General features: G+C 73.3%; 41 protein-coding genes and 1 pseudogene. 19 read left to right on the top strand and 23 right to left on the bottom strand.

Annotated elements, in window-relative coordinates; all coding sequences use genetic code 11:
- Positions 1 to 76: 76 nt before the first annotated feature.
- Positions 77 to 388: a transcriptional regulator gene (locus tag B2P18_RS02095; RefSeq protein WP_286955663.1), complete on the bottom strand. Its 312-nt coding sequence runs from the start codon at positions 386 to 388 to the stop codon at positions 77 to 79.
- Positions 385 to 834, bottom strand: coding sequence for a hypothetical protein (locus B2P18_RS02100; protein ID WP_286955664.1), 450 nt, complete (start codon positions 832 to 834; stop codon positions 385 to 387). The genes B2P18_RS02095 and B2P18_RS02100 overlap by 4 nt, the downstream gene beginning before the upstream one ends.
- 191 nt (positions 835 to 1,025) lie before the next feature.
- Here B2P18_RS02100 and B2P18_RS02105 point away from each other — a divergent pair, with 191 nt between their 5' ends.
- From B2P18_RS02105 to B2P18_RS02135, 7 genes are all read left to right on the top strand, one after another.
- Positions 1,026 to 2,228: a benzoate/H(+) symporter BenE family transporter gene (locus B2P18_RS02105; RefSeq protein WP_286955665.1), complete on the top strand. Its 1,203-nt coding sequence runs from the start codon at positions 1,026 to 1,028 to the stop codon at positions 2,226 to 2,228.
- A gap of 9 nt (positions 2,229 to 2,237) precedes the next feature.
- Positions 2,238 to 3,521, top strand: a complete 1,284-nt coding sequence (locus tag B2P18_RS02110; RefSeq protein ID WP_019284172.1) for a thymidine phosphorylase — start codon at positions 2,238 to 2,240, stop codon at positions 3,519 to 3,521.
- Positions 3,518 to 4,675, top strand: a complete 1,158-nt coding sequence (locus B2P18_RS02115; protein WP_286955666.1) for a MalY/PatB family protein — start codon at positions 3,518 to 3,520, stop codon at positions 4,673 to 4,675. The genes B2P18_RS02110 and B2P18_RS02115 overlap by 4 nt, the downstream gene beginning before the upstream one ends.
- A 17-nt stretch (positions 4,676 to 4,692) precedes the next feature.
- Positions 4,693 to 5,235: a GNAT family N-acetyltransferase gene (locus B2P18_RS02120; RefSeq protein ID WP_239265518.1), complete on the top strand. Its 543-nt coding sequence runs from the start codon at positions 4,693 to 4,695 to the stop codon at positions 5,233 to 5,235.
- Entirely contained in the window at positions 5,232 to 5,405 is a 174-nt protein-coding gene (locus B2P18_RS02125; RefSeq protein WP_019284169.1) for a hypothetical protein, read from the top strand. The genes B2P18_RS02120 and B2P18_RS02125 overlap by 4 nt, the downstream gene beginning before the upstream one ends.
- A gap of 311 nt (positions 5,406 to 5,716) precedes the next feature.
- On the top strand, positions 5,717 to 6,073 hold the full coding sequence (locus B2P18_RS02130; RefSeq protein WP_019284168.1) for a cupin domain-containing protein: 357 nt from the start codon (positions 5,717 to 5,719) through the stop codon (positions 6,071 to 6,073).
- Between the two features lie 177 nt (positions 6,074 to 6,250).
- The gene (locus B2P18_RS02135; protein WP_286955667.1) at positions 6,251 to 7,402 is read left to right on the top strand and encodes an adenosine deaminase; all 1,152 of its coding nucleotides are present in this window, start codon (positions 6,251 to 6,253) and stop codon (positions 7,400 to 7,402) included.
- A 60-nt stretch (positions 7,403 to 7,462) separates the two neighbouring features.
- On the opposite strand, the gene B2P18_RS02140 is transcribed toward B2P18_RS02135, so the two are convergent.
- On the bottom strand, positions 7,463 to 8,284 hold the full coding sequence (locus B2P18_RS02140; RefSeq protein ID WP_286955668.1) for an RDD family protein: 822 nt from the start codon (positions 8,282 to 8,284) through the stop codon (positions 7,463 to 7,465).
- A gap of 62 nt (positions 8,285 to 8,346) precedes the next feature.
- Here B2P18_RS02140 and B2P18_RS02145 point away from each other — a divergent pair, with 62 nt between their 5' ends.
- Complete coding sequence (locus tag B2P18_RS02145; protein WP_286955669.1) at positions 8,347 to 9,342, top strand: stage II sporulation protein M; 996 nt, start codon at positions 8,347 to 8,349, stop codon at positions 9,340 to 9,342.
- 486 nt (positions 9,343 to 9,828) lie between these two features.
- Here the strand turns inward: B2P18_RS02145 and B2P18_RS02150 are convergent, their stop codons facing one another.
- The 8 genes from B2P18_RS02150 to B2P18_RS02185 all read right to left on the bottom strand — a co-directional run bounded on the left by B2P18_RS02150 (position 9,829) and on the right by B2P18_RS02185 (position 18,727).
- On the bottom strand, positions 9,829 to 11,157 hold the full coding sequence (locus B2P18_RS02150) for a DUF58 domain-containing protein (protein WP_313535923.1): 1,329 nt from the start codon (positions 11,155 to 11,157) through the stop codon (positions 9,829 to 9,831).
- A gap of 97 nt (positions 11,158 to 11,254) precedes the next feature.
- Entirely contained in the window at positions 11,255 to 12,214 is a 960-nt protein-coding gene (locus B2P18_RS02155; protein ID WP_286955670.1) for an AAA family ATPase, read from the bottom strand.
- The gene (locus B2P18_RS02160; protein ID WP_286955671.1) at positions 12,211 to 13,503 is read right to left on the bottom strand and encodes a DUF4350 domain-containing protein; all 1,293 of its coding nucleotides are present in this window, start codon (positions 13,501 to 13,503) and stop codon (positions 12,211 to 12,213) included. Before B2P18_RS02160 ends, B2P18_RS02155 begins: the two co-directional genes overlap by 4 nt.
- Positions 13,500 to 14,153 (bottom strand): DUF4129 domain-containing protein, encoded by a 654-nt coding sequence (locus B2P18_RS02165; RefSeq protein ID WP_286955672.1) that lies wholly within the window; start codon positions 14,151 to 14,153, stop codon positions 13,500 to 13,502. Before B2P18_RS02165 ends, B2P18_RS02160 begins: the two co-directional genes overlap by 4 nt.
- A 7-nt stretch (positions 14,154 to 14,160) precedes the next feature.
- Complete coding sequence (locus B2P18_RS02170; protein WP_286955673.1) at positions 14,161 to 15,411, bottom strand: hypothetical protein; 1,251 nt, start codon at positions 15,409 to 15,411, stop codon at positions 14,161 to 14,163.
- 45 nt (positions 15,412 to 15,456) lie between these two features.
- Positions 15,457 to 16,059 (bottom strand): uridine kinase family protein, encoded by a 603-nt coding sequence (locus B2P18_RS02175; RefSeq protein ID WP_239265732.1) that lies wholly within the window; start codon positions 16,057 to 16,059, stop codon positions 15,457 to 15,459.
- Positions 16,056 to 17,876 carry a phospho-sugar mutase gene (locus B2P18_RS02180; protein ID WP_286955674.1) on the bottom strand — a complete coding sequence of 607 codons (1,821 nt, stop codon included), beginning with the start codon at positions 17,874 to 17,876 and terminating at the stop codon, positions 16,056 to 16,058. The genes B2P18_RS02175 and B2P18_RS02180 overlap by 4 nt, the downstream gene beginning before the upstream one ends.
- A gap of 5 nt (positions 17,877 to 17,881) precedes the next feature.
- Positions 17,882 to 18,727, bottom strand: a complete 846-nt coding sequence (locus B2P18_RS02185) for a purine-nucleoside phosphorylase (protein ID WP_029210743.1) — start codon at positions 18,725 to 18,727, stop codon at positions 17,882 to 17,884.
- Between the two features lie 92 nt (positions 18,728 to 18,819).
- On the opposite strand from B2P18_RS02185, the gene B2P18_RS02190 reads away from it, so the two are divergent.
- On the top strand, positions 18,820 to 20,256 hold the full coding sequence (locus tag B2P18_RS02190; RefSeq protein WP_286955675.1) for an NAD(P)H-quinone dehydrogenase: 1,437 nt from the start codon (positions 18,820 to 18,822) through the stop codon (positions 20,254 to 20,256).
- Between the two features lie 174 nt (positions 20,257 to 20,430).
- On the opposite strand, the gene B2P18_RS02195 is transcribed toward B2P18_RS02190, so the two are convergent.
- The gene (locus B2P18_RS02195) at positions 20,431 to 20,853 is read right to left on the bottom strand and encodes an antitoxin (RefSeq protein WP_286955676.1); all 423 of its coding nucleotides are present in this window, start codon (positions 20,851 to 20,853) and stop codon (positions 20,431 to 20,433) included.
- A gap of 162 nt (positions 20,854 to 21,015) precedes the next feature.
- Here B2P18_RS02195 and B2P18_RS02200 point away from each other — a divergent pair, with 162 nt between their 5' ends.
- Positions 21,016 to 21,540: a type 1 glutamine amidotransferase domain-containing protein gene (locus B2P18_RS02200; RefSeq protein WP_239265741.1), complete on the top strand. Its 525-nt coding sequence runs from the start codon at positions 21,016 to 21,018 to the stop codon at positions 21,538 to 21,540.
- A gap of 199 nt (positions 21,541 to 21,739) precedes the next feature.
- Here the strand turns inward: B2P18_RS02200 and B2P18_RS02205 are convergent, their stop codons facing one another.
- A complete protein-coding gene (locus B2P18_RS02205; RefSeq protein ID WP_239265743.1) occupies positions 21,740 to 23,524 on the bottom strand; it encodes an acetyl/propionyl/methylcrotonyl-CoA carboxylase subunit alpha in 1,785 nt (594 codons plus the stop codon).
- A gap of 118 nt (positions 23,525 to 23,642) precedes the next feature.
- On the opposite strand from B2P18_RS02205, the gene B2P18_RS02210 reads away from it, so the two are divergent.
- The gene (locus B2P18_RS02210; protein WP_286955677.1) at positions 23,643 to 24,494 is read left to right on the top strand and encodes an aldo/keto reductase; all 852 of its coding nucleotides are present in this window, start codon (positions 23,643 to 23,645) and stop codon (positions 24,492 to 24,494) included.
- 325 nt (positions 24,495 to 24,819) lie between these two features.
- Here B2P18_RS02210 and B2P18_RS02215 read toward each other — a convergent pair whose 3' ends face one another.
- Positions 24,820 to 25,698, bottom strand: a complete 879-nt coding sequence (locus tag B2P18_RS02215; RefSeq protein ID WP_286955678.1) for a vWA domain-containing protein — start codon at positions 25,696 to 25,698, stop codon at positions 24,820 to 24,822.
- A 7-nt stretch (positions 25,699 to 25,705) separates the two neighbouring features.
- On the opposite strand from B2P18_RS02215, the gene B2P18_RS02220 reads away from it, so the two are divergent.
- Positions 25,706 to 25,894: a hypothetical protein gene (locus B2P18_RS02220; protein WP_239265749.1), complete on the top strand. Its 189-nt coding sequence runs from the start codon at positions 25,706 to 25,708 to the stop codon at positions 25,892 to 25,894.
- Positions 25,895 to 25,965: 71 nt separating this feature from the next.
- Here the strand turns inward: B2P18_RS02220 and B2P18_RS02225 are convergent, their stop codons facing one another.
- The 3 genes from B2P18_RS02225 to B2P18_RS02235 all read right to left on the bottom strand — a co-directional run bounded on the left by B2P18_RS02225 (position 25,966) and on the right by B2P18_RS02235 (position 29,582).
- A complete protein-coding gene (locus tag B2P18_RS02225) occupies positions 25,966 to 27,363 on the bottom strand; it encodes a tryptophanase (RefSeq protein WP_029210736.1) in 1,398 nt (465 codons plus the stop codon).
- 45 nt (positions 27,364 to 27,408) lie between these two features.
- Positions 27,409 to 29,103 (bottom strand): excalibur calcium-binding domain-containing protein, encoded by a 1,695-nt coding sequence (locus B2P18_RS02230; RefSeq protein ID WP_286955679.1) that lies wholly within the window; start codon positions 29,101 to 29,103, stop codon positions 27,409 to 27,411.
- A 92-nt stretch (positions 29,104 to 29,195) separates the two neighbouring features.
- Complete coding sequence (locus B2P18_RS02235; protein WP_019287270.1) at positions 29,196 to 29,582, bottom strand: MerR family transcriptional regulator; 387 nt, start codon at positions 29,580 to 29,582, stop codon at positions 29,196 to 29,198.
- A gap of 126 nt (positions 29,583 to 29,708) precedes the next feature.
- Between B2P18_RS02235 and B2P18_RS02240 the strand changes: the two genes are divergently transcribed.
- Together B2P18_RS02240 and B2P18_RS02245 are read left to right on the top strand one after the other, a co-directional pair.
- Positions 29,709 to 30,902, top strand: coding sequence for an acyl-CoA dehydrogenase family protein (locus tag B2P18_RS02240; protein ID WP_019287271.1), 1,194 nt, complete (start codon positions 29,709 to 29,711; stop codon positions 30,900 to 30,902).
- Between the two features lie 39 nt (positions 30,903 to 30,941).
- Positions 30,942 to 32,492 (top strand): acyl-CoA carboxylase subunit beta, encoded by a 1,551-nt coding sequence (locus B2P18_RS02245; protein WP_286955680.1) that lies wholly within the window; start codon positions 30,942 to 30,944, stop codon positions 32,490 to 32,492.
- 141 nt (positions 32,493 to 32,633) lie between these two features.
- On the opposite strand, the gene B2P18_RS02250 is transcribed toward B2P18_RS02245, so the two are convergent.
- The 6 genes from B2P18_RS02250 to B2P18_RS02275 all read right to left on the bottom strand — a co-directional run bounded on the left by B2P18_RS02250 (position 32,634) and on the right by B2P18_RS02275 (position 39,835).
- Positions 32,634 to 33,278, bottom strand: a complete 645-nt coding sequence (locus B2P18_RS02250; protein WP_286955681.1) for a Maf family protein — start codon at positions 33,276 to 33,278, stop codon at positions 32,634 to 32,636.
- Positions 33,279 to 33,337: 59 nt separating this feature from the next.
- On the bottom strand, positions 33,338 to 34,063 hold the full coding sequence (locus B2P18_RS02255) for an alpha/beta fold hydrolase (RefSeq protein WP_286955683.1): 726 nt from the start codon (positions 34,061 to 34,063) through the stop codon (positions 33,338 to 33,340).
- 73 nt (positions 34,064 to 34,136) lie between these two features.
- Entirely contained in the window at positions 34,137 to 35,996 is a 1,860-nt protein-coding gene (locus tag B2P18_RS02260) for a Na+/H+ antiporter (protein ID WP_286955684.1), read from the bottom strand.
- Between the two features lie 186 nt (positions 35,997 to 36,182).
- The gene (locus B2P18_RS02265) at positions 36,183 to 37,919 is read right to left on the bottom strand and encodes a DUF885 domain-containing protein (RefSeq protein ID WP_376783726.1); all 1,737 of its coding nucleotides are present in this window, start codon (positions 37,917 to 37,919) and stop codon (positions 36,183 to 36,185) included.
- Between the two features lie 37 nt (positions 37,920 to 37,956).
- Positions 37,957 to 38,202 carry an acyl-CoA carboxylase epsilon subunit gene (locus B2P18_RS02270; RefSeq protein ID WP_019287280.1) on the bottom strand — a complete coding sequence of 82 codons (246 nt, stop codon included), beginning with the start codon at positions 38,200 to 38,202 and terminating at the stop codon, positions 37,957 to 37,959.
- Between the two features lie 28 nt (positions 38,203 to 38,230).
- A complete protein-coding gene (locus tag B2P18_RS02275) occupies positions 38,231 to 39,835 on the bottom strand; it encodes an acyl-CoA carboxylase subunit beta (RefSeq protein ID WP_286955685.1) in 1,605 nt (534 codons plus the stop codon).
- Between the two features lie 74 nt (positions 39,836 to 39,909).
- Here B2P18_RS02275 and B2P18_RS02280 point away from each other — a divergent pair, with 74 nt between their 5' ends.
- The 5 genes and pseudogenes from B2P18_RS02280 to B2P18_RS02300 all read left to right on the top strand — a co-directional run.
- Entirely contained in the window at positions 39,910 to 40,659 is a 750-nt protein-coding gene (locus tag B2P18_RS02280) for a biotin--[acetyl-CoA-carboxylase] ligase (RefSeq protein ID WP_286955686.1), read from the top strand.
- Positions 40,660 to 40,720: 61 nt separating this feature from the next.
- Complete coding sequence (locus tag B2P18_RS02285) at positions 40,721 to 41,953, top strand: adenylate/guanylate cyclase domain-containing protein (protein WP_286955687.1); 1,233 nt, start codon at positions 40,721 to 40,723, stop codon at positions 41,951 to 41,953.
- Entirely contained in the window at positions 41,950 to 42,753 is an 804-nt protein-coding gene (locus B2P18_RS02290) for an enoyl-CoA hydratase/isomerase family protein (RefSeq protein ID WP_286955688.1), read from the top strand. The genes B2P18_RS02285 and B2P18_RS02290 overlap by 4 nt, the downstream gene beginning before the upstream one ends.
- A 116-nt stretch (positions 42,754 to 42,869) precedes the next feature.
- On the top strand, positions 42,870 to 45,095 hold the full coding sequence (locus B2P18_RS02295) for a hypothetical protein (RefSeq protein ID WP_286955689.1): 2,226 nt from the start codon (positions 42,870 to 42,872) through the stop codon (positions 45,093 to 45,095).
- Positions 45,096 to 45,194: 99 nt separating this feature from the next.
- Positions 45,195 to 45,408: pseudogene (locus B2P18_RS02300) on the top strand (5-(carboxyamino)imidazole ribonucleotide synthase); the annotation flags it as partial.

Here is a 45,408-nt window from a genome sequence, read left to right on the forward strand (position 1 = left end):
AGGCATCGACCGGCCGTCGTTCGCCAGGCTGATGCCTTTGCCCCCGGCGGGTCTGGCGACGTCCGGGTCCACGCGCTCAGGCTGACGCGAGCCCGCGCACGATCTCGTCGAGGGCCTCGAGGTGGGCCGCCAGCGCCGCGCGACCCGCGCGCGTGAGCCGGAAGTGCGTCTGGGGCGTCTTGCCCCGAAAGGTCTTCTCCGACACGAGATATCCGGCGTCCTCGAGGATCGCCGCGTGCTTCGACAGCAGCGCATAGCTCACGTCGAGGGCGTCCTTGAGCGTCTGGTAGTCGGCCGAGTCGACGCTGGCCAGCGCGCACATGAGCGTGAGGCGGACCGGCGAGTGGACGACGTCGTCCAAGGACTGCCGTGCAGCGGCGAGGGTCACCGGGCGGCCCGGACGAGTCGGGCGCCGACGAGGGCGAGGGGGAGCGCGCCGACCAGGGCGACGAGCGAGGTCCACGCCCATCCGACGCCGTGCCCCTTCGCCGGGACGATCCAGAACCACCCGGCCACGAGGACCAGCGCGAGCATCCAGGCGATCCCGGCCACCATGGCCGCCCGGTGCCCGCGGGGATGCACCTGGCGGTGGGCGTGGGTCTGCCGCAGCAGCCAGGTCGTCCCCGCGGCCGTCACGAAGAGGGCGGCGAAGCGGATGATCCCTCCCCACTCCATCGCGTGCGTCTGGTAGAGGAGCGCGTGGCAGGCGCCGAAGACGGCGGCCACGCTGACGACATACCAGCCCTCGGTGCTGGACACGCGCTGGGGGACCCGGCTCCTGGACTCGGCGGCGGCGTTGCTGAACCGACCGCCCGGGCTGCTGCTCGTTGACATGTATCCATCATGGCGAGCGCTTAACGATGCGTCAAGTGAGCCAGGCGATGAGGGCGCCTCATCGGGCGGCCGGGGGCGCCATACCTCCGGGCCAGTCCTAGGCTCCTCCCCGGGGTGACCTGGTGCCGCCCCGGCTAGCGTGGTCGCGGCCATCGCCGGGCGCTCCCGGTGCCCCGCTCCGAGAGGTCCGCGTGACCACCGCAACCCGCACCCGTCCTGACCTGCGCCGCGACGCCAGCCTGTCCGCCGTCCTCGCCGGGTTCGTCGCCGTGGCGATCTCGTATGCCGCCCGCCACACCCTGCTGCTCGAGGCGGCGCGGGCGGGCGGGCTGTCACCGCAGCTCACCGCCTCGTGGGTGTGGGCGATCTCGGTGGGCTCGGGGCTCGTCTGCCTCGTCACGTCTTGGTGGACGAAGCAGCCGGTCATGGTCGCCTGGTCGATCCCGGGTGCGGCGCTGCTGATCACGTCGCTCGGCGACTACCGGTTCTCGGACGCGATCGGGGCCTATGTCGTGTGCGGCGTCGTGTCCGTGCTGCTGGGGGCGACCGGCCTGGTGGGGCGCCTCCTGCAGGCGGTGCCGCGACCGATCACGGCGGCGGTGCTGGCGGGCGTGCTGTTCCCGTTCGCCCTCAAGGTGGCGGCCGCGGTCGTCGGACAGCCCGTCGTGGCGGGCGGGCTCGTGCTCGGCTACCTCGTGGGGAGGCGGTGGCAGCCGCGCTACGCGGTGTTCCTGGCGCTCGCGACCGGCGGCGTGCTCGCGGTGGTGACGGGGCAGGCGCAGGCCATGGCGGTGCGGCTCACGCTGACGACGCCCACGTGGACGACGCCGACGTGGTCCTGGGACGCGATCCTCGGCATCGCCCTGCCGCTGCTCATCGTGACCGCGGTCGGGCAGAACGCCCCCGGCCTGATCGTCATGCACAACAGCGGGTATGACGCCGACGACCGCCTCCTGCTCGGCGCGAGCGGGGTGGCGTCGGTGCTGGCGGCGCCGTTCGGGTCGCACGCGCTCAACATGGCCGCCGTCACCGCCGCCATCGCCACCTCCGAGGAGTCCCACCCCGACCACGACCGCCGCTACGTGGCGGGCATGGCGTGCGGATTCTTCTACGTGCTCGGCGGGTTCGCGGCGGACACGATCGTGTCGCTGTTCTCCGCCATACCGGCGGACATGCTCACGGCCCTCGCGGGGGTGGCGCTGCTGTCGCCGTTGCAGGCCTCGATCTACGACACCATGCACGAGGGTGACCACCACCGCAGCGTCACCGAGGCGGCGCTGATCACCTTCGCCGTCACGGCGTCCGGGGTGCAGGCGCTCGGCATCGTGTCGGCGTTCTGGGGGCTCCTGGCGGGGGTGGTGGCCTATGCCGTCCTGCGTCCGCGCCCCCGGTAGGGTCTGGGCATGAGTGAGCAGCACGATGCCGTCGACGTCATCCGCGCCAAGCGCGACCACCAGCCGCTGAGCGACAGCCAGATCGACTGGGTGATCGACGCCTACACGCGCGGCGCGGTCGCGGACGAGCAGATGTCGGCCCTGGCCATGGCGATCCTGCTCAACGGGATGAGCCGCGAGGAGATCTCGCGGTGGACCGCGGCGATGATCGCGAGCGGCGAGCGGCTGGACTTCTCCTCGCTGTCGCGCCCGACCGCGGACAAGCACTCGACCGGCGGCGTGGGCGACAAGATCACCCTGCCGCTCGCGCCCCTCGTCGCGGCCTGCGGCGTCGCGGTGCCGCAGCTGTCCGGGCGCGGGCTCGGCCACACGGGAGGCACGCTCGACAAGCTCGAGTCCATCCCCGGCTGGCAGGCGGGCCTCGCCAACGACGCGATGATGCGTCAGCTCGAGGACGTCGGCGCCGTGATCTGCGCGGCGGGTTCCGGCCTGGCCCCCGCCGACAAGAAGCTCTATGCCCTGCGTGACGTGACCGGCACCGTGGAGGCCATCCCGCTGATCGCGAGCTCGATCATGTCCAAGAAGATCGCCGAGGGCACCGGCGCGCTCGTGCTGGACGTCAAGGTCGGGTCCGGCGCGTTCATGAAGACCGTGGACGACGCCCGCGAGCTCGCCCGCACCATGGTCGATCTCGGGACGGACGCCGGCGTCACCACGGTCGCGCTGCTCACCGACATGACCACCCCGCTGGGGCTGACGGCGGGCAACGCGCTCGAGGTCCGCGAGTCGGTCGAGGTCCTCGCCGGTGGCGGGCCCGCGGACGTCGTCGAGCTGACGGTCGCGCTGGCGCGCGAGATGCTCTCTGCCGCGGGGGTTTCGGATGTGGACCCCGCGGACGCGCTGGCCGATGGCCGCGCGATGGACGTATGGCGCCGCATGGTCGCCGCCCAGGGTGGCGACCCCGACGCCGAGCTGCCCACGAGCAAGGAGCAGCACGTGATCACCGCCCCCGCGAGCGGGGTGCTGCAGTCGCTCGACGCCTATGCGGTGGGGGTCGCCGCGTGGCGCCTGGGCGCCGGACGGGCGCGCAAGGAGGACCCCGTCCAGGCGGGTGCGGGCGTCGAGATGCACGCCAAGCCAGGCGATTCCGTCACGACCGGGCAGCCGCTGCTGACCCTGCACACGGACACGCCCGAGCGGTTCGACCGGGCCGTCGCCTCCCTCGAGGGTGCGTGGACGATCGGCGAGGACCGGCCCGAGCGCCCCGACGTCGTGATGGAGCGGATCGCATGAGCGGCGTTGCGGCACACGTGGAGTGGCTCGACCTGCCGCACCTGCGCGCGCGACGCAGCGCGAAGTGGACGCTCTACGACCCCGACGTGCTGCCGATGCCGGTCGCCGAGATGGACTGCCGGCTGGCACCGCCCGTCGCCGAGGCGCTGAATCGCGCTGTGGCGCTGGGCGACACGGGCTACCCGAGCTTCGGGCGAGGGCTGCACGAGGCGTTCGCCGGCTTCGCGGGGCGCCGGTGGGGCTGGGACGTCGACCCGGACCAGGTGACGCTGTGCGGCGACGTGTCCGTGGGGATGATGGCGGCGATCTCGGCGCTGCTGGCTCCTGGGGACACCTTCATCATCATGCCGCCGGTCTATCCGCCGTTCTTCCGCTGGGGTGGCGAGACGGGCATGCGCACGGTGGAAGTCCCTCTGCTGCAGTCGGACTCGGGCTACGCGCTGGACCTCGACGGCATCGAGCGCGAGCTGCGGGCCGGCGCCAAGGCCGTGCTCCTGTGCAACCCGCACAACCCCGTCGGATGGGTCCACTCGCGCGAGTCCCTCACGGCCCTGGCGGATCTCGTGTCCGGCTACGAGGCCGTCGTGCTGAGCGACGAGATCCATGCGCCGCTGACCCTGCCCGGGCACACGTTCACGCCATACCTCACCGTCTCCGACGCGGCCCGGCAGCAGGGGATCGCGGTGCACGCGGCCTCCAAGGCGTGGAACCTCGCCGGGCTCAAGGCCGCCCTGATCGTCTCGGGGTCAGACGTCATGCGGGACCGGCTGTCTCGGGGGCTGCCCTACGAGACGCCCTGGCATGCTGGGCAGTTCGGCTATCTCGCGTCCGAGGCGGCCTATCGCGACGGCGATCCGTGGCTCGACGCGCTGGTGACCGACCTCGCAGCCCACCACCAGCAGGTGCGGGACGGGCTCCCCGCCGGGGCGCGGGTCGCGGTGCCGGCGCAGGCGACCTTCCTGTCCTGGATCGACGCGAGCGGCCTCGACCTGGGCGATCATCCGGCCGCGCGGTTGCTGGCGGAGGCCCGCCTGGCCGTCGGGATCGGCAGCGAGTTCGGAACCGCGTGGGGCGACCACATCCGCATCAACGTCGGCACCGGTCCCGACGTCATCGCCGAGGGGCTGCGGCGCCTCGGCTCGGTCCTCTCCTGACCCGCCGTATGCCGCCCGTGGGTCGTCGTCACGTCGTCTCGCTGCGGCAGCTGTCCGTGGCCGACGCCCCGGTCCTTGCTTCCTGGGCTGCGGACGACGAGTTCTGCGAGGCTGCCGGGTGGAGTCGCGGCCTCACGGTCGACCAGCACGAGACGCGTTGGCGCTCAAGGCTGTCCGATGGGTTCGGGCCCGGTCTGCTCCGTCTCGGCGCCGAGCTCGACGGCGGTCTGGTCGGCTATGTCGACCTCCACGGGACCGACGAGCATCGGCGCGAGCTCGGCTACCTCGTCGGCGGTCGAGAGCGGTGGGGGAGAGGCCTCGGCGCGGCGGTCGCGCGGGCCGGACTGGAGCATGCTTTCCTCGCGCTGGGGCTCGCCGAGGTGTGGGCGGAGGCGGTCGGCGCCAACCCTGCCTCCGTGCGGATCCTCCAGGGCCTCGGGATGAACGAGACGGGCACGGGAGAGGATCATGTCTACCGCGGGATCCCCTCCCATTACCGGCGGTTCGCCATCACCGCGGACCGTTGGCGCACCCTCCACCACGACAAGGAGACCTCATGAGCAACCAGACGACCGGCAAGGTGCTGGCGGTGCTGATCTGCCTGATCGTCCTGGTGCCCCTGGCGATCATGAGCGTGTGGCAGCCGGTCCGGATCGGCCTGCCCGCCCTGGTCTTCGTGCTGACGGGCGTGGTCGTCCTGGTGATGAACGCCCGCAAGTCCAAGCGCTGACGCTCTCGGGCAGGCCGCCTCGGGCTCAACGGGCGAGCAGGTCGGGGTAGGGGTCGGCGAGAGGGGGGGCGGGCATCGCGCCAGCGGGGATGAGCCCTCCCGTTCGCGCATGCTGGTCCTCCTCAAGCTGTCGGCCCCACGCCAGCGGGGATCGAGTTGACCTCGCGCACGAGACGAAGCGCTCACATCTGCTCGTGCACTCGCCCACAAGGGTGTGTCCTTATGTCTCTATCCAAAGGACATCGCGGGTGTCCTTTGGATAGAGACATAGAGACACGGGCTCGTGTGCCGCGGATGGGTAGGCTCCTGGCATGCCCGAGCTCATCACGGACCCCGTCCGCATCCCCGTCCCCGGCGGCAAGATCATCGACGAGCACGTCGGAGCCGCCTCGACGGGCGACCGCGGTGTGTCCGTCGCCCGCATGGAGGCGCCCGCCGGCTGGACCGAGCCCTACCAGACGCCGGACTTCGACGAGGTCACGGTGGTGCTGGGCGGTGAGGTCGTCGTGGACCACGACGGTGGCCCCACCAGCGTCCTCGCAGGTCAGAGCATCGTGACCCGCGCCGGCGAGCGGATCCGCTATCGGGTGGGGCCGGAGGGTGCGACATACCTCGCGATCTGCACCCCGGCGTTCACCCCGGAGGGCGTCCACCGCGACGAGGACTGACGCGCTGGCGTCCCGGGTCCGGGATCCTCGCTGCCGGGCGAGCTGGCCCAGGACCCGCCGCGGGCCGAGGCATCAGCCTGGCGAACGAGGGCTGGTCGATGCCTCTGCCCCCGGCGAAGGCATCGGCCTGGCGAACGAGGGCCGGTCGATGCCTCTACCCCCGGTAGGGTCGTGAGGGTGACCAGTCGAGACAGCAGCTCCCCGGCATACGACGTCGACCCGCAGGTCGCCCGAGCACCCAAGGTGCTCCTGCACGAGCACCTCGACGGCGGGCTGCGGCCCGCCACCGTCCTCGAGCTCGCCCGCGAGACGGGGTATGACGCCCTGCCCGCCGACGACGCGACCGACCTCGGGCGCTGGTTCCGCGAGAGCGCGGACTCCGGCTCCCTGGTGCGCTACCTCGAGACCTTTGCGCACACCGTCGGGGTGATGCAGACGCCGGACGCGCTGCGGCGGGTCGCCCGCGAGGAGGTCCTGGACCTGGCGCGCGACGGCGTCGCCTACGCCGAGATCCGTTATGCGCCAGAGCTGCACCTCGAGCGGGACCTCACCCTCGAGGAGGTCGTCGAGGCCGTCAACGAGGGATTCCGCGAGGGCGAGGTGCTGGCTCGTGAGGAGGGGCGGCAGATCCGCGTCACCGCGCTGCTCACCGCCATGCGTCACGCCGCGATGAGCCGCGAGATCGCCGAGCTGGCCGTCCGCTACCGGCAGCAGGAGGTCAGCGGCTTCGACATCGCGGGGGCCGAGGCGGGCTACCCGCCCACCCGGCACCTCGACGCGTTCCAGTACCTCGCCCGCGAGAACGCCCACTTCACGGTCCACGCGGGGGAGGCCTTCGGGCTGCCGTCGATCCAGGAGGCGCTGACCTGGTGCGGCGCCGACCGGCTCGGCCACGGCGTGCGCATCGTCGACGACCTCACGGTGGACGGCATCGCCTATCCGCAGTGGGCGGCCGAGCACGACCAGCTGCCCGACGTGCGGGACGTGCGGCTGGGGCTGCTGGCGGCCTACGTCCGCGACAAGCGCGTCCCCCTCGAGATGTGCCCGAGCAGCAACGTCCAGACCGGCGCCTCCGCGAGCATCGCGCTGCACCCGATCACGCTGCTCAAGGACCTGCGCTTCCGCGTGACCGTCAACACCGACAACCGCCTGATGAGCGACACGAGCATGGGCAAGGAGATGACCCTGCTCGTGCGCGACGCCGGCTGGACGATGACGGACCTGCGCTGGGTGACGATCAACGCGATGAAATCCGCGTTCATCGCCTTCGACCAGCGGCTCGCCCTGATCGACGAGGTCATCAAGCCGGGGTATGCCGAGCTGACCTGATCACGGCTGCCGCCTGTCGCAGCTGCGGCGATCGCGCCGGCGGAGGTCTGGGCCAGCCGCTCAGACGTGGGGCAGGACGCGGTGCCGGGTGGCGGCGTCGCGGGCCAGCCGCTGCGCGTCGCGGTGACCGCGCTCGGCGACGACGGTCTGCAGCAGGGCCTCGGGGTGGGTGCCGGCCGGGGGCGGCGGCATGACGTGCTGCGCGACGGTCGCGGCGAGCTCCTGGGCGATGCGGGCCCGGGCCACGGGATCGAGGCCCTCGCGGCGGTGCAGGAACTGGCGGGTGGCCAGCGACAACGCGTCCGGCAGCGGCGCGATGTCGGCGCTCGCGGCCCACGCGGACAGCTCGGGGGCGGGCGGCACGGGCGGTGGCAGCTGCAGCCGGAGGCGGTCCCGGACGGCATACGTGCCTGCCGCGAGGTCACCGAGCCGCTTGCCGCGCGCGGTGAGCACCACCGCGCAGAAGGCCACGGCGCCGCTCGTGCTCCAGATCTCCAGGAAGCCGATGAGCGAGCGCGTCAGGCACTGGCGGAAGGCCACCGGGCCGCCGTCGTCGCGCACGATGCAGGTGCCGGTGGCGAGCTTGCCCACCGACCGTCCGCGGGTCAGCGTCTCGATGACCGCGGGCAGGATCACCAACGTCGTCACGACCGTGGTGAGGACCAGCGCCGCGCCGGCCGCCTCGTCGAGGTCGCCCAGCACGCCACCGAAGGCCAGGGACAGGCCGAAGAGCAGCAGGGCCCCGCAGACCACGTCGATCGCGCCGGACGCGACGCGCAACCCCGGCCCGGCGGCGGGCACGCGCAGCGCCACCGCGTCTCCGGTGACGAGATCGTCCTCGCCCACACCGATCGTGGGGCGTGCTGACCTGGGCGGCTGCATGTCTGGCAGCCTAGCGGGCTGGGCCGGCCCGGTCCGCGAGGGGCGCGGGCTAGGGTGGGGGCGTGGACCTGGACGCCTACGTCGCGGCCCACCGGGGGGAGTGGGACGAGCTCGACGCTCTGACGCGTCGGTCGCGGCTCTCCGCGGAGGAGGCCGACCGCCTGCTCGACCTCTATCAACGGGTCGGCACGCACCTCGCCGTCGTGCGCACCAGTGCGCCGGATCCCGCTGTTGTGCAATGGCTCTCGGGCGTCCTGGCGCGGGCGCGGCGACGTGCCTCGGGGACGCGGACCGGGTCGGTGCGGGACATCGCCCGGTTCTTCACCGAGACCTTCGCGGCCACGCTCTACCACCTGCGCTGGTGGTGGCTGACGACGACGGTGCTCAGCCTGGTCGTGGCGTTCGCGGCGGGCTGGTGGTTCTATCACAACCCCACCGTCGAGAACTCCCTGATGAGCCCCTCCGAGGTCGCGCAGTACGTCAACACCGACTTCGAGAGCTACTACTCCGAGCACGCGGCCACCAGCTTCGCCGCGCGCGTGTGGACCAACAACGCCTGGGTCGCCGCGCAGTGCATCGCCATGGGGGTGCTGGGTGCTCCGGTCGTCTACGTCCTGCTGGCCAACGTGATCAACCTCGGGGTCATCGCCGCGCTGATGGTGCGGCACGGGCGGGGCGCGCTGTTCTTCGGCCTGATCCTGCCGCACGGGCTGCTCGAGCTGACCGCGGTGTTCGTGGCGGCGGGGGTGGGGCTGCGGCTGTTCTGGTCGTGGGTCGAGCCGGGGCCCCGCAGTCGTATGGCGTCGCTCGCCGCCGCCGGCCGCACCACGGTCGGGGTGGCGATGGGGCTGGTGGTGGTGCTCCTCGTGTCGGGGATCCTCGAGGCCTTCGTGACGCCCTCGGGCCTGCCGACCTGGGCGCGGATCGCGATCGGCGTGCTGGCCGAGGTCGCGTTCTTCGTCTACGTGTTCGTGGTGGGGCGGCGGGCGGCCTTGCGGGGGGTGACCGGTGACGTGGACGCCGCCGACCGCGAGGACGAGGCCGTCGCGTCCCTCTGACCTCGACTCGCCCGCCCCCGCCCGCTGCCCTCACCCGCTGCCCTCACCCGGCGCCTTCACCCGGCGCCTTCACCCGCTGCCCTCACCCGGCGCCTTCACCCGGCGCCTTCACCCGGCGCCTTCACCCGGCGCCTTCACCCGGCGCCATTGGTCACCAACGACGTCTGAGCGGCCCTCTTGAACGTTCCAAAACGTCACTGGTGACCAATGGCGCGACGCGGGGCGGGGAGTGGGCGCGTATGGCGGCTCCCGGTCGCTGGAAGCTGCGATTCCTGCCCATTCGTCGAGGCGCGCGGCGGCAGGTAGACGCCCGATCCAGGATCCGCCTGAGCTGGACACATCCGCCTGGCGTGCCAGGTCGGGCGGATGTGACTACCTCGGGTACGTGCATCAGCCTGGGGGACGGAGGCCGGTCGATGGACCTACCAGGGGCGGGATCATCAGCCTGGGGGACGAAGGCCGGTCGATGCCTCGGCCGGCGGCGGGTCAGAGGAGGCCGCGGGACTTGAGCATGAGGTAGTGGTCGGCGAGGGCCGGCGCGAGGTCCTGCGGCGGCGCGTCCACCACGGTCACGCCGAGCCCGGCCAGCGCGTCGGCGGTCTGCGTGCGCTGCGTCCGCGTCCGCTCCGCCGCCGCCGCGCCGTAGGCCTCCTCGGCGGTGCGGCGGGCGCTCGCCATCCGGTCCAGGTCGGGGTCGGCGCAGGAGGCGATGCACACGCGCTGGCGGCGGGTGAGGAGCGGCAGCACGGGCAGGAGCGACTCGGCGACGGCGGCCGGCTCGAGCGGGGTCAGGAGCACGAGCAGCGAGGGACGGCGGGCCTGCCGGGCCACCGCGGAGGCCAGCGCCTGCCAGTCGGCCTCGACGATGGCGGGCTGCACGGTCGCGAGCGCGTCGGAGACCGCGGCGAGCAGGTCGGTGCGGGCCACCCCGGCGAGCTGGGCGCGCACGACGCGGTCGCCCGCGACGAGGTCGACGTGGTCGCCGGCGTGCGCGGCCAGGGCCGTGAGGAGCAGCGACGCCTCGATGGCGGCGTCCAGGCGGGTCGTGTCGTCGACCCGCCCCGCCGACAGCCGCGAGGTGTCGACGACGAGGGTGATCCGCCGGTCGCGCTCGGGCCGCCAGGTCCGCACGACCAGCTCGCTGCGCCGCGCCGACGCGCGCCAGTCGATCGAGCGGACGTCGTCGCCCTCGACGTACTCGCGCAGGGAGTCGAACTCCGTGCCCTGCCCGCGCACCCGCACGGCCGAGCGGCCGTCGATCTGCCGCAGGCGGGCGAGCCGGCTCGGCAGGTGCCGCCGCGAGTGGAAGGGCGGCAGCACGCGCACCGTCCCCGGCACGTCGACGGACGCCTGGCGACCGGCGATCCCCAGCGGTCCGAGGGTGCGCACGGTGACGAGGTCCGTATGCCGGTCCCCGCGCCGCACGGGCGTCAGCGCGGTCTCGACCTCGACCGAGGCACCGGGCGCCACCGCGATCCGGTGCCGCTCGCCGCTGGTCCCGGCCGACGGCTGCCAGGCGTCGCGCAGCACGCCGCGGGCGGTCCGGCGGGACGCGTTGTGCACGTGCAGCCGGGTCGTGGTGGTGGTCTCGGCGCGGATGGTCCCGACGCGGTCGCGGGTGATCGACAGGTGGCGCGGCGAGACGGCCAGCAGCGCGTCGACCCCGGCGACCACCACGACGAGCACCAGCCACAGCGTGGCGGTGAGGGGCTCGGGGCGCAGCAGCACCGGCACCACGCCCAGCAGGGCGAGCACCACGGCGCGGCCGGTCAGCGTCATCGCCGCGTCGAGCCTGACCGGGGCGAGGGCAGCCACCCCGGGCGCAGGATCGTCGGCGCGGGCGCTGCGCCCGCTGCGGTTCCTGCGCCCGCTGCGGTTCCTACGGTGACGGCGGGCACGGCCGTCACAGCGGTCATCGCGGCACCGGCACGGCGTCCAGCGCGGTCTGCAGCACCGCGCCGACCGACACGCCCTCGAGCTCGGCCTCGGGCCGCAGCGACAGCCGGTGGGCGAGCGTGGCGTGCGTGAGGGTCTTGACGTCGTCCGGGGTCACGTAGTCGCGACCGTTGAGCCACGCCCACGCCCGCGAGGTGGCGAGCAGCGCCGTCGCCCCACGGGGTGAGGCGCCGAGCGACAGGGACGGCGCGGTGCGGGTGGCACGGCATACGTCCACGACGTAGGCGACGACCTCGGGGGCGACGCCGACGGTCCGCACGGCCGCCGCCCCGGCGAGCAGGTCCGCGCCCGACGCGACCGGCCGCACCCCCGCGGAGGCGAGGTCACGCGGGTCGAAGCCGCGGGCGTGCCGCGAGATGACCTCGATCTCCTGCTCGCGCGGCGGCACGGGGAGCACCACCTTGAGCAGGAAGCGGTCGAGCTGCGCCTCGGGGAGGGGATAGGTGCCTTCGTACTCGACGGGGTTCTGGGTCGCGGCGACGAGGAAGGGCTCGGGCAGCGGCCGGGACGTCCCGTCCACGGTGACCTGCCGCTCCTCCATCGCCTCGAGCAGCGCGGCCTGCGTCTTGGGCGGGGTGCGGTTGATCTCGTCGGCGAGCAGCAGGTTGGTGAAGACCGGACCCGGCCGGAACTCGAACTCCGTCGTGCGGGCGTCGAAGATCATCGACCCGGTCACGTCGCCCGGCATCAGGTCGGGCGTGAACTGCACGCGCCGCGTGTCGATCGACAGGGCCGTGGCGAGGGTGCGCACGAGCAGCGTCTTGGCGACGCCGGGGACCCCCTCGAGCAGGACGTGACCGCGGCTGAGCAGGCCGATGAGCAGCCCCGTCACGGCGGCGTCCTGCCCGACGACGGCCTTGGCCACCTCGGAGCGCACGGCCTGCAGGGCCTCGCGGGCGCTGGTGTGGTCGGTCATGGGTGGCGTACCTCTTCCTCGAGCTGGGCCAGGTCGGTCGCGGTCGCGGCCAGGTCGGCGTCGGTGGTGGGGTCGGGCCCGGCGAGCAGGGCTCGTATGGCGTCGCGCTCGCGACCCGTGGCCCGGGCCACGGCCGCGACGACCGCCTCGTCGTCGGCGCTCGCGGGCAGCCCGAGCCGGATCGCGAGACGCCGCCGCGTGGCGCTGCGCAGGGCCTCGGCGGCGTGGCCGCGGCCGGCGGCACGGCGATAGAGCCGGCCGCGGGCGACGGCCGTCTCGCTGGCCCGCACCACGACGGGGAGGGGCTCGACGGCGAGCCGCCCGAGGCGACGTCCGCGCCACCACATGGTGAGCAGGACGGCGCCGCCGAGCAGGAGCAGCAGCGGCATGAACCACGCTGGGGCGATGCCGGGTCGGCCGCGCACCGTGTCGCCCTCGCTGATGTCGGAGAAGGCCGGGGCGTACCACACGAGGTGTCGCTCGCTGCCGAGCAGGCGCAGCGCGAGGGCGGCGTTGTCGTCCTGGGTGATGGTGCCGTTGGTGACGATGCCCGCGGGGGCGAGCAGGTCGGTGCGGGGCCGGCCGTCGGCGGCCGGGAGGGTCAGCAGGGCGTGCCCCTCGCCGACGGGGTAGCAGCCGCGGGCACCGTCGGTGTCCCACGACGACCCGAGGTCATCGGCCGTCGGGTCCTGGGAGGGCTCCTCGCCCGGGCCGAACGGCAGGTCTGAGCCCCCCGACCCCTCGCGCGCCGCCTCGGCGACCTGCTCCCGGGTCATGACCGCATAGCCGGCGCCGCGGGAGGAGATCTCGGGCGAGGCGGCCGTCGCGCGGTCGGTGCAGCGGGCCCCCTCGGGATCGCTCTCGCCGGCTCGGGTCAGCGTGACGGGCAGGTCCAGGTCGTGCAGCGCGCTGCGGGGCAGACCCAGCAGGACGAGGCGTCCGGCGCCGTCGAGCCGCTCGTCGACCTCCAGCATCGCCTCGGTCGTGAGCGCGCCGGTGTCGGACACGACGACGGTGGTGTCCTCGTCGACGCGGGCCGCCGCCAGCTCCTCGCGCGTGCGCACCACGTCCACCTCGACGCCCTCGCGCCGCAGGACCTCCGCGACCGCCTTGGTGCCCCCGGCGTCCACGGTGCCGGGGTCCATCGGGACGCCGCTGCCCTGCGGCAGGCTGCGCCACACGGCCACGGCGAGCAGGGCCACCAGCACGGCGACCCACACCGTCTTGGTGCGGCGGCTCGTGGGGCGGCGGTCCCGCTCGCGGGGGCCGAGGATCACGTCGAGGCTCATCGCGCCTCCCGCAGCTCGGAGGCCAGCGCCAGCACGCTCTCGGCCTGCTCGGCGGTGGTGCGCTGCTCCTCGTCCGCACCCGGGACGGGGCCGTCGGGGTGCCCGTAGCACGCGGCGTCGAAGATCTCCGCGGACCGGTGGGCGCGGTCGGCATACGACGGGAGGGCCTCGGCCGCGGCCCGGCTGACCTCCTGGGCGGTGCGCCCGGGGGCGTCGTGGACGACGTCGCGGTCGTCGAGGCCGACGACCAGCGCCCGGAAGGCCGACACCACGGCCCGGTCGTGGGCCGCCTGGTCCAGGTGCTCGCGCGCCTCGGCCAGGTAGTCGACGGCCGACCGGGCCGGGTCGGTGAGCCCACCGGCGCGGCGGCGGCGCTCCTCGGCGACGGAACGGAGGTCGCGCAGCTTCCACGCGAGCAGGGCGAGCAGCAGGAGCAGCACCGCCACGAGCACGGCCACGCCGATGCCCGACGGCGCGCCGGGGGCGCCCGAGAAGAGGTCGTCGAACCACGCCAGGACGATGTCGAGCAGGGACGGGCGAGGGTACCCGGGCCGGGTCAGCTCCTGCTCCAGCAGGCGGCGCGCCTCGTCGGAGCCCGGCTCGACCGGGACCGAGGAGACGGGCAGGGCCAGCCCGAGGGAGCCGGTCACGGAGCGGTCAGCGCTCCTGGGTGGCTCGCCGCTCGACGGCCCGCGCCAGCTCGACGTCCAGGCCCTCGCGGCGGATGCGCTGGTCGATGTAGAGCAGCGTGCTCACCGTCGAGGTGATCGGCGTCGTCACGGCGGCGACGAGGACCTGGGCCAGCCCGACGATCACCATCATGACGAGGAAGCCCGAGGCCAGGCTGCCGGGGCTGTCGGAGGACGTCGCGAACACCGCGAGCATGCCGATCATGGTGACGGGGAACATCAGCGCCCCGGAGGCGAACCCGACGACCAGGTTGGTGACGAGCTGGATGCCGAACAACCGCCAGAAGGCGCCTCGGCTCAGGGCCCAGCTGCGCCGCAGGGACTCGATCACGCCGATGCGCTCGAGGATCAGGGCGGACGTCGCCAGACCCAGCCGGACGTAGACGAAGACGAAGACAGGCGCCAGCACCAGCCCGCCGAGGACCGCGAGGGCGCCGTCGAGCTGCGCGAGCCCGTAGAGGGCGAGGGCCACGAGGCCGAGGCCCGCGAGCCAGATCAGGCCCGTGACCAGCAGGAACAGCAGCAAGCGGCCGATCTGCGGGCGTAGCTCGCGCCAGGCCTCACCGATGGTGGCGCGTTCGCCGATCACCGCGCGGGACACGACCACGCACAGGACGAGGGTGGCGGCGCTGGCGAAGAGGCTCGACGGCACCTGGACGAGGTTGAGCAGGGGGCTGCTCCCGTTGTCGGGGTCGCTGAGGTCGCCGAGCCGCTGCACGCCGCCCGTGAGGAGCCACCCGACGAAGGGCAGGACCAGCAGCAGCCCGATCAGCTGCAGCGCGAGCGAGAGCCCGATCGTGGCGCGCGGGTTGAACCGCAGGATCTTGAAGCCGGCCCCGAGGATGTCGCCGAGGAACAACGGCCGCAGGGGGACGATGCCCGGGTTGGTGACCATGGCCATCGAGGGATAGCCGCCCGGGGGCGGTGCCTGGCCGTATGCCGGACCCTGCCCGTATGCCGGACCCTGCCCGTAGGCCGGGGGCGGCCCGTAGGCCGGGGGCTGGTTGTAGCCCGGCTGCTGGCCATGGCCATAGCCCTGGGGCTGCTCGTGACCGGGCTGCTGCGGGTGGCCGGAAGGCGCCGCGTAGCCGGGCTGGTAGGCCGGCGGGGCAGGGGCCTCGCCCGTGGGGTCGTAGGGCGGCGGAGGGGGCAGCGGCGTGCTGCCGCCCGCCCGGTCCTCGCCGTCGCGGCCTGGCGCCGCCCACCGGTCGTTGCTCATCGTCGCCCCCTCGAAGCGTCCCCACCCGTGCTCGCGGCCACGCTATCAGCGCAGGTCGGCGGCGCGTCGCCAGGCTTCCCCAGGCGTGATCGGCGTGGCGCCGAGGGCGACCTGGTGCTCGACGATGGCGGGTTCGGCACGGCGCAGCGCCAGTCCGCGACGCACGAGGGTGACGGGCGGCTTGCGGCGCTCCTTGAGGTCGCGGGCGAGGCGCAGGGCAAAGGTCACCCACGGCGTCCGGCGCACGCACCACGCCTGGGCGAGCAGCCCGCGCTCGCGCAGCGCGGCCGTGAGCTCGGCGGCGAAGATGCCCTCCGCCACGACGAACGCGCCCGGGGGCAGGGTGATGCGGACGCCCTCGACGCGGCGGGACCGGGAGATGTCATAGCCCGGCACGTCGACCTCCCCGGTCCGGACCAGCGTCTCGAGCGCCGTCAGGGCCGCGTCGGCGTCCCAGCTGGCGGGGTCGTCCCAGTCGGGGATGCCCAGGTCGCCCATCGGCAGGCGCGGGTCGTCCCCGTCGAGATAGAAGTCGTCGAGCCGCAGGGTCGGCCAGCCCAGCTCGTGCCGCAGCCGGTCGGCGAGGCGGGACTTGCCGGCGCCGCTGGGCCCGCAGGCGACGATGACGCGCGCGGGGTGCTCGCTCACAGCGCGGTGAGGGCGGCCATGTCGGCCTTGATGGCCGCCAGCCGCTCGGACGCGGTGGCGCGGGCGCGGGCGAGATCGCCTGCGCCGTCGACGGATTCGATCGCCTCGAGATAGACCTTGACCTTGGGCTCGGTGCCGGACGGGCGCACGATGATCCGGCTGCCGTCGGCGAGCGAGAACCGCAGCCCGTCGGTCGGCGGCAGGTCGGCGGACCCGGCGGCCAGGTCGTCGAGCCGGTCGACGCGGGACCCCGCGACGGCCTGCGGCGGGTTGCCGCGCAGACGCTCCATGAGGGCGGGCATGAGGGCGAGGTCGCTGACGCGCACCGACAGCGCGTCGGTCGCGTGCACGCCGTGGGCGACCGCGAGGTCGTCGAGCACGTCGAGCAGGGTGCGCCCCTGCGCCCTCAGCCGGGCGACGAGCTCGACCACGAGCAGGGCGGCCGAGACGCCGTCCTTGTCCTGCACGGAGTCGGGGTCGACGCAGTAGCCGAGCGCCTCCTCGTAGCCGTAGGCCAGCCCCGGCACGCGGGCGATCCACTTGAAGCCGGTGAGCGTCTCGCGGTGCTCGAGCCCGGCCGCGCGGGCCATGGCGCCGAGCAGGCGGGAGGACACGATGGAGCTGGCCAGGACGCGGCGGTCGCCGTCCGGGCGGGCGGAGAGCCGCTCGATCATCGCGTGCCCGAGCAGGGCCCCGAGCTCGTCGCCGCGCAGCATCCGCCAGGTGCCGTGGTCGTCCACGGCGGCGGCGCAGCGGTCGGCGTCGGGGTCGTTGGCGACGACCACGTCGGGGCGCACCTCGGTCGCGAGCGCGAGGGCCGCGTCGATCGCGCCTGGCTCCTCGGGGTTGGGGAAGGACACGGTCGGGAAGTCCGGGTCCGGCTGCTCCTGGCTCGAGACGACCTGCGGCGCAGGGAAACCCGCGCGCTCGAAGGCCAGCCGCACCGTCTCCGACCCCACCCCGTGCAGGGCCGTGTGGACGACGGCGACCTCGCGCGGAGCGTCGGGCGCGACGACGGCGGCGGCGCGCTCGACATACGCGTCCAGCAGCTCGTCCCCGAGGGTGTCCCAGCCGTCGTCGGCCATCGGGACGGACGCGACCGACGGGACCGCGGCGATGTGCGCGGCGATCTGCGCGTCGACCGGCGGCACGATCTGCGAGCCGTCGCCGAGATAGACCTTGTAGCCGTTGTCCTGCGGCGGGTTGTGGCTGGCCGTGACCATGACGCCGGCGTCCGCGCCGAGGTGCCGGATCGCGAACGCCAGCACCGGCGTCGGCAGCGGCCGGGGCAGCACCATGGCCGAGCCGCCCGCGGCCTCGACGACGGCCGCCGTGTCGCGCGCGAAGACGTCGCTGTTGTGCCGGGCGTCGAAGCCGATCACCACGGCCGGGTCGGGGCGCCCGCCCTCGGCCTGCAGGTATGCCGTGAGCCCCGCCGCCGCCCGGATGACGACGGCGCGGTTCATGCGGCGCGGGCCTGCGCCGAGCGCTCCGCGCAGGCCGGCGGTCCCGAACTCCAGCATCCCGGCGAACCGGTCGGCGAGGTCGGCACGGGAGGCCTCGCCCCTGTCCCCGCCGGCCTCGACGGCGGTGATCAGCGCGTCGAGCTCGGCCCGGGTGGCGGTGTCGGGGTCGTCGTCGCGCCAGGCGCGGGCCGCCGCGAGGAGCTCGCCGGTGGGAAAGCCTGCGGTGGACGAGCCGGGAGCGGGGGAGCCTGCGGTGGACGAGCCGGGAGCGGGGGAGCCTGCGGTGGACGAGCGGCTGGTGGCAGCGCCGTCGGCGGGGTCGGTGCTGGTCGAGCGGGGCGGGTTCGTCATACGGCTCAGTCCTCGGTGGCGATGCGGGTGACGACGTCGGCGAGCAGGCGACCGCACCGGGCGGCCGCGGCCTGACCGGCCTCGATGACCTCCTGGTGCGACAGGGCCTGGTCGCTGGTGCCGGCGGCGGGGTTGGTGACGAGGGAGATGCCGAGGATCTCCAGGCCGGCGTGGCGGGCGGCGATGGCCTCGAGGGTGGTGGACATGCCGACGAGGTCGCCGCCGAGGGTGCGGGCCATGCGGACCTCGGCCGGCGTCTCGTAGTGCGGCCCGCGGAACTGCACGTAGACGCCCTCGTCGAGGCTCGCGTCCACCTCGCGCGCGATGCCGCGCAGGCGGGAGCTGTAGAGGTCGGTGAGGTCCACGAAGGTCGCACCCTCCAGCGGCGAGGCGGCCGTCAGGTTGAGGTGGTCGCTGATGAGTACCGGTGTGCCGGCGGGCCACTCGGGGCGCAGGCCACCGCAGCCGTTGGTCAGGACGACCTGACGGCACCCGGCCGCGGCGGCGGTGCGGACGCCGTGGACGACCGCGCGCACGCCCTTGCCCTCGTAGAAGTGAGTGCGGGTGCCGTAGACCAGCGCCCGGCGGTCCGTGTCGCCCAGCGAGACCGAGCGGATCGTGCCGCTGTGGCCCACGACCGCGGCGCGCGAGAAGCCCGGCACGTCGGCGTTGTCGATGACCGTGCGGGTCTCGCCGATCAGGTCGGCCGCCCCGCCCCACCCGGAGCCGAGCACCAGCGCGACGTCGTGCCGCTCGACGCCGGTGCGCTCGGCGATGACGGTCGCGGCTGCCCTCGCCACCTCGAAGGGGTCGACGTCGGGGTCGTTCAGGTCCACGTGGGTGTCGCTCATGGCGGACAGCCTACGGGTGGGGTGGACGGGCCCACGGTTCGGCATACGGCGTCCGCTCGTCCGGTGAGCCCCCGCCCACCGGGGATGGTTGGATGGAGCCCGTGATCGAACGCAACCAGTCAGTCGTCATCCTCGGTGGAGGGCCCGGTGGCTACGAGGCCGCCCTCGTCGCCGCCCAGCTCGGAGCGACGGTCACCGTCGTCGACCGCGACGGGCTCGGCGGCGCGGCGGTCCTGTCGGACTGCGTGCCCAGCAAGGCGCTGATCTCGACCGCGAGCTTCATGACGCGCATGGAGGACTCGCGGGCGCTGGGCGTGCACTACCAGGACCCGCGGACCCAGCGGGAGTCCGACCTCGAGGGCGACGACGTCACCGTCGCCGACCTGCCGGCCGTCAACGCCCGCATCCTCGCCCTCGCCCGCAAGCAGAGCGAGGACATCGAGGCCCGCCTGGTCAGCGAGGGCATCACGATCCTGCGCGGCGTCGGCCGCATCGCGGCGCCGGGGCGCGTCGTCGCCACGCCAGCAGACGGCTCGGGGGAGCAGGAGCTCGACGCCGACGTCATCCTGGTGGCGACCGGGGCCACGCCGCGGGTGCTGCCGACGGCCGTGCCCGACGGCGAGCGCATCCTCACCTGGAAGCAGATCTGGGACCTGCCCGACATCCCCGAGCACCTGATCGTGGTGGGCTCCGGCGTGACGGGGGCCGAGCTCGCGCACGCCTATCTCGCGCTGGACAGCAAGGTCACGCTCATCTCGTCGCGCGACCGCGTCCTGCCGGGGGAGGACCCCGACGCGGCGCGCGTCATCGAGGACGTCTTCCGCCGTCGTGGCATGACGGTCCTCGACCGCTCCCGCGCGGCGTCCGTCGAGCGGGTCGGCGACCGCGTCGTCGCCACCCTCACCGACGGCCGCACCGTCGAGGGCTCGCACTGCATCATGGCCGTCGGGTCGGTGCCCGCCACCGATGGCCTCGGGCTGGAGGCGGCCGGCGTGCAGCTCGCCGACTCCGGGCACATCGAGGTCGACCGCGTCTCCCGCACCTCGGTCAACGGCATCTATGCCGCCGGCGACTGCACCTCGGCCCTGCCGCTCGCGTCGGTCGCCGCCATGCAGGGGCGCACCGCGATGTGGCACGCGCTGGGCGACGCCGTGCAGCCGATCAACCTCACCGGCGTGTCGGCCACGATCTTCACCGACCCCGAGATCGCCACGGTCGGCGTGACGGCGGAGCAGGTCGCCGAGCAGCACCTGGACGTGCGCGAGGTGATGATGCCGCTGGCCACCAACGCGCGCGCCAAGATGGACCGCTTCACCGACGGGTTCATCAAGCTCTATGCCCGCAAGGTGTCCGGGCTGGTCATGGGCGGCGTGGTCGTGGCGCCCAAGGCGTCGGAGCTGATCTTTCCCGTGGCGCTGGCCGTCGAGAACCGCCTCACCGTCGACCAGATGGCGCAGACCATCACGGTGTACCCCTCGATGAGCGGCTCCCTGGCCGAGGCGGCACGCCGCCTGCACACCAGCGAGTGACCTACCTCAGGTAGGCACATCCCCCCGGGTTGGCACGCCAGGCCGATGTGACGACCTGAGGTAGGAACATCCGCCCGGGTTGGCACGCCAGAGCACAGACCTACCCCCCGGCAGAGGCATCGACCGGCCGTCGTTCGCCAGGCTGATGCCTCTACCGGGGGTAGGTGCGCTCCGTCAGCCGATCTGGCCGGGCGCGCGGCCCGTGGTGCCCTCGTCGGGACGGACCGTGGTCGTGTCGAAGGTCTCGCCGGTCGTCGGGCGGACCGTGGGGTCGGTCTCGCCGGCGGGCTGACCTGCCGGCTGACCCGCCGTGCTGCTCGCGCTCGTGCCCGTGGTGCCCGCTCCGGTCGTGCCCGTGCCGGGCTGACCGACCGGGGGAGTCCCGGGCTTGCCGTGCACCAGCTTGTCCTTGGCCAGGTCACGGCCCTGCTGGATCTGGCGGCTGAACCGACCCTTGGTCCCCTTGTCGACGGCGTGGCCGACCTTGTCCAGGCCCCCCGACACCTTGTCCGGGTTCTCGTCGATGTACTGCTTGGCCTTGCCCGCAGCCTGGCTGGCCGCCTGGCCCGCCTTGCTGACGATGTCGTTGAACTTCACGGTGCCTCCTCGTCCGTACCGCCGACGGCGGTGTCGTGATGCTCAGCGAGTCTAGGCGCGGGAGGGTTCCCGACGGGCCCCACGTCTTCAGCCGCCCCGCCTCGGGTAGGTGAGCACGAAGGGACACATCACGTCCCCTTTCCTGATCCCCAAGGAGGCAGCATGTCCAAGGTCGCATTCCTCGTCGCCAGCGAGGGCATCGAGCGCGTGGAGCTCACCGACCCCTGGCAGGCCGTCAAGGACGCGGGCCACGAGCCGGTCCTGCTCAGCCTCGAGCCGGGCGAGGTCCAGACGTTCGACCACCTCGACAAGGCCGCCAAGCAGGCCGTCGACGTCGTCGTGGCCGACGCGTCGGTCGGTGACTACGCCGCCCTCGTGCTCCCCGGCGGCGTCGCCAACCCCGACGCGCTGCGCATGGACGAGGACGCCGTCGCGTTCATCAAGGAGTTCGTCGGGTCGGGCAAGCCGGTCGCCGCGATCTGCCACGCCCCGTGGACCCTCGTGGAGGCCGACGTCGTCCGCGGCAAGCGCCTGACGTCCTGGCCGAGCCTGCAGACCGACATCCGCAACGCCGGTGGCGAGTGGGTCGACGAGGAGGTCGTCACCAGCGACAACCTCATCACGTCCCGCAACCCCGACGACATCCCGGCCTTCAACAAGGCCGTCGTGGCGGCGCTGGCGGGCTGAGCCCCACCGCACGAGACAGCGGGCCTGTCGGCATACGACCTCTCGGGGCTCGTATGCCGACGGGCCCGCCGCATGCTCCGCCGCCGACAGCTGGCCCGGGGACGTATCCCGCCGGACGCGCCCGCGGACTCGAACCCGCCGGGGGTAAAGGCATCGACCTGGCGAACGAAGGCCGGTCGATGCCTTTACCCGCGGTAGGTCAGGCGGGGTCCTTGATCTCCATGAGGACGGCGCCGTTGGAGACGGTCTCGCCGACCGCGGCGGAGATGCCGGCGATCGTGCCCGCCTTGTGGGCGTTGATGGGCTGCTCCATCTTCATGGCCTCGAGCACCAGCACGAGCTCGCCGGCCTGCACCTCCTGGCCCTCCTCGACCGCGATCTTGACGATCGTGCCCTGCATCGGCGCGGTGAGGGAGTCGCCGGACGCGGCCGCGCCGCCACCGCGACCACCGGAGGCGCGACGCGGGGCCTTCTTCTTGGCGCCACCCCCGCCACCCCCGCCGCCGAGCGACAGGGTGCCGGGCAGGGACACCTCGAGGCGCTTGCCGCCGACCTCGACGACGACCTTCTGACGCTCCTCGGCCTCGGGCGCCTCGGCCCCCGCGCCGCCGAACGGCTCGATGTCGTTGTCGAACTCCGTCTCGATCCAGCGGGTGTGCACCGTGAACGCGGCGTCCGGGTCGGAGGGGGCGAAGGCCTCGTCGCGAACCACCTTGCGGTGGAAGGGAAGCACGGTCGGCATGCCGTCGATGACGAACTCGTCCAGGGCCCGCCGCGCCCGCTCCACCGCCTGCTGCCGCGTGCGTCCCGTGACGATGAGCTTGGCCAGCATGGAGTCGAAGTTGCCGCCGATGACGTCGCCCTCGACGATGCCGGTGTCCAGGCGGACGCCCGGCCCGGCCGGCGGCTCGAAGACGGCGACGGTGCCCGGCGCGGGCAGGAAGTTGCGGCCCGCGTCCTCGCCGTTGAGGCGGAACTCGATGGAGTGGGCGTGGACCTGCGGGTCGTCGTAGCCCAGCTCCTGGCCCTCGGCGATGCGGAACATCTCGCGGACCAGGTCGATGCCGGTGACCTCCTCGGACACCGGGTGCTCCACCTGCAGGCGGGTGTTGACCTCGAGGAAGGAGATGACGCCGTCCTGGCCCACGAGGAACTCGCAGGTCCCGGCGCCGTAGTAACCGGCCTCCTGGAGGATCGCCTTGGAGGCGCGGACCAGCTCGGCGTTCTGCTCGTCGCTGAGGAACGGCGCGGGGGCCTCCTCGACGAGCTTCTGGTTGCGGCGCTGCAGGGAGCAGTCGCGCGTCGACACCACGACGACGTTGCCGTGCTGGTCGGCCAGGCACTGGGTCTCGACGTGCCGCGGCTTGTCCAGGAAGCGCTCCACGAAGCACTCGCCGCGCCCGAACGCCGTGACCGCCTCGCGCACCGCGGAGTCGAACAGCTCGGGGATCTCCTCCATGGTGCGGGCGACCTTGAGGCCGCGCCCGCCACCGCCATACGCGGCCTTGATGGCCACGGGGAGACCGTGCTCCTGCGCGAAGGCCACGACCTCGTCGGCGCCGCCGACCGGCTCCTTGGTGCCCGGCACCAGCGGCGCGTCGGCCTTGGTCGCGATGTGCCGGGCCTTGACCTTGTCGCCGAGGCCGTCGATCGCGGCGGGCGGCGGGCCGATCCAGATCAGCCCGGCGTCGATGACGGCCTGGGCGAAGTCGGCGTTCTCCGAGAGGAATCCGTAGCCCGGGTGCACGGCGTCGGCGCCGGACTCCTTGGCGATCTCGAGCAGCTTGTCCTGCACGAGGTAGGACTCGCCGGGCGTGGAGCCACCGAGGGCGTAGGCCTCGTCGGCGACCTTGACGTGCAGCGCATCTCGGTCGGGCTCGGCGTAGACGGCCACGGAGCCGATGCCTGCGTCCTTGCAGGCTCGGGCCACGCGGACGGCGATCTCGCCGCGGTTAGCGATCAGGACTTTGGTGATGGACGCCATGGCTCGGACTCTACTGCGGCCCACCCCCGCGGGCTTGCCGACGGGGGTGTGATCTGCGTCAGACGGCAGGTGGCGTGCGACGTCCGGCCGGGTGGGGCTCACGTCATAGGCTGGCCGTATGACGCAGAGCACAGCCCCCCAGATCATGCTCAACGACGGCCACGCCATCCCGCAGCTCGGCTTCGGGGTGTGGCAGGTGCCCGAGGACCAGGTCGTGGACGCGGTCAAGCACGCCCTGGCCACCGGCTACCGCCACCTCGACACGGCCGCGGCCTACGGCAACGAGGAAGGCGTCGGTCAGGCGCTCGCCGAGTCCGACGTGGCGCGCGACGAGGTCTTCGTCACCACCAAGCTGTGGAACGACGCGCACGGCCGCGACCGGACGCTGCGGGCGTTCGACACCTCGATGGACAAGCTCGGCCTGGACGTCCTGGACCTCTACCTCATCCACTGGCCCGTACCGTCGGCCGACGCCTACGTCGAGACGTGGAAGGCCCTGCTGGAGCTGCGCGACTCCGGGCGCGTGCGCTCCGTCGGGGTCTGCAACTTCCACGTCCCGCACCTGCAGCGTCTCGTCGACGAGACCGGCGTGGCGCCGGCGGTCAACCAGATCGAGCTGCACCCCTACCTCCAGCAGCGCGCGCTGCGCGCCCACGACGCCGAGGCGGGGATCGTCACCGAGGACTGGAGCCCGCTCGCCTCCGGCAAGCAGGTCATGGCGGACGAGACGATCCGCGCGATCGCCGACGAGGTCGGGGCGACGCCCGCCCAGGTGATCCTGCGGTGGCACCTGCAGCTCGGGTCGGTCGTCATCCCCAAGTCGGTGACGCCGTCGCGCATCGAGGAGAACTTCGGCTCCCTCGGGATCGAGCTCACGCAGGACCAGATGGAGCGCATCGGCGACCTCGACCGCGGCATGCGGACCGGGCCCGACCCCGACGAGTTCGCCGTGGGCGCCGTCACCGACTGACGGTCGAGCCCCGTCCACACCGACAGGGACACAGACAGGGACACAGATCGGGGACCTGAGTGCCGGGGATGCCGGCACGAGGGTCCCCGATCTGTGTCCGAGGTGGGGTCAGCTCACTTGCCGAGCAGCCAGATCAGCAGCAGGACCAGGAGGACGGCGACGGCGACGTCGCGCGAGGCCGAGAGCGGCGCGGCGGCCAGGGCAGCGGTGTGCAGTGCGGTCATGCCCAGCATGGTGCCACGACGAGGGCGCCGTGGTGGTGATGCACGCCGATCAGCCTGTATGCCGACTGGGTGGGCGCCATGCGGGAGAGGGCGAGTGGGGCTCAGCCCCGGCCCTGGCTCCCGCCCCGGCGACCGCTGCCCCGCGTGAGCAGCCACAGCAGGAGCAGCACCAGGATGGTGGCGCCGACGGCGCCGGGGTTGGTCTCGCCGCCGAGACCTGCGAGCCCGCTGCGGCTCCACCAGCCGGTGCCCGGCGCGGACCAGCCGGTGCTCGCGGCCCGGGCCGAGCCCACGGTGTCGGAGACGATCTGGGTGAGGTCGTCGCTCGTGGCGTCGTGATAGCTGCCGCCGGTGGCGTCGGCCACGCACCGCAGCTGGCTGCGCGCGGGGGCCGAGACCTCGAGGCCGACGGTGTGCACGTGCAGGTCGATGCCCTGGCCGGCGAGGGTCTTGGCCACCGCGCACGGGTCGGCGGAGCAGGACTCCTCGCCGTCCGAGACCAGCACGACGCTGCGCCGACCGGTGGTGCCGAGATCGCCGGCGACCTGCTGCAGGGTGTAGCCGATCGGGGTGTCGCCGTGCGGGGCGAACGCGTCGATCGCGGTCTTGAGCCCACGGCGGTCCAGCGGACCGACCGGTGTCACGAGGCGGCTGTCGGTGCACGCCCTCGACCCGGGCGCCGCCTTGCCGGCGACCTTGACCCGCGATCCGTAGACGCGCAGACCGACCTGCGCGCCGTCCGGCAGCTCGTCGACGAGGGAGCGCAGCGCGTCCTGGGCGCCCTGCATGCGGGTGCGGCCCCGGGCGTCACGCTCGGCCATGGACCCGGAGGAGTCCAGGACCAGGAGCAGTCGTCCGTCACCCGCCCCCGCAGCGCCCGTGCCGGCAGTGCCCGTGCCGGCGGTGCCCGCCCCGCTCTCCGAGCCTGGCTGGATCCCCGGAGTCGCCCGCGCGACGGCTCCCGAGGCGGTGGCCTGCACCGCTGACGTGACGGTGGTGCTGGTCGTGCGAGTGGCGTCGGAGCACCCGGCGACCAGCAGCGTCACCGCCGACAGGGCCGAGATCGCCGACGCCCTCGAGATCGCCGACGCTCTCGACAGCTTCGACGCCGTCATCGCAGCCGACCGGGTGCGCCTGGGGGCAGCAGCTGCCCCCGTGGCGGCGGCGCGGGCGTGAGGCTGGCGGGACGGCATACGGTGCATTGTGCCCGCCCAAAGGTGACGAATCGGGCACGACCCAGGTCACGATCAGGTCATGGGCGCGAACCTCGCGGTGAAGTGCCGCAGGGCCGGCGGCTCTTCGACGATGCGGTAGCCCGGCAGGTCCCCGGCGCGGGCCTTGACCTGCTCGCACACCTCGATGACGTAGTCGATGTGGCTCTGGGTGTAGGTGCGGCGGGGGATGGCGAGGCGGACCAGCTCCATGGCGGCGGGCTTCTCGGAGCCGTCGGGCTGGCGCGCGAACATGACGGACCCGATCTCGCACGCCCGCACCCCGCCGGTCTCGTAGAGCGCGACGCTCAGCGCCTGCCCGGGGAAGTGAAGCGGGTCGATGTGGGGGAGCATCGCCTTGGCGTCGATGTAGACGGCGTGGCCGCCGGCCGGCTTGATGCACGGGATGCCCGCGTGCTCCAGGGCGTCGGCGAGGTAGGCCGTGGAGCGGATGCGGTAGCGCAGGTAGTCGTGGCTCACGGTCTCCTTGAGCCCCTGCGCCAGGGCCTCGAGGTCGCGCCCGGCCAGCCCGCCGTAGGTCGGGAAGCCCTCGGTGAGGATCAGCAGGTTGCGGCAGGCGGCGGCGAGCTCGTCGTCCTGCAGCGCCAGCCAGCCGCCGATGTTGCCCATCGGGTCCTTCTTGGCGGACATGGTCATGCCGTCGGCGCAGGCCGCCATGTCCTGGATGATGCTGACGACGTCCCGGTCGGCCTGGCCGGGCTCGCGCTCCTTGATGAACCAGGCGTTCTCGGCGAACCGGCAGGCGTCGAGGAACAGCGGCTTGCCGTGGCGGTGCGCGATCTCGGACACGGCGCGGATGTTGTCGAGCGAGACCGGTTGCCCGCCACCGGAGTTGTTGGTGACGGTGAGCATGACGACCGGCACGTCGTCGCCCCGCTCGGTGAGCAGGGCCTCGAGCCGGTCGACGTCCAGGTTGCCCTTGAACGGGTGGACCAGCGAGGGGTCGTGGCCCTCGGGGATGACCAGGTCGACGGCCTCGGCGCCGGTGAACTCGATGTTGGCGCGGGTGGTGTCGAAGTGGGTGTTGCTCGGCACGACCTTGCCGGGGCCGCCGAGGACGCCGAAGAGGATCTTTTCCGCGGCACGTCCCTGGTGGGTGGGGATGACGTGCTCGTAGGGGAAGAGGTGCCTCACCGCGTCACGGAACAGGTAGTAGGACGGCGAGCCCGCGTAGGACTCGTCGCCGTGCTGGATGGCGGCCCACTGGTCGCGGCTCATGGCGCCGGTCCCGGAGTCGGTGAGCAGGTCGATCAGCACGTCCTCGGCGTGCAGCTGGAAGAGGTTGTAGTGCGCCTCGGCGGCCTTGGTGCGGCGCTGGGCGGCGGTCGTCATGCGGAGCGGCTCCACGCTGTGGATGCGGAACGGCTCGATGACGGTGCGGAACTGCGGCTCGTGGCAGACGTCGTTGTCCATGGCCACACTGTGCCAGTGATGTCTGACAGACCCGTTCGCGGGGTGTCAGGCGCGCGCGCGGCGGCGGCCGAGGCGCACCAGCAGCGCCCCGAGCCCGATGGTGCCGAACGCCAGCGCGGACAGCTGCGGCGCCTCGAAGCCCGTCTGGGCGAGGGCGCCGGAGCCGCGGGGTCCCTCGTAGGGCTCGCAGGCGACACCGTCACCGTCGCGGTCGAGGTCGCCGCGGTAGAGCGGGCTCCCCGCGGGGATGCTCGACTGTCCGGCGGCGCGCAGCTCGTCACAGCTCTGGGTGGTGGTGGTCGTGCTCGTGCTCGTGCTCGTCGTCGGGCCTCCAGGCGTGACCGTCACCTGGTTGGTGGTCTGCGGGGCGGTGGCGACCCGGTTGCCGCCGAGGTTGACCGCGCCGTCGGCCCCGCTGCTCTCGCAGGCGATCCCGTCGTTGTCGCGGTCGAGCGCTGGGCGGTAGTCCGCGTCGAGGCGGGAGACGTCGGTGCGGCCGAGCGCCGTGCAGGAGCTGGTGTCGGCGGCGGGGATCCGGGTGAGCGCGGCGGGACCCTTGGCCGGGGCCTTGACCGGGGCCTTGGCGAGGGGCCCCGTGACCGTCCCCGGCCTGGACGCCGACCTCGGCTGCGCGGGAGCCTTGGCGGCCGGCGCCGGGGCGGCCTGCCCAATCCTGGGCCGGGCGGCGGCGGTCGGCCGGGCCACGACGAGGGCGGGGGTGGCGGCGGTCGCCCACGCCGCCACGATGCTGCGACCGCCGGTGATGCGCAGGGCGGCTCCGGGGGCGGCGCTCGCGGTGGGCGCCTGGATGCGATAGACGTCGACGGCGCCGGACGGGGTCAGCGACGCGTCCTGGACGAGGCGGGAGGTCAGGGCGCCGAGGGTGGCGGCGTGGCGGGCGTCCCCGGCATACGGCACCTCAGGGGCGACGGTGACGCCGGAGGAGAGCTGCCACACGGCCAGCTGGGCGGCCTGCAGCACGAGCTGGTCCACCTCGGCGGGCGTGCCGGCGGTGGCGTCGAGGCCGGCCCGCTGCGCGAGCGCGACGCGGGTCGGCTGGTCCGCGACGGCGCGGGCGATCCCGGCGACCCGGGCACGGATGCGGTCCCACTCGGCCGGGTCGGGCACGGCGCGGGTGGAGGAGTCGCTGGACCACTCCTGCTCGACGCCGAGGGTGACGCTGGAGCTCGTGGGCACCTGCAGGTCGGGCTCCATGACCAGGGCGGTGGACTCGCGGACGCCGTCGTGGTCCCGGTCGAGGGAGTAGGGGAGGGCCAGCACGGTCCGGCGCTCGCCGGTGCCCGGCAGGACGATGGTGACGGGGGTGGCCCCCGCGGGCCGGGCCGGCTGCAGGGCGGCGTCGGCGGGCGGGAGGGCGGGTGCGGCAGCGACCGGGGTGGTCGGGGCGGCGGTGGTCGGGACGGGCGTGGCGGACGGCGCTGTGACCGGGGCGACCTGCTCCGAGGGGGGCGCCGGTGGTGCGGCAGGGGTGGTGGGCGCCGGCGTCCGCGGGGCGGGCTGGCTCGCGGGGACCGCGGGCGTGGTGGAACGGGTGGGCGTCGGGGCCGGGGCGACGACGTCGCTGTTCGGCGAGGGAGCCGTCGAGGGAGCCGCCGGGAGAGACGTGGCCGGGGCCACTGGCGCGGGCGACGCGAACACGGGCGACGTGCTGCCGGCCGTCAGCGCGAGTAGCAGGACGGTGGATCCCAGGGCGGAGCGAGCGCTCAGGTGCTGGTGCATGCGCGTCCTTCGGTCGGCCACGTTCTGTCGCAGGATACCGAATGGAACGGTCAAACCATGACTCAAAGTACCGTCGATAGGCCGAACGGGTGTCAGGTGACGCGGCGACCCAGCTCCTCGCGGCACCGGCGCTCGAAGGCGTCCAGCTCGCGCATCGACTCCTGCAGGTCGGCGAGCCGTCGCTCGAGGTCGGTCCGCCGGTCGTCGATCTGCTCGAGGACGTAGCGCAGCTGTGAGGTAGGGCCCTGCGCCTCGTCATACATGTTGACGATGGTCCTGATCTCCTCCAGCGGGAAGCCGAGGCGCTTGCCGCGCAGGATCAGGGAGAGGCGGGTGCGGTCGCGGCGGCGATAGACGCGCTGCGTGCCGCGGCGCTCCGGCGCGAGCAGCCCCAAATCCTCGTAGTGCCGGATCGTGCGGTGGGTCACGCCGAAGTCGTCGGCGACCTGAGCGATCGTCCACTCCTCGGGGGTTGTCATGGGCGCCATCGTGCTTTACGTTTACGTCAACGTCAAGCATCTGTCCGTATGCCGTCACCGCCCGTCATCCCTCAGCCGCTCTCCCACCCATCCCCCGATCGCCACCGTCGTCGAAAGGCCCCACCCGTGTACGAGCTCAGCCAGGACCACGAGGACTTCCGCCGCACCGTGCGCGACTTCGCCGAGGGCGAGATCGCGCCGCACGTCGCCGAGTGGGACCGCGAGCACCACTTCCCGGCCCACCTGATCCCCAAGATGGGGGAGCTCGGGCTGTTCGGCCTGGTCGTCCCCGAGGAGTTCGGCGGCCACAAGTCGGCGGACGGCGAGGGCGGCGAGTTCACCTATCTGTGCGTCGCGATCGAGGAGCTCGGCCGCGTCGACCAGTCCATGGGCATCACCCTCGAGGCGGGCGTCGGCCTCGGCATCAACCCGATCCTGACCTTCGGCAGCCAGGAGCAGAAGGAGCGCTGGCTGCCCGACCTGGCCGCCGGGCGCACCCTCGCGGGGTTCGGGCTCACCGAGCCCGACGCGGGCTCCGACGCCGGCGGCACCAAGACGCGAGCCGTCCTCGAGGGCGGCGAGTGGGTCGTGAACGGCGCCAAGTCCTTCATCACCAACTCGGGCACCGAGATCACCTCGGTCGTCACCGCCACCGCGCGCACCGGCACCCGCGAGGACGGCAAGCCCGAGATCAGCGCCATCATGATCCCCTCCGGCACACCGGGATTCGAGGTCGCGCCGCCTTATCACAAGCTCGGGTGGAACATCTCGGACACCCACGGCCTGTCCTTCAGCGACGTCCGCGTCCCCGAGAGCAACCTGCTGGGCGCGCGCGGCAAGGGCTTCGGGCAGTTCCTCGCCACGCTCGACGACGGCCGCATCGCCATCGCCGCCCTCGCCGTCGGCTGCATCGCCCGCATGCTCGAGGAGTGCATCGCCTACTCCACGAGCCGCCTCGCCTTCGGGCGGCCCATCGCCGTCAACCAGGGCGTGTCCTTCCAGATCGCCGACCTGGCCGTGATGCTCGAGAACGCCCGCCTGCTCACCTACAAGGCCGCGTGGCTCAAGGACGAGATGGACGCCGGGCGGCGCAGCCTCGCCGAGGTCAAGCAGGCCGCCTCGATCGCCAAGCTCTACACCTCCGAGGCGGCCGTGACCTCGACCCGCATGGCGACCCAGATCTTCGGCGGCAACGGCTTCATGGAGGAGTATCCCGTCGCGCGCTTCTATCGTGACTCCAAGATCCTCGAGATCGGCGAGGGCACCTCCGAGGTGCAGCGCATGCTGATCGGCCGCGGCCTGGGCCTCCCCACCGCCTGACCCCGGCGCGCCCGACATACGACCCCCGAAGGGAATCTGATGGCCCACCAACCGGATCCGAAGGTCGCCGACGTCCGGGAGCGGCTCGAGGCGGCGCTCGAGGCCTCGGCCACACCACCCGACAAGGCCGCCGCCAAGCTCGCCTCCCAGGGCAAGCTCTATGTCCGCGAACGGATCTCGTTGCTGTTCGACGAGGGGAGCTTTGTCGAGGACGGGCGCTACGCCAACGCGATGGCGACCGGGCTGCCGGCCGACGGCGTCGTCACCGGCCGCGGTCTCGTGGACGGGCGACCGGCGATCGTCGTCGCGAACGACCCCACCGTCAAAGCGGGTTCGTGGGGCGAGCGGACCGTCGAGAAGATCGTGCGAGCCACCGAGAGCGCGCTGCGCGAGGAGCTGCCGGTCTTCTGGTTCGTGGACTCGGCGGGGGCGCGCATCACCGACCAGGTCGAGATGTTCCCGGGGCGGCGCGGGGCCGGACGGATCTTTCACAACCAGGTCGCGCTGTCGGGCAAGGTGCCCCAGATCTGTTGCCTGTTCGGCCCGTCCGCGGCCGGCGGGGCCTACATCCCCAGCTTCACCGACATCGTGATCATGGTCGACGGCAACGCCTCGATGTATCTCGGGTCGCCCCGCATGGCCGAGATGGTCGTGGGGGAGAAGGTCTCGCTGGAGGACCTCGGCGGCGCCCGGATGCACTGCACCGTCTCGGGGGTCGGCGACCTGCTCGCGGGCGACGACGCGGAGGCCATCGACCTGGCCAAGGAGTACTTCTCCTACATGCCGCTGTCGTGGCGGCAGCCGACGCCGCACTTCTCCGTGGAAGAGCCGACCGCGGCCCTGACCCGGGAGGACATCCCGGAGGTCGAGTCCGTGCCGTTCGACATGCACGAGGTCATCGACCGGCTCGTCGACGACGAGCAGTTCTTCGAGGTCAAGCCGACCTTCGCCGCGGAGCTGATCGTGGGCTACGGCCGGATGGCCGGGCAGACCGTGGGCTTCGTGGCCAACAACTCCGCCGTCAAGGGTGGCGTGCTGTTCAGCGACTCCGCCGACAAGGCAACGCGATTCATCACGACGTGCGACGCCTACTCGATCCCCCTGGTCTACCTCGCCGACGTGCCGGGCTTCATGATCGGCTCCGAGGTCGAGCGCGGCGGCATCATCCGGCACGGCGCCAAGATGGTCTATGCCGTGTCGGCGGCGACCGTGCCGCAGCTGTGCGTCGTGGTGCGCAAGGCGTATGGCGCCGGGCTCTACGCGATGGGGGGCCCGGGCTTCGCGCCGGACGCGACGATCGCGCTGCCCACGGCGCGCATCGGGGTCATGGGTCCCGAGGCGGCCGTGAACGCGGTGTACGCCAACAAGATCGCCGAGATCCCCGAGGGGCCGGAGCGGGACGCGTTCGTCGCCGAGAAGCGGGCGGAGTACGAGAAGGACATCGACCTCGAGCGCCTCGCCGCCGACCTCGTGATCGACGACATCGTCGAGCCGGAAGCCTTGCGCGACACCATCATCCACCGGTTGAGCTATGCCGGTGGTCGGTCGCGCCACTTCACCGAGCGGCACACGGGGATCTCGCCGGTCTGACGCCGGTCGGTCCGCGTCGCTGGACGCGGCGCGCGGCCGGCGCCGGCGTCACCCGACCGGTGAGGGTGACGACGGGTGGAGAAGGCCACCGTCATCGGTGGTGCTCTCCACCTGTTGGTGATGCGGTGGGCGGGTGGGGCGTCATACGGCTCGCTCGAGGTCCCACCAGCCGATGCCGAGCTCGAGCAGGAGCTCGCGCAGCAGCGGCAGGGAGACGCCGACCACGTTGTGGTAGTCGCCCTCGATGCCGGTCACGAAGGCGCCGCCGAGACCGTCGACGGTGAATCCGCCTGCGACCCAGAGGGGCTCGCCGGTCGCGACGTAGGCGTCGATCTCGGCGTCCGACAGGTCGGCGAAGTGCACGACGGTCGACGCCGTGCGCGAGACCTGGCGGCCGGTGGCGAGGTCGGTGATGGCGTGGCCGGAGTGCAGGACGCCCTCGCCACCACGCATCCGCCGCCACCGCTCGACCGCGACGGACGCCGTCTCGGGCTTGCCGTGCACCTCGCCGCCGAACTCCAGGACCGAGTCGCACCCGAGGACCAGGGTGGGGGTCTTCGTCGAGCCCGCCTCTGGGACGAGGGATTCCGCGACGTCGTCACGCTTGGTGCGGGCCAGGGCGAGGGCGTGCTCGGCCGGGCCGAGGCGGGTGCCGCCGGCCTCCAGCGCGGCGATCGTGGCGGGCTCGTCGACGCTCGAGACCTGGACGCGTGGAGCCAGGCCGGCCGAGCGCAGGGTGGCGAGGCGGGCGGGGGAGGTGGAGGCGAGGACGAGCTGGACGACCATGGCGCGACCCTACCGGGGGCAGAGGCATCGACCGGCCTTCGTCCGCCAGGCTGATGCCTCTACCCCCGGTAGGTCTGCGTGGCGCGGTCGAGCAGCCCCCGCAGGTGCGTCGCGCACGCCTCGGGGTGCGTCAGCGGCAGGAAGTGCGTCGCCCGCGGCACCGTCACCACCTGCGCGGCGGGGCAGGCGGCGGCATAGGCCCGCACCCCGAGCCGCATCTGGTCCAGCCCTCCGTTGAGGAGCAGGACGGGTATGTCGAGCCCGCCCAGCAGGTGGGGACCGCACTGCGCCATCACCGCCGACCAGGCCGCGGGCATGGCTGCGTAGCCCTGCCCGTCGTCGGTGACCTGACTGATGTCGCGACCGCCCGCCAGTCGGCGCATGACGCCGTTGGCGACATGGGCCATCCGCGCTGCCCCCACGACGGGCACGAGCCGGGCGAAGCCGCGGTAGACGGCCGCGCCCGCACCGGCCGGCACACCGGTGGCCCCGACGAGCCCGAGGCCCGCGAGGCGGTGAGGCTGCGCGGCGGCATACGACATCGCGACATAACCCCCCAGGCTGTGGCCGGCGAGGACGACCGGGCCGTCAGCGGGCAGGGCCTGCTCGACCGTCGCGAGGGCGCCCTCCCACGTGAAGTCCTCGGCGCCGCGGGAGCCGTGGCCGGGGAGGTCCGGGGTGACGACGCGGACGCCGGGCAGCAGCGCGGGGTAGTCGCGCCAGAAGCCGGCGTTCATGCGGGTGCCGTGCAGCAGGACCAGGGTGGGTGTCGGGGTGGGGCCCATGCCGCGAACCTACCTGAGGTAGTCACAGCCGCCTGGCGTGCCAACCCGGGCGAGTGTGACGACCTGAGGTAGGTCAGTCGCCGGAGGCGAGCAGGCCGTCGACGAAGCACCAGCGCCAGGACTCGCCCGGCTCGAAGGACCGCATGGTCGGGTGACCGGTCGCCTCGTGGTGCCGCGTCGCGTGCCGCCCCTCGGAGGAGTCGCAGCAGCCGACATACCCGCAGGTCAGGCACAGTCTCATGTGCACGGGCGTGGTGCCCTCGGCGAGGCAGCCGATGCACTCGCCGTGGGTGCGCGGCTCGACGAAGGTCGGCGCCTCCGCCAGGTGCTGACAGGGCGCGTCGGGCAGGGCGGGGGAGAGGGCCCGCAGCCGACGGGCGCGCTGCTCGACCCGGATCAGCGAGGTCTCCTCGAAGTCCAGCGAGGCCAGCACCGCCGAAATCACCTCGGACTCGACCTCGCCCTCGCTGCGCACCCGCAGGACCTCCTCGCGCTCGGCCCGGATGGCGGCGGTGCGGAGCCGGCGGTAGGTCTGGCTCGGGGTCTCCTTGCGCTCGTCGGGGCGGCCGAGCCGCTCCCAGATGGCGTTGACGCGGCGCTCGGCCTGGTCGCGGAGCGTGGCGATGGTGGCGGCGTCGTCGGGGCCGGCCTCGGCGTCCATGGCGCGGCGCCCGGCCTCGACCGCGCGGGCATAGACGGTCGCCTCCTGCAGCGCGTCCTCGCGGGGGTCGGGGCCGTGCACGTCCAGGCGGCGGGCGAGGACGGGGAGGGTGAGGCCCTGGATGAGGAGCGTCCCGGCGGTGACGACGAGCGCGACGAGCACGAGCACCGGGCGGTGCGGGGTGGCGAGCGGCAGGGTGAGCGCGGCGGCCAGGGTGACCACGCCACGCATGCCCGCCCACGCGATGAGCGCCGACTCCTGCCAGGGGGTGACGCCGTCGCGGCCGCGCGCCCGCACGACGAACCGCGTCGCCATGATCCACGCGACGCGGAGCACCATCACCCCGACCAGCACGAGCAGGCACGCGGCGACGATGCGGCCCCAGCCGAGCGGCGAGCTGGAGGCGGCCGAGACGATCGAGCGCGTCTGCAGCCCGACGAGGAGGAAGACGGAGTTCTCGAGGAGGTAGGTGATGGTCTTCCAGTTGATGCGGGTGGTGACGCGCGACTGCGCCGTCTCGACGACGGGTGCCATGTGCCCGAGGAGCAGCCCGGCCACGACGACCGACAGCACGCCCGACGCGTGGAAGTGCTCGGCCGGCGCGAACGCGATGAACGGCAGCAGGAAGGACAGGGCCGTGGTGGCGACGGGGTCGCTGGTGCGCTTGAGCACGTATGACGCCGCCTTGGCCACGACCACGCCGACCACGATGGCGATGACCACCGCCTTGGCGAAGTCCAGCAGGACCGCGCCGACGGTGACCGCCGCGGTCAGGGCGCCGGTCGCCGTGCGCAGCGACACCAGGGCCGTCGCGTCGTTGACCAGCGACTCGCCCTCGAGGATGGTGACGACCCGTCTCGGCAGGCCGATCTGCTTGGCGACGGCGCTGGCGGCCACGGCGTCGGGCGGGGCCACGATGGCGCCCAGCGCGAACGCCGCCGCGAACGGCAGCGGCAGCAGCGCCCACGCCAGCAGGCCGATCCCCGCAGCGGTGAACAGCACGAGGCCGATCGACAGCCACCCGATCGCCGACAGGTTGTCGCGGAAGTCCATCAGGCTGGTGTTGTGCGCCGCGGTGTAGAGCAGGGGCGGAAGGATGCCCACCAGCACGAGCTCGGGGGACAGGCTCGGCTCGTGGATGAACGGCAGGTAGGACCCGACCAACCCCACGACGATGAGCACCAGGGGTGCCGACAGGCCCCAGCGGTTGGACAGGGTCGTGACGGCGAGGACGGTCAGCGCGAGGCCGACCACGAGCGTGAGGATCTCCACGGCGCACATCCTCCCACCGGCGGGGCGGTGGCGCGGCCCGCGTTCAGACCCGCCGGGGGCCGAGGCATCAGCCTGGGGGACGAAGGCCGGTCGATGCCTTTACCGGGGGCGGGTGATCAGCCGGGGGTCAGCACATCCGCCTGGGGTCGGCACATCCGCCTGGCGTGCGAGGTCGGGCGAACGTGACTACCTGAGGTAGGGGTGGAGGACGGCGGTGCGCAGCGTGTCCAGGCCGACCCCGCCGATGTCGAGCGCCCGACGGTGGAAGTCCTTGAGCGAGAAGGCCTCGCCCTCGCGCCGCTGCACCTCGTCGCGCAGCTGCAGCCAGAGCCGCTCGCCGACCTTGTACGACGGGGCCTGCCCCGGCCAGCCGAGGTAGCGGTCCAGCTCGAACCGCAGCACGGCCTCCTCCATGTTGGCGTGCGCCGTCAGGTAGGCCCAGGCCTTGTCGTAGGTCCACTCGCCGCCGCCGACCTCGGCCGGCGCCTCGAAGCCGCAGTGCACGCCGATGTCGATGACCACGCGGGCCGCGCGCAGCGACTGCCCGTCCAGCCAGCCCATGCGGTTGCCCGGGTCGTCCATGTGCCCGAAGTCGGCCATGAGGCGCTCGGCATACAGCGCCCACCCCTCCCCGTGGCCCGAGGTCCACGAGAACTGGCGCCGCCAGGTGTTGAGCTGCTCGCGGTTGTGGACGGTCTGGGCGACCTGGAGGTGATGCCCGGGGACGCCCTCGTGGTAGACGGTGGTGAGCTCGCGCCAGGTCGTGAACTCGGTGACGCCCTTGGGCACCGACCACCACATGCGGCCGGGGCGGGTGAAGTCGTCGGAGGGGCCGGTGTAGTAGATGCCGCCGGTCTGCGTCGGCGCGATGCAGCACTCGATCTCGCGCACGGGCGCGGGGATGTCGAAGTGCTCGCCGTCGAGCAGCCGGACGACGGCGTCGGCCTCGTCCTGCATCCAGCGGCGCAGCGCGTCCGTGCCATCCAAGCGGTAGGCGGGGTCCTGGTCGAGCAGCGCGATCGCCTCGGCCACCGTCGCGCCCGGGCGTACCTGCTGGGCCACGTCCTCCATGGCCGCGGTGATGCGGGCGACCTCCTCCTGGCCCCAGCGGTAGGTCTCCTCGAGGTCGACGTCGGCACCGAGGAAGTAGCGCGAGCACAGGGAGTACTGGTCGCGGCCCACGGCGTCCTCCTCCGGCGCCTCGTCGAGCAGCTCGACGCGCAGGAACTCCGCCATGCGGGCGTAGGCGTCGCCCGCCGCCCCCACCTCGCGGGTCAGGCGCTCGCGCAGCTCGGGCGGCAGGGCGCGGTGGGGAGCGAGCGCGCCCTTGAGGAAGCCCGCGAAGTAGCCCTCGGGCTCGACCAGGTCGCGGCACTGCTGGATGCACGCCTCGACCTGGCGGCGCGCCGACACGGTTCCCTTGTCGCGGGCGGACAGCAGGGACTCCTGGTACTGCTCCAGGGCGAGCGGGATCCGGCCCATGCGCAGCGCGATCGTCGCCCAGTGCTCGACCGTCTCGGTCGGCATCAGGTCGAAGGCCGCGCGGATGTCCTGCAGCGGGGAGGCGATGACGTTGAGCGAGGACTCGACGATGCCTGCGGCATACATCTCCTCGGCGAGACCGAGCCGCTCGGTCATGGCGGTCACCGTGACCCGGTCGGCGTCGGTCGTGGGTTCGACGGAGGCGAGCGCCGCGAGCGTGCGGCGGCGCAGCTCGGACTGGGCACGCAGCCCGTCGGGGGAGAAGTCGTCGATCTGGTCGTCGTGACCGGGGATGCCGACGTAGGTCGCGGTCAGCGGACTGAGCTCGAGCGTCTCGCGGACGAACTCGTCGGCGATGCGGTCCACGGCACTGCGGTCGGCGGCACTGCGGTCGGCGGCACTGCGGCGGGAGGTGGGGGAGGTCTCCTGGGCACTGGTCACCTCGAGCACGCTACCCAAGGAGGCGAGAGCCGGCCCGTCAGCGCGCCGATCGCCATCCCCACGAGGACCGGCGGCGGGCGCCGAGCGACGAGACGCCGAGGTTGCGGGCCCGGCTGGCCCAGATGCCGGTGGGCTGCTCCTCGGCGGTCGGCTCCCCGCTCGCGGCAGCGGCCACGACGAGCAGCAGCGCCGCGAGCTCCTCGTCGGTCGGGTTGCCCTTGGTCACGGACAGCAGGGTCGGTATGCCGCCCGTCTTCACGTCCGTCTTCACGTCGTCGGTCATCGGCGGGCCCTCCTGCGTCGGCGAGCGGTCACAGCGGGATGTTCCCGTGCTTCTTGGGCGGGTGGTTCTCGCGCTTGGTCTGCAGGGCCCGCAGCGCCTGCACGACGTTGCGGCGGGTCTCCTGCGGGGCGATGACCGCGTCGATGTAGCCGCGCTCGGCCGCGATGTAGGGGTTGGCGAGGTGGTCCTCGTACTCCTTGATGAACTGCGCGCGCGTCGCGTCGACGTCGCGGCCCTCCGCCTCGGCCGCGGCGATCTCCTTGCGGTAGAGGATGTTGACCGCACCCTGAGCGCCCATCACGGCGATCTGCGCGGTGGGCCAGGCGATGTTGACGTCGGCGCCGAGGTGCTTGGACCCCATGACGTCGTACGCGCCGCCGTAGGCCTTGCGGGTGATGACGGTGACGAGCGGGACGGTGGCCTCGGCATACGCGTAGATGAGCTTGGCGCCGCGGCGGATGATGCCGTTCCACTCCTGGTCGGTGCCCGGCAGGAAGCCCGGCACGTCCACGAAGGTCAGCACGGGCACGTTGAAGGCGTCGCAGGTGCGCACGAACCGCGCGGCCTTCTCGGAGGCGTCGATGTCCAGGCACCCGGCGAACTGCATCGGCTGGTTGGCGACGATGCCGACGCTGCGGCCCTCGACCCGCCCGAAGCCGGTGAGGATGTTAGGCGCGAACATCGGCTGGACCTCGAGGAAGGCCTGGTCGTCGAGGATCGCCGTGAAGACCTCGTGCATGTCGTAGGGCATGTTGGGCGAGTCCGGGATGATCGTGTCCAGGGCGACGTCCAGCTCGTTGATCTCGAGGTCCACCTCGGCCTCGAAGACCGGCGGGTCCTCGTGGTTGTTGCTCGGCAGGTAGGACAGGAGCTCCTTGACGTAGTCCATCGCGTCGTTCTCGTCGGAGCCCATGTAGTGCGCGCAGCCGGACTTGGAGTTGTGCGCCGTCGCGCCGCCCAGCTCCTCCATGCCGACGCTCTCGCCCGTGACGGTCTTGATGACGTCCGGGCCGGTGATGAACATGTGGGACGTCTGGTCGACCATGACCGTGAAGTCCGTGATGGCGGGGGAGTAGACCGCCCCGCCCGCGCAGGGCCCCATGATCAGCGAGACCTGCGGGATGACGCCGGACGCGAGGACGTTGCGGCGGAAGATCTCGCCATACATCCCCAGCGAGGCGACACCCTCCTGGATCCGCGCGCCGCCGGAGTCGTTGAGGCCGACGACCGGGCAGCCGATCTTCATGGCGAAGTCCATGACCTTGACGATCTTCTCCCCGAACACCTCGCCGAGGGACCCGCCGAACACCGTGAAGTCCTGGGCGAACACGCACACCTGACGACCGTCGACGGTGCCGTAGCCGGTGATCACGCCGTCGCCGTAGGGGCGGTTCTTGTCCTGCCCGAAGGAGGTCGAGCGGTGGCGGGCGTACTGGTCCAGCTCGACGAACGAGCCCTCGTCGAGGAAGGCCTCGACGCGCTCGCGGGCGGTCTGCTTGCCGCGGGCGTGCTGCTTCTCGACCGCCTTGTCCGAGGCCCCGTGCAGGACCTGCTCGTTGCGGTGGAGCAGGTCGGCCAGCCGACCCGCGGTCGTGGCCAGGTCGAAGGTGTCCGTCGTCGGAGCGTCAGCCATGGCGACACCATAGCCTTGGGCTCGTGACCTCCGCTCTGCGACAAAGCGCTCTGACCAGGCATGTGACGGACGCCATGTCGCCGTGGCTCGATGTGCGGGTCCGCGACGCGGTCGGCAGCACCAACGCCGAGCTGCTCGCCGACCCTCGGCCATGGCACGTGCTCACCACGGACCACCAGCAGGCGGGACGCGGTCGGCTGGCCCGGTCGTGGGAGACCCCGGCCGGGACGGCCGTGGCCCTGTCCGCCTGCGTGCCGGTCCCATCGGCTCGTATGCCGGACGCGGGGTGGCTGCCCCTGCTCACCGGCCTGGCCGTGCGGGACGCCCTCGTCGGGCTCGGGCTGGCGGGGGCGGTGCTCAAGTGGCCCAACGACGTGCTCGTCGCCACCGACGACGACCGCAAGGTGTGCGGGGTGCTGTGCGAGCTGGCGCCGGCCCCTGGTCCTGGGGATGGGGTCGCCGTGCTCGGGCTCGGGATCAACGTGCACCAGAGCCGCGACCAGCTCCCGGTCGAGACGGCGACCTCGCTCGCCCTGTGCGGCGTCGACGTGGGCCGCGAGGAGGTCGTGATCGCGGTGCTGCGGGCCCTCGCGCACCGGCACCGGCAGTGGGCGACGGCGTCACGGATGCCGGCCCTGCGGGCGGACTACGCCGCGGCCTGCGCGACGCTCGGGCGCCAGGTCGCCATCCACCTGCCCTCGGGTGCGGTGGAGCCGGGCGAGGCGGTGCGGGTCGACGAGGCCGGTCGTCTCGTCATACGCACCGCTCACGGGGACCGCATCCACGCGGCCGGTGACGTGGTGCACGCGAGGCTGTCGGCCTGAGGCATCATGGCGGGAGCGGTCGACGGCCAGCGTCGTCCCGCTGGACGGCAAGGAGGCGACGGTGGCGGACCCCCGCGAGGAGTCGATCCGGCTGTCGGAGGCCCCGGCCGGCCTCGACCCCCTGGTCGAACGCGTGCAGCGCGAGCTGCTCGGCGGCCCCCTGGACCTCGACCGCCGCGACGTGTCCCGCACCGTCGGGGTCTCCCTGCGCACCGCCGAGCGCTTCTGGCACGCCCTCGGCTTCCCCGGCAACGAGGACGGGGAGGCGGTGTTCTCCCAGCTCGACCTGACGGCGCTGCGGGGGGTGGCCGCCCTGGTGCGCCGCGGCGAGCTCGACGAGGAGTCGGCGCTCAGCCTGACCCGGGCCTTCGCGCGGACGGCGGACCGGTTGTCGGTGTGGCAGTGCTCGGTGTTCGCCGAGTCGCTCAGCCCGTGGGCGCAGGGCGAGGTCGACCTCGGCCGCGTGGCCGTCTCCGACGAGAGCCACGACTCCACCCGCGCCGAGCCCGACGAGGACACCGCCCTGGCCGCCGCGCGCAAGGTCGCCGAGCTGGCCGACGAGCTCGAGCCGCTCCTGGTCTATGCCTGGCGGCGGCACCTGGCGGCGGCCACGGCGCGCATGGTCGCCGACGCCGACCCGTCGGTGGGGGAGCAGGGGCTGCGGCGCTGCGTGGGCTTCGCCGACCTCGTGTCGTTCACGTCGCTGGTGCGGCGGCTGTCCGAGCGCGAGCTGGCCACCGTGGTGCAGAGGTTCGAGGCGCTGTGCAGCGACGTCATCACCGGCCACGGCGGCCGGGTGATCAAGACCGTGGGGGACGAGGTCCTGTATGTCGCCAAGGTGCCCGCCGACGGCGCCCGGATCGCGCTGGACCTGGTCGACGCCATCCGCTACGACGACATGCTGCCTCCCGTGCGGGTCGGCCTCGCCTACGGCCACGTCGTGTCGCGGCTCGGCGACGTCTTCGGCACCACGGTCAACCGCGCCGCGCGCCTCACCGCCGTCGCCCCCTCCGGCAAGGTGCTGGCGGACGAGGGGCTCGTCGCCCGCCTCGCCGACGCCCCCGACCTGACGGCGGTGCGCCAGCGCAGCCGCACGCTGCGCGGCGTGGGCGTCGTCGCACCGTCCCTGCTCCACCGCACGGTCGCCGTGCCCCACGGCCTGCCCGACGCGGCCCTGCCCGATGCGGCCCTGCCCGATGCGGCCCTGCCCGATGCGGCCCTGCCCGATCCGGCCCTGCCCGACCCAGCACCTCACGAGCTCCCCGACCCCGTCCGCGACCTGGAGGTCCGATGACCCACGACCACAACGTGACGATCACCCGCCACGGCGAGCACGGCCACGTCGCCGAGCTCGCCCTGGACCGGCCCGAGGCGATGAACGCCGTCTCGACCGCGATGGCCCGCGACCTCGGCGCCGCGACCGCCGAGCTGTCGGCGCTCGCCCTCAGCGGTGAGGTGCGGTCGGTGGTCGTGACCTCCACGCACCCCAAGGCCTTCTGCGTCGGCGCGGACCTCAAGGAGCGCAACGGCTTCACCGACGCCGACCTGATGGCGCAGCGACCGATCGCGCGGGCCGCCTACACCGGCGTGCTGACCCTGCCCGTCCCCGCCATCGCGGCCGTGGACGGCTTCGCGCTCGGCGGGGGCTTCGAGATCGCGCTGTCCTGCGACGTGATCGTCTGCGGGGCCGGCGCGACCGTGGGCCTGCCCGAGGTGTCGGTGGGCGTCATCCCCGGCGGTGGCGGCACCCAGCTGCTGACCCGCCGCGTCGGCTGGTCGCGGGCGTCGCGCATCATCTTCGGCGCGAGCAGGATGACGGCGGCCGAGGCGCTCGCGCTCGGGGCGGTCGACGAGGTCGTGGACGCCGGGACCGCCCGCGAGCACGCGCTGGAGCTGGCGTCCCTGATCGCCACCCACTCGCCGGTCGGGGTGCGCAACGCCAAGAAGGCCATGCGCCTCGGCTCCGACGTCGACCTGGCGGCCGGGCTGGAGATCGAGGACGGCTGCTGGCGGGCGACGGCGTTCAGCGGCGACCGGCGCGAGGGCGTCGCCGCCTTCGCCGAGAAGCGCCGCCCCGCCTGGCCCGGAGTCTGACGACACCCGCCCACCCAGGCCCGGCTCCCCACGCAACCGGGGCCCTGACGGCCTGACGCCGCGCGCAGAGGTGCACCGTGTGCGACGGTGCTCGGCCACCGGGGCATCATGGCCCTGTGCCCTACCTCCTGCTCGTGCTGGGTTGCGCCCTCGTCGCCCTCGTGCAGGGGGTCGCCCCGGGTGACGTCCTGGGGTGGACGACCGTCCAGCTGGCCCTCTGCGTCGTCGGGCTGATGGTGGTGCGCGCCACCCGTGGGCGAGGTCAGCCGCTCGCGCTCGACCTGGCCCTCGGCGGTGCGGTCGGCACCGCGCTGCTGCTGCCGGCCTGGTGGGGACAGCTGCACCTCGGGGTGCCCTGCGCACTGACCCTTGCCGTCGTCGTCGTGGCGCTGCTGGCGCCGCCCACCACGCGGCGCCGGGTGCTCGATCGCGGCGCGGGGCGCCTGTCACGGGGTGTCTCCGCGTCGCTCTCGGGACTGGTCCTGCTCGTGCTGGGGTGGACGGTCGGCGACTTCACCCGGTGGACCGACCACTGGCAGAGCACCTCACGGACCTACTACCCCGACGTCCTCTTCAACCTGTCGCTGACTTCCGAGGCCCATCGGGCCCTGCCCCTCACCCTGCCCCAGGTCGCCGGCGAGGGCCTGCCCTACCACTGGTTCGCCAACGTCGCCATGGCGGCCGTCGGCGAGCTGGGCAGGGTGCCCGACCCGGTCGTCGTGCTGCAGCTCTGGTACCCCTACGTCACCGGTCTGACGGCACTGGCGCTGGCCGCGGCGGCCGGCGAGATGTTCTCCGACCGCAGCGCCGGCAGCTGGGCCGCGTGGATCGCCATGGGCTGGACCTCGATCGGAGGCGCGACCGCGCTCGCCACCGCCCCCCTCACGATCACGCAGAACTCCTGGGCGAGCCCCTCCATGAGCTATGCCCTGCTGCTCATGATGCCCGCCCTCGCCGCGATCGTCGGGCAGCTCGACGGGACCTGGCGGCCGGGCCCGTCGCTGGTGCTGGGGGCGGGGCTCTTCGCCGTGCTCACCGTCGCCAAGACGACGGTCCTCCCGGTCCTCGGGGTCGGGGTCGGATCCGTGCTGCTCGTCGCGGCCGCCCGCAGGCGGTGGCCTGACGCCGCCCGCGCGTCGGCCTGGTGCCTCCTGGTCGGAGCGGCCTTCCTGGGGGCCCGCGGGCTGGTCTACGGCAGCTCGGTGGACGGGCTGGTGGTCCGCCCGTTCTCCTACGTGTGGCGCTCGATGGTCGGTCGCGACGCGATGCTCGCCGACTCGGTCCCACGGTCGGTGTCGCAGGCCTGGACGTCGGCGACCGGGGTCGGTGTGCTGATTGTCCTCGTGGCCGTCCTCGCCGTCTCGACCCTGGCCGTCGTCTGGCCCGGGATCCGCCGGCCGGCGGGCGGAGAAACGGTCCTGGCCCCGCTGCTGCTCGGCGGGGGAGCCGCCGGGCTGGGCGCGACGCTGCTGCTCTCCCACCCGGGCACGAGCGAGGTGTTCTTCCTCCGCACGGCCTTCCCGCTCCTGGCGATGTCGGCGGCGGGAGCCTTGGCGCCGACCTGGCAGGCCGCGTCACCTCGCCTGCGCCTCCGGCTGCTCGTCGCCGTGGCGGTCGGGGCCGTGGCCTGGACGGCACTGACCCGCGCGCGGCTGCTCGAGCAGCTCGTCGTCGAACCCTGGGCCGTGCTGGGGGCCGTGCGCCTCGGTGGCTATGCCGTCGCGGTGGCCGTCCTGGCGCTGGCCGCGTGGGTCGCGACGCGCCGCCGGGACGACCTGCTGACGCTCGCCCCCTGGGCCATGGTGCTGGCGGCCGGGCTGGGGACGACGCTGGGCCACGTCGTGCCGACGGAGCGGGGGACCGTCGCGGCCGCGATCCGGGCCGACAACCCCAATCCCCTCCGGGTGGCCGAGCTGGAGGCGGCGGCGGTCCTGAGGTCGACGGCACCACCGGAGGACGTCGTCGTCACCAACACCAGCTGCCTCCTGCCCCGCGAGCGGATCGCGGGCCACTGCGACGCGCGGGGCTTCTGGGTGAGCGCCCTGGGCGGGCACCGCACCCTGGTCTCCGGCTGGGGCTACGACCGCAGGATCCTGGCGCGGGGGGCGACCAGCACCCGCCCCTACCCGACCCTGGCCTTCTGGGACCCCCCGCTCCTGCGGACCAACCTGCAGGTGATCGAGCGCGCCGACCCCGAGGCGGTCACCCGGGTCTGCCGGTCCGGCGCCCGGTGGATCCTGGCGGATGCGGCCTACGGCCCCGTCAGCCCACGGTTGTCCGAGGTGGGCGAGCGTCTGTTCGTCGCCGACGGGGTCCAGGTGCTCCGGCTCCGCTGCCCCTGACCCTGCCGCCCGAAGGCTCCCGGGGGCGTGGGTGCTCCCAGCAGGCCCGGACCGGCCGGCGCGTGGTGGCGGGCGCGGCCGCACCGTACCCTGTGGCCTGTGACATCTCCCCGCACCGCACCAGGTGGATTCCCCGTCGTCGGCATCATCGGGGGTGGACAGCTGGCTCGTATGACGGCACCTCCCGCCGTCGGGCTCGGCGTCACGCTGTCGGTGCTGGCGGAGTCGGAGACCGCGTCGGCCGCGCAGGTCGTGCCCTCGTCGCCGGTCGGTGACCACACCAGCATCGAGGACGTGCTCGCCTTCGCGCGGA

Source organism: Arsenicicoccus sp. UBA2120, assembly GCF_002330965.1.
GTDB lineage: Bacteria > Actinomycetota > Actinomycetes > Actinomycetales > Dermatophilaceae > Arsenicicoccus > Arsenicicoccus bolidensis.

Bases quoted from the DNA above. Each gene is read 5' to 3' on its own strand.
- B2P18_RS02125 (WP_019284169.1), top strand. From the start codon at position 5,232: ATGAGCAACCAGACGACCGGCAAGGTGCTGGCGGTGCTGATCTGCCTG.
- B2P18_RS02255 (WP_286955683.1), bottom strand. From the start codon at position 34,063: ATGGGCCCCACCCCGACACCCACCCTGGTCCTGCTGCACGGCACCCGC.
- B2P18_RS02180 (WP_286955674.1), bottom strand. From the start codon at position 17,876: ATGACGAACCCGCCCCGCTCGACCAGCACCGACCCCGCCGACGGCGCT.
- B2P18_RS02270 (WP_019287280.1), bottom strand. From the start codon at position 38,202: ATGACCGACGACGTGAAGACGGACGTGAAGACGGGCGGCATACCGACC.
- B2P18_RS02110 (WP_019284172.1), top strand. From the start codon at position 2,238: ATGAGTGAGCAGCACGATGCCGTCGACGTCATCCGCGCCAAGCGCGAC.
- B2P18_RS02155 (WP_286955670.1), bottom strand. From the start codon at position 12,214: ATGACCGACCACACCAGCGCCCGCGAGGCCCTGCAGGCCGTGCGCTCC.
- B2P18_RS02245 (WP_286955680.1), top strand. From the start codon at position 30,942: ATGGCCCACCAACCGGATCCGAAGGTCGCCGACGTCCGGGAGCGGCTC.
- B2P18_RS02225 (WP_029210736.1), bottom strand. From the start codon at position 27,363: ATGGACAACGACGTCTGCCACGAGCCGCAGTTCCGCACCGTCATCGAG.
- B2P18_RS02275 (WP_286955685.1), bottom strand. From the start codon at position 39,835: ATGGCTGACGCTCCGACGACGGACACCTTCGACCTGGCCACGACCGCG.
- B2P18_RS02185 (WP_029210743.1), bottom strand. From the start codon at position 18,727: ATGAGCGACACCCACGTGGACCTGAACGACCCCGACGTCGACCCCTTC.
- B2P18_RS02210 (WP_286955677.1), top strand. From the start codon at position 23,643: ATGACGCAGAGCACAGCCCCCCAGATCATGCTCAACGACGGCCACGCC.
- B2P18_RS02160 (WP_286955671.1), bottom strand. From the start codon at position 13,503: ATGAGCCTCGACGTGATCCTCGGCCCCCGCGAGCGGGACCGCCGCCCC.
- B2P18_RS02205 (WP_239265743.1), bottom strand. From the start codon at position 23,524: ATGGCGTCCATCACCAAAGTCCTGATCGCTAACCGCGGCGAGATCGCC.
- B2P18_RS02170 (WP_286955673.1), bottom strand. From the start codon at position 15,411: ATGAGCAACGACCGGTGGGCGGCGCCAGGCCGCGACGGCGAGGACCGG.
- B2P18_RS02290 (WP_286955688.1), top strand. From the start codon at position 41,950: ATGACCCACGACCACAACGTGACGATCACCCGCCACGGCGAGCACGGC.
- B2P18_RS02235 (WP_019287270.1), bottom strand. From the start codon at position 29,582: ATGACAACCCCCGAGGAGTGGACGATCGCTCAGGTCGCCGACGACTTC.
- B2P18_RS02100 (WP_286955664.1), bottom strand. From the start codon at position 834: ATGTCAACGAGCAGCAGCCCGGGCGGTCGGTTCAGCAACGCCGCCGCC.
- B2P18_RS02190 (WP_286955675.1), top strand. From the start codon at position 18,820: ATGGAGCCCGTGATCGAACGCAACCAGTCAGTCGTCATCCTCGGTGGA.
- B2P18_RS02140 (WP_286955668.1), bottom strand. From the start codon at position 8,284: ATGCAGCCGCCCAGGTCAGCACGCCCCACGATCGGTGTGGGCGAGGAC.
- B2P18_RS02250 (WP_286955681.1), bottom strand. From the start codon at position 33,278: ATGGTCGTCCAGCTCGTCCTCGCCTCCACCTCCCCCGCCCGCCTCGCC.
- B2P18_RS02115 (WP_286955666.1), top strand. From the start codon at position 3,518: ATGAGCGGCGTTGCGGCACACGTGGAGTGGCTCGACCTGCCGCACCTG.
- B2P18_RS02200 (WP_239265741.1), top strand. From the start codon at position 21,016: ATGTCCAAGGTCGCATTCCTCGTCGCCAGCGAGGGCATCGAGCGCGTG.
- B2P18_RS02280 (WP_286955686.1), top strand. From the start codon at position 39,910: ATGTCGCCGTGGCTCGATGTGCGGGTCCGCGACGCGGTCGGCAGCACC.
- B2P18_RS02130 (WP_019284168.1), top strand. From the start codon at position 5,717: ATGCCCGAGCTCATCACGGACCCCGTCCGCATCCCCGTCCCCGGCGGC.
- B2P18_RS02230 (WP_286955679.1), bottom strand. From the start codon at position 29,103: ATGCACCAGCACCTGAGCGCTCGCTCCGCCCTGGGATCCACCGTCCTG.